This is a genomic window from Streptomyces sp. NPDC051315 (genome assembly GCF_044455165.1).
GTDB lineage: Bacteria > Actinomycetota > Actinomycetes > Streptomycetales > Streptomycetaceae > Streptomyces.
The window spans coordinates 1-55,829 of the sequence record NZ_JBITEN010000014.1 but is presented as its reverse complement, the minus strand read 5'-3'; the positions used below and the strand labels follow the sequence as shown (position 1 = coordinate 55,829).

Here is a 55,829-nt window from a genome sequence, read left to right as displayed (position 1 = left end):
CGGTGGGCGAAGGCGCTGTCCGCGGCGCCGCTCGCCGCGCTCGCCACCATGGGGTCGCCGGTCGCGGGCCTGTTCGTGGGTCTCGTGGCGGTGGCGCTGTTCCTGCAGAAGCGGCGGCCGGGCGCGTGGGCGCTGGGTATCGCCCCGAGCGCCGTCGTCGCCGTCTCCGCCTGGCTGTTCCCCTTCTCCGGCACCCAGCCGATGTCGTTCGGCTCGGCGTCGCTGCCGCTGCTGTTCTCGGTCATCGTCTACGCCGTCGTGCCGCGCGACTGGAAGACCGTGCGGATCACGGCGGCGGTGTACGGGCTCGCGGTGCTGCTGGTGTGGATCATCAGCTCGCAGATCGGGTCGAACATCACGCGGCTGTCGATGCTGTTCGCGGGTGTGGTGCTGATGGCGGCGCTGCCGTTCGCGGTGCCGCGCAGCCGCAAGTGGTACGTGATCGTGCTGTCCTCGCTCCTCTTCGTCGGCTGGATCGGCTACAAGTCGGTCGACGACGTCGTGCGCACGACGCCGGCCGCGTCCTGGGCGCGTGAGCTGGCGCCGCTGGTGAACGAGTTGCAGGAGGTCGGCGCGGAGAAGGGCCGGGTGGAGGTCGTGCCGGCGCGCTCGCACCGCGAGGCCTCCGCGCTCGCGCCCTACGTCAACCTGGCGCGCGGCTGGAACCGGCAGGCCGACATGGAGCGCAACCCGCTCTTCTACGACGACACCCTCAACTCCGCGAACTACCACGAGTGGCTCCAGCGGTGGGCCGTGCACTTCGTGGTCGTGCCCAAGGACGAGCCCGACGGGGACGGCGGGGAGCGGGAGCGGGAGCTGGTGCAGCGGGGGCTGCCGTATCTGAAGCAGATCTGGGGCGACGCCAACTGGCAGCTGTTCCGGGTCACCGACCCGGCCTCCCTCGCCGAGCCGAACGCGGTCGTGGAGCGGGCGGCGCAGGGTGAGATGACGATCGACGTGCGCAAGGCGGGGCGGGTCCTGATCCGCATCCCGTACTCGCCGTGGCTGAGCATTGTCGACGCGGACGGCAAGAGCCTGGAGCCGCCGCAGGAGACGGAGGCGTCCAAGAACCGGGCCGAGGGCGAGCCGAAGACGTACGAGAACGTCAACGGGTGCCTGTTCGAGACGGAGGAGGACGCGGAGGGCGACAGGTGGACGATGCTGGTCGCTCCGGAGGCGGGGACGTACCGGCTGGCGGCGCCCTACCAGCTGCCCCGGGGCACGCCCTGCCCCGATGAGCTCAAGTGATCACCGGAGCTGATCGACGTACCGGTCCGTGCCCGGCACCGTCGGGATGAACGGTGCCAGCAGCTCCACCCCGCCCAGCCCCGACTCCCCCACCGTCTCCTCCAGGCCGGTGAAGTGGGCGGCCCAGCACTCCCTCGGGTCGGTCTCCAGGAACCACAGCAGGGTCAGGCGGGTGTCGACGCCCTCGACCTGCTTGACGTAGGTCATGCGGTCGCCGGGGAGGGGGGTCGGGCGGAAGACGGTCACCATCGCGGCCGGGGAGGCGGCGAGGTGTGCGGGGAGGTGGCGGGTGCGGAGCCACTCCAGGAGTGCGGCGCGCCGTGACGAGGACTCGGCGTCGATGACCTGGAGGACCAGGCCGGCGTAGGGGTGGTCCAGGGCGTGCAGGTCGCGGGGGCCCGCCGCGCCGTCCCGGTAGACCGTGGCCTCGTGGTCCTGGAACGCGGTGAAGACGTGGGTGCGGTCGCGGTAGACGCGGGCGTCCCGGTTGAGGCGCTTGTTGATCGCGACCGTCCAGCGCATGTGGTCGTCGTAGCGGCCGTCGGTGATCCAGTAGGTGGAGAGGTAGCAGCCGGCGGTGACGGGCTGGGCGACCGCCGACTTCTCGGGCCGGCGCAGGAGCTGGAGGTCGCGGGTGGCGACCCAGCGGCGGCCGGCGTACATCCAGGGCATGGCCATCGCGCCGGCGTAGTAGTGGTCGTCCTCGTACCAGCGGTTGTAGGCGTACTCGTGGCCGGGGTGCGGTTCGACCAGGGTGATCAGGGCGTGGCCGGGGTGGACCCCGTAGGGGCCTACGGCGGCCAGTTCGGCGTACGTCTCGCTGCGGGTCTTTTCGGACACGGCCTTCCCCTTCCGTCCTCCTGCGGTCGCCCATACTCTGACGCCCCGTCAGGTCAAGCGCCATACCCGGGAGGCCCCGATGTCACTGCTCACCGGCAAGACCGTCGTCGTCTCGGGAGTCGGCGCCGGGCTGGGTCACCGGGTCGCCGCGGCGGTCGTACGGGACGGCGGGAACGCGGTGCTGGGGGCGCGGACCGAGGCCAACCTCGCCAGGAGCGTGGCCGAGATCGATCCGGACGGGCGGCACACGGCGTACCGGACGGCCGACATCACCGACGAGGGGCAGTGCGCGCGGCTGGCGGAGCTGGCGCGGGAGCGGTTCGGGGGGATCGACGCGGTGGTGCACGTGGCGGCCTGGGACTCCTGCTTCGGCGGGCTGGAGGACGCGGACTTCACGACCTGGCAGTCGGTGATCGACGTCAACCTGCTGGGCTCGCTGCGGATGACGCGGGCGTGCCTGGACGGCCTGCGGACGCGGGGCGGGTCGGTGGTGTTCATCGGGACGCAGTCGGCGGTGGCTGCGCCCTCGCAGGTGCGGCAGGCGGCGTACGCGGCCTCCAAGGGGGCGTTGACCAGCGCCATGTACTCGCTGGCGCGGGAGCTCGGGCCGTACCGGATCCGGGTGAACACCGTGCTGCCGGGGTGGATGTGGGGGCCGCCGGTCCAGGCGTACGTGCGGTTCACGGCGGCGGCGGAGGGGGTGGCGGAGGAGGTCGTGCTCGGGCGGCTGGCCGAGCGGATGGCGTTGCCGGAGCTGGCCACGGACGGGGATGTGGCCGACGCGGCGGTGTTCCTGGCCTCGGACCGGGCTCGGGCGATCACGGGGCAGTCGTTGCTGGTCAACGCCGGGGAGTTGATGCGGTGACCGACGGATTCCGGCCAACTTCCACCGGGGCCGGGTGTTCAGATATGTAAATCCAGGTCACCACGGAGAACTTTTTTACGTGCTCTTGACCTTCCGCTTCCTTGCCGCGGGCATGCCACCGAACTCAGAGTTCACATGCCTGACCCTGGCGGCGGACCCTGGAAGGGGGCACATGAACGGTCTCGACTGGGCCGTGCTCATCGGCTACTTCGGCGTGATGGTCGCCATCGGCGTCTGGTCCCACAAACGGGTCGACAACGTCAGCGACTTCTTCACCGCCGGCGGCAAGATGCCGTGGTGGCTGTCCGGCATCTCGCACCACATGTCCGGCTACAGCGCGGTGATGTTCACCGGCTACGCCGGCATCGCCTACACGTACGGCGTCACCTCGTTCATCACCTGGTCCTTCCCCATCGCCATCGGCATCGGCATCGGCTCCAAGCTCTTCGCGCCCCGCATCAACCGGCTTCGGTCCCGCCTCCATGTCGCTTCCCCGCTGGAGTACCTGAAGAACCGGTACGACCTGAAGACACAGCAGGCCCTGGCCTGGTCGGGAATGCTGCTGAAGATCGTGGACGTCGGCGCCAAGTGGGCCGCCATCGCGACGCTGCTGTCCGTGTTCACCGGCATCTCGCTGAACCAGGGCATCCTCATCACCGGCACCATCACCGCCGTCTACTGCACGATCGGCGGCCTGTGGGCGGACGCGCTGACCGAACTCGGCCAGTTCATCATCCAGCTCCTCGCCGGTGTCGCGATGTTCGTCGCCGTCCTGATGGAACTCGGCGACAAGGGCCTCGGACCCGTCAGCGCGTGGGACGAACCGGCGCTGCAGGGCCACGAGAAGCCACTGGTCGCCGACTACGGCGTGGTGTTCCTGCTGGCGTTCCTCTTCATCAAGCTGTTCGAGTACAACGGCGGCATGCTCAACCAGGCCCAGCGCTACATGGCCACACCCAACGCCAAGGAGGCCGAGCGGTCGGCGCGGCTGTCGGCGGTGCTGTGGCTGGTGTGGCCGCTGGTCCTGTTCTTCCCCATGTGGATGTCGCCGCTGCTGGTCGAGTCGCAGAAGCCGGACGGGTCGGACTCGTACGCGCTGATGACCGAACAGCTCCTGCCACACGGGCTGTTGGGGCTCGTCATCGTCGGGTTCTTCTCCCACACGATGGCCATGTGCTCCTCCGACGCCAACGCCATCGCGGCCGTGTTCACCCGGGACTGCGCGCCCGTGGTGTGGCCCAGGGCGCGGACGTGGAGCCAGGGCCAGGGCCTGCGCGTGGCCCGGATCGCGACCGTCGTCTTCCTCGGTCTGTCCATGGCGGCGGCCACCCAGGTCAACTCGCCCGCCTTCAAGGACATCATCACCGTCGTCATCAAGTGGGTGGCCGGGCTGATGGGGCCGATGGCGATCCCGATGATGCTCGGTCTGCTGCGCCCGTTCCGCCGGTCCGGGCCGACGGCGGCGCTGGTCAGCTGGTCGATGGGGCTGCTCGCCTTCTGGCTGGTCAACTACCCGATCAACTGGAACGTCGAGGGCGGGGTGCCGCTGCAGTACCAGGTCTCCGTGCCGCTGGCGGTGTCGCTGGTGCTGTACGTCCTGATCGGCTTCGTGAGGCCGGAGGACACCCCGGAGCGCCTCGCGATCATCGAGCGGATCAACTCGGACGACGACGGCGACTCCTCGGGCGCGGCGGCGGCCGTGCCCGCGCCCCGGGACGCGGTGGGGGGTCAGCCCACCAGCCCGTCCGGCGTGTGACGGCGGCTTGGGGGAGGGGTCCGCACCCTCAGCTCCAGCCCGGTCGGCGTGTGGCGGCGGCTCGCGGGCGCGGGCCGGCACACCAGCTCCAACCCGCCCGGCGTGTGACGGCACCGGACGGGCGGGGGTCGGCACCACCGGCCCCAGCCGGTCGTCCGGCGTCTGACGGTGGCTCGCGGGCAGGGGCCGGCGTTGCCGGCCCGTCCGGTGTGTGGGGCGGCTGTGAGGACGAGGCCCGTTCGGGGGCGACAGCGGGGCCCGGCGCGGCAGCCCCCGGACGGGGGGCCGGAGGGGGAACCTCAGCCGGTCCCACCCCGGGGGTAGCGGGCCAGCCATCCCGGAGACGCCCCGGCGGGGTTGTGCAGCGCGGGCCCCTGGGTCATCTCCATCGCGAAGTCGTCGGCCAGTTCCAGGACCGTGGGGCGGCCCTCCAGCTCGGCGAGCCAGGCCGGCGGAAGGGCCGTCTCGCCGTGCAGGGCACCGAGCAGCCCGCCGGCCACGGCGCCGGTCGTCGCCGAGGGGGCGCCGTGGTTCACCGCGAGGCGCAGGCCGTGGCGGACGTCCTCCGCGACCAGGGCGCAGTAGACGGCGGCCGACAGCACCGCCGGAGCCGTCCCCGCCCCGGCCAGTTCCTCCACGCGCGCCGGCCCGGGCATCCCCTGCCGTACCGCGCCCAGCGCGTGCTGCAGCGCCTCCGACACGGGTTCGTGCCCCGGGCGCACCGCCAGCAGGGTCAGTGCCCGCTGCACCGCGCCGTCGAGGCTGTCGCCGCGGGCCAGCGCGTGCACGGTCACCGCGTACGCGCCCGCCGCCAGGTACGCGGTGGGGTGGCCGTGGGTCTGGGCCGCGCACTCGACGGCGAGCTGGGCGACGAGTTGCGGCTCCCAGCCGACCAGCAGCCCGAAGGGCGCCGAGCGTGCGGTGACCTCCGGGCCGGTCTCGTCGGTGTTCTTGGGCTTCTCCAGGGTGCCCATCGTGTCGTCGCCGAGGCCGAGCAGCAGGGCCCGGGTCGGGTCCCGGCGGACGTACAGCCACTCCTCGCGGGCCAGCCAGCCGTCGTCCTTGCGGCGCAGGTCGGGGCCCCAGTCGTGCTGGGTGGCCGCCCACCTCAGATACGCCCGGTGCAGGTCGGTCGGCGGGTGCCAGGCACCCGTGTCGCGACGGACCTGGGCGCGGATCAGGCCGTCCACGGTGAACAGGGTCAGCTGGGTGAGGTGGGTGACGGCGCCGCGGCGGCCGTAGGCGGGGGCGAGGTCGACGAGGCCCTCGGGGCCGTGGGCCTGCCGGATCTCCTCGAGGCCGAGCCGGTCGACGGGTGCTCCGAGGGCGTCCCCGACGGCGGCGCCCAGCAGCGTGCCGCGCACCCGGCTGCGGAAGTCCTGCTGTTCGGTACGGCCCCAGACGGCGCCGGCTGTCGCACCCACCAAGTCCTCCCCGGCACCGTCCGTACGTACGACGCCCGTCACTGTAATCGAGCGAGGACGCGGCGTAGAGGTGTGATCGGGACGGCCCTCGGCGGGGCGGGCGCTATGACCGGGCTGGGGGTGGTCTGCGCCGGGGGCGGGTGGTGAGGGCGGGGTGAAGGTTCGGCGAGCGCCTGCGCCTCCCTGGTCCCCGCCGTCTCCGGGTCTGGCTCAATGCACACGGGACGCACCCGTCCCCCGGGGAAGATGACCGGCATGACGAACCCCACCTCACGTGCCCTTCACCTGACCGCGACGCTGCTCACCGCCGCCGTCGCCCTCTACACGGCCCTCGTCGCCTTCGGGAACATCACCGACTTCGGGACCAACCAGCAGTTCGTGAGACATGTCCTCGCGATGGACACCACGTTCAAGGACGACGACCTGATGTGGCGGGCCGTCACCAGCAAGGGGCTCCAGGACGCCGCGTACGTCGCGATCATCGCCTGGGAGACCGTCGCCGCGCTGGTGCTGATCGCCGGGACGTGGTTCTGGATACGGCGGGACCTCGGACGTGCCCGGAGCCTGTCCACCTACGGGCTGCTCATGCTGATGCTGCTGTTCGGCGGCGGGTTCATCGCGATCGGCGGCGAGTGGTTCGCGATGTGGCAGTCGGGCGACTGGAACGGGCTGGACGCGGCGACCCGGGTGCTCGTCTTCAGCGGGATCGTGCTGCTCGTCCAGTACCTGCCGTTCGGACAGGCGACCGACCGCACGGAGTGACCGGCGTGACCGCGTGACCGCGTGACCAAGTGCCGGGCGTCACCGCGCGGCCGGCATGACCGCGTGGCCGGCTACTCGACGACCCGTACGTTCGTCCCCGTCGCCCCGAACGCCCACAGCGCCGACCCGTCGGCCCTGGCCATGCGGATGCCGCCGGTCTGCGCCCCGGAGGCGGGCGGCGGGGAGGAGCCGTCGACCGCGTTGGAGAACGCGATGTTGACGCCCGACTTGGCCGAGAAGTAGATGATGTGCTCGATCTCGACGCCGTCCGAGCCCGTGGTGGCGTCCTTGCGCAGGGACACCGTGTAGCTGCCGGGATCGGGGTCCACGGTGCCCGGCCACACCGTGAACGTGCGCCGGGCCTCGTCGTCGGCGTCGACCAGCCAGACCCGCCGCTGCCCCAGCGAGTAGACGACACGGCGGCCCGTGCCCGACCCGTCCGGCACGGGAGCCGCCGTCGGGGTCGCGGAGGGAGAGGCTGCGGGCTTCGCCCCGGCCGCGGCCGACGGGGAGGGCTTGGCCGCCGACGCCGTCGGATGCGGGCCCTTCTCGGCCTGCACCGTCAGAGCACCGACCACGACGATCGCGCCGGCCGTCAGACCGGTGACCCAGGCCCACGAGGGAAGCCGTCGGGCAGCCACGGGCACGCATCTCCTCAGTCTCCAGCCCCCGATGCCGGGGGTCGGATCATCGTACTGTGAGGCTCCTGTCGTCCGGCTCTCAGTCCAGCACCGGCAGCAGCTCCGGCAGGTGGCCGTCCGAGGCGTGGGCCGCTCGCTGCCGTTCCTCCGGGACCTGACCGTAGAGGGTCGTGCGCGGCTTCGCCGGGCGGCCCGCCGCGTCGGCCACCGCGATCAGGTCCTTGACCGACTTGTAGGAGCCGTACGACGAGCCCGCCATGCGGGAGATGGTCTCCTCCATGAGGGTGCCGCCGAGGTCGTTCGCGCCGGAGCGGAGCATGTCGGCCGCGCCCTCCGTGCCCAGCTTCACCCAGCTGGTCTGGATGTTGGGGATGTGGGGGTGCAGGAGGAGGCGGGCCATGGCCGTGACCGCCCGGTTGTCGCGGGTGGTCGGGCCGGGGCGGGCGATGCCGGCCAGGTAGACCGGGGCGTTGGTGTGGATGAAGGGGAGGGTGACGAACTCCGTGAAGCCGCCGGTCCGTTGCTGGATCCGGGACAGGGTACGGAGGTGGCCGAGCCAGTGGCGGGGCTGGTCGACGTGGCCGTACATCATCGTGGACGAGGACCGGATGCCCAGTTCGTGAGCGGTGGTGATCACCTCGATCCAGGTGGCCGTCGGCAGTTTGCCCTTCGTCAGGACCCAGCGGACCTCGTCGTCGAGGATCTCCGCCGCCGTGCCGGGGATGGAGTCGAGGCCGGCCTCCTTCGCGGCGGTCAGCCACTCGCGGATCGACAGGCCGGTACGGGTGGCGCCGTTCACCACCTCCATCGGGGAGAAGGCGTGCACGTGCATGCCGGGGACGCGCTCCTTCACCGCCTTCGCGATGTCGAAGTAGGCCGTGCCGGGCAGGTCGGGGTGGATGCCGCCCTGCATGCAGACCTCCACGGCGCCCACTTCCCAGGCCTGCTGAGCACGGTCGGCGACCTGCTCCAGGGAGAGGGTGTAGGCGTCGGCGTCCGTGCGGCGCTGGGCGAAGGCGCAGAAACGGCAGCCCGTGTAGCAGACGTTGGTGAAGTTGATGTTGCGGGTGACGATGTAGGTCACGTCGTCGCCGACCGCCGACTTCCGTACGTCGTCGGCGACTCGGCACAGGGCGTCCAGGGCGGGGCCGTCCGCGTGGAGCAGGGCGAGCGCCTCGTCGTCGGTGAGCCGCGTCGGGTCGTCGGCCGCCGTGCGCAGGGCCTGCCGTACGTCGGTGTCGATGCGCTGCGGTGCCATGCCGGGGGCGGCGGCCTCGCGCAGGGCGCCCCAGTCGCCGTACACCTCGTCGAAGTCGTCACGGCGGTCGGACGTACGGCCGTCGGTGTCGATGGTGCGGTGCAGGTCGGTGCGGCCGGAGGCCTTGAACGCCTCCTCCGGTTCCTGCCAGGGGAGCCCTGCCGGGAGGGCGTCGGGCCGGGCCAGGCCGGTCTGCGGGTCGGCGAGGGCGCGGACGTGCGGGAGCAGGCGGGGGTCCAGCCAGGGTTCGCCGCGCGTGACGAACTCCGGGTAGACGCAGAGGCGTTCGCGCAGCTCGAAGCCGGCGGTCGCCGACCGCGCGGCGAGTTCCTCGATCTGCGGCCAGGGGCGTTCGGGGTTGACGTGGTCGATGGTGAGGGGGGAGACACCGCCCCAGTCGTCGATGCCGGCGCCGATGAGGCGTTCGTACTCGCTGTCGACCAGGTTGGGCGGGGCCTGGAGGCAGGCGGACGGGCCCATGATGTGGCGGGCGACGGCCACCGTGGCGACGAGTTCGTCCAGTTCCGCGTCGGGCATGCCGCGCATCGCGGTGTCCGGCTTGGCGCGGAAGTTCTGGATGATCAGTTCCTGGATGCCGTGGTAGGCCCGCGAGATCTTCCGGAGGGCGAACAGGGACTCCGCGCGCTCCTCGTAGGTCTCGCCGATCCCTATGAGGATCCCGGAGGTGAAGGGGACGGAGGAGCGGCCGGCGTCCTCCAGGACGCGCAGGCGTACGGCGGGTTCCTTGTCCGGGGAGCCGTGGTGCGGGCCGCCGGGCTCGGACCACAGGCGGGTGGCCGTCGTCTCCAGCATCATGCCCATGCTGGGCGCGACGGGCTTGAGGCGCTGGAAGTCGGTCCAGGTCATGACGCCCGGGTTGAGGTGGGGCAGCAGGCCCGTCTCCTCCAGGATGCGGATGGAGATGGCGCGGACGTAGGCGATGGTGTCGTCGTAGCCGTGCGCGTCGAGCCACTCGCGCGCCTCCGGCCAGCGCTCCTCGGGCTTGTCGCCGAGGGTGATGAGGGCTTCCTTGCAGCCGAGGGCGGCGCCCTTGCGGGCGATGTCGAGGACCTCGTCGGGGGACATGAACATCCCGTGCCCGGCGCGCCGCAGCTTGCCGGGCACGGTGACGAAGGTGCAGTAGTGGCACTTGTCCCGGCACAGCCGGGTCAGGGGGATGAAGACGCTCTTGGAGTACGTGATGACGCCGGGGCGCCCGGCCGCCTCCAGGCCCGCGTCGCGCACCCGCGCGGCGGACGCGGCGAGGTCGTCGAGGGCCGCGCCGCGCGCCTGGAGCAGAACGGCCGCCTCACCGACGTCGAGGGCGACGCCGTCCCGGGCACGTTTGAGGGCGCGACGCAGGGAGTTCTCGGTCGGGCCGGTGCCGCCGGGGCGGTCGGTGGGGCCGGTTCCGGGGGTCGCGGAGGTCGTCATCCTTCGAGCATACGATCACGGTTTCCGGACGTGGGGTGCCGACGGCGGCGAGGGACCGGCGGGGCCTGAGCTTGTCCTACCTTCCAGGCGGGGGTTCCAGGATCTGCGTCCAGGACGTGGCGCCCATCTCCAGCACCGCGGCGAACGAGTACGGCCAGCCCGGGATGGACTGCGATGCCGTCTTCGCCCGGCCATGGGCGTGGCAGAACAGCCGGTCCGGTGAACACGGCGCGTGCGACCGAAGCCACGGCGAGACGTCCACCGCCAGTACCGGACGGCCGTCCGGGAACCGGGGCAGCGGCAGGCCGGCCAGCAGCGACCGCAGCCGCCCGGTGTCGATCCGGCCGCGGTTCAGGGCGTCGTACATCGCGCCGTGCCCGCGCCGGTGCTCGGGCAGCAGCGTCAGCTCCACCGCCGAGTGCACCGCACCCGGCGCACACAACACCGCGTCCGACAGCTCGAACAGCTCGTCGCCCGCACGGTCAGACACGCGCACAACTCGTCCCGAAAGCGTGACGCTTCCGCCAACGCCTCACCCACAGTGGCTTCAGGCAGCAGACTCACCCTCACGGCCTTCGTCGTGGTCACGCGCACCTTGGTCGGAGCACATGATCAGACGGAGGCCGCCTCGGCGTCCGGCACATGACCATGTGGGCCAAGCCGTTCGAGACGCTGTTCGAGGCGTGAGGGCCGCTCAGTCGGGCAGCGCGACGGTGAGATCCACCTCGACCAGCTGCCCCGCGAAGCCCAGCTGCGCAACCCCCAAGAGCGTGCTGGCCGACGTGAAGGCCGGCCCGAGGGCGGAAGCGGTAAGCCGGTGCCAGGCGAGGCCCAGGTCCTCCCTGGCATCGCTCCGCACGTAGATCACCGAGCGCACCACGTGCTGCGGCTGAGCGTTCACCGCCGCAAGGGCAGCGAGTGCGTTCACGACGACCTGATCGACTTGCGCGCCGAGGGAGCCCGCGCCGACAAGAGAGCCGCCCTGGTCGAGGGGACACTGCCCCGCCAGATAAGCCGTTCGGCCGGTCTCCACCACGGTGATGTGGTGGTAGCCCGGCGTCTCATGCAACTGTTCGGGGTTGATGCGGCTGATCTTCGCTGTCATGCCGCGAGTCTGACCAGTCTGCCCCCGACACGCACCGGAATTTCGCCCCATCGCGCGACCGTCCGACGCGGCGCGAGGTTGAAGAACAAGCTGAGTGGGCGTACCCATTCCCCCTGCGCAGCCGCACCGATACGCCGCGCACCCCGGCCGTCCTACGGTCCCCCCATGCCCGAGGAGACCACCACCGCCCCCGCCCCGGCCCGCCCCACCGCCGCACAGGCCGTCGGCATCGGCTGCGCGGCGATCGTCGCCGTACCGCTGCTCCTCGTCCTCGCCCTGGTCGCCTGGATCGCCCTGGGGACGGAGGACCCGTCGGACTTCCCCCGGGCCGCCCCCGAGGAGATGGCGAGCCGCGCCCTCGACCGCTCCCAGGAGGCGTACGACGTCCTGGGGTTCACCCGGACCATCCCGCCCGGCGTCGAGGACGTGGGGGTCTCCCCGGAGAACACGCTCCACTCGGGCTTCTGTTACGCGGGCGGCATGGCCGACGAGACCGTCGACGGCGTCTACGCCCTGAGCCACAGCTGGGCGCTCGACGACGTCCCCGCCGGGCAGGCGGTCCCCGGCCTGCGCCGACTGCACGAGCACCTGAAGGACACCGGCTGGGACATCACCTCGTACCGGGAGAACGTGTCCGGGGACTACTGGGACCTGTACGCCTCGCGCTCGGACGGGGAGGAGCGGATGTCGTTCCAGTGGTTCGCGGACCGCGACTACTTCACGGGCGGGGCCTCCACGCCCTGCGCCCTGGACCCCGGGTGGCGGCAGGGCGACGACGAGCCGGCCGGCGACGTGCTGTGGCCGCCGGACTTCGGGCCGTCGGCGGCCCAGGGTCCGCTTCGCGTCTCCGGCTCAGGTCACTGAACGTACTCCGCGAACCCGTCCAGCGCCCGCAGCACCTCCGCCTCGCCCGCCGGAGGCAGTTGCACCACGACCTCCTCGATGCCGAGGTCGGCGTAGTGGGCGAGCTTGCCCGCGCTCGGGTGGACGGCGTAGGGGACGACCTGGAGGGTGCCCGGGTCGCGGCCCGCGTCGGCCCAGGCGGCGCGGAGCACGGGCAGGGACTCGGTCAGGCCCCGACCGCCGATGGGCAGCCAGCCGTCGGCGTACTCGCAGATGTGCGCGAACAGCTTGGGGCCCGCCGCTCCCCCGATGAGGGTGCGGGGGCCGACGACCGGGCCGCGCGGCTTCCGGACCGGCTTGGGGTGGGCCTCGCTGGCGCGGACCGAGCCGAAGGGTCCCTCGTGGGCGGTGGGCTCCTGCGACCACAGCGCGCGCATCAGCGCCATCCGGTCCCGGACGAGTTCGCGCCGGCTGCGCCACTCGACGCCGTGGTCGGCGGCCTCCTCGACGTTCCACCCGTAGCCGAGGCCGAGCGTGAACCGCCCGCCGGAGAGATGGTCCACGGTCGCGATCTGCTTGGCGAGGTCGATCGGGTCGTGCTGGGCGACGAGGGTGATGCCGGTACCGAGGCCCAGCGTCCGCGTCACGGCGGCCGCCTGGCCGAGGGCGACGAACGGGTCGAGGGTCCGGCCGTACTCGCGGGGCAGGTCGCCGCCGGCGGGGTAGGGCGTGGTCCGTTCCACGGGGATGTGCGTGTGTTCGGGCAGGTAGAGGCCGGCGAAGCCACGCTCCTCCAGCTCACGGGCGAGGCGGGTGGGGGTGATCGTCTCGTCGGTGAGGAAGATCGTGACGGCGATGCGCATGGCGGGGCCTTTCGTCGCGTACGGCTCTGTCGTCGCGGGTCATCTGTACCGGGAGACGGACCCTCTGTCCATACCGACCGGTCGGCACTGACACCGGTCGACCGCTGGGCAGCCGCCGCCTCCGTGCAATCCATGTCATGTCGACGTCCCCCGATTCCCTGTTCTTCCACGGCGGTTCACACCCGGCGGGGACACTGGGGGCATGGGTGACGACCTCGGCATCGCACGCAGGGCGCTGTTCGTGACCGGCGCCGCCACCGCGCTCACGTCGGGGGGCGTGAGCTTCGCGTCGACCGCCGGCCGGGACCGTAGAGAGCCCTCGGAGACGAGGACCGTCCGGGGCACCCTGCCCCCCGGGTCGCCGGACTTCGTGTACGTACCCGTGGAGGTCCCGTCCGGCGTACGGGAGTTCAGGGCCGCGTACACCTACGACCGGCCGCCCGTCCCCGCCGGCACGCCCGGCAACGCCCTCGACATCGGCGTCTTCGACGAACGCGGCACCGCACTGGGCGGAGAGGGCTTCCGGGGCTGGTCCGGGGGCGCGCGCACCGAGTTCTTCCTCCGCGCGGACGACGCGACGCCCGGGTATGTTCCGGGGCCGGTCCGGGAGGGCACCTGGCACATCGCGCTCGGCGCCTACACGGTGGCACCGCAGGGCCTGACGTACGAGATCACCGTGACGCTGGCGTACGGCGAGCCCGGCGAGACGGTCCGGCCGGTGTACCCGCCGGAGCGGGCGCGGGGGCGGGGCCGGGCCTGGTACCGGGGTGACTGCCACCTCCACTCCTGGTACTCCGACGGCCGCCGCACACCGGCGGAGATCGGGGCGCTGGCGCGCGCGGCGGGCCTGGACTTCATCAACACCTCGGAGCACAACACGCACGCCGGGCACGCCCACTGGGCGGACGTGGCCGGGGACGACCTGCTGGTCCTGCTGGGCGAGGAGGTCACGACGAGGAACGGCCACGTCGTGGCCCTGGGCACGGACCCCGGCACCTTCGTCGACTGGCGCTACCGGGCCCGCGACAACCGCTTCGGCCGTTTCGCCCGCCGGATCCGCCGGGCGGGCGGCCTGGTGGTCCCGGCCCACCCCCACGCCACCTGCATCGGCTGCAACTGGAAGTTCGGCTTCGGGGAGGCGGACGCGGTCGAGGTGTGGAACGGCCCCTACACCCCCGACGACGAGGTGGCCCTCGCGGACTGGGACGCGATGCTGGTGTCGGGGGTGCGGGAGGGCCGGCGGGACTGGATCCCGGCGATGGGGAGCAGCGACGCGCACCGCGACCCGGACGTGGTGGGCCTGCCCCAGACGGTCGTCCTGGCCGACGACCTGACCCGGCAGGCCGTCCAGGAGGGCATCCGGGCCGGGCGGTCGTACGTGGCCGAGTCGAGCAGGGTCTCGCTGGCGTTCACCGTGACGGGCGGGTGGGGCGAACGGGCGGGGATCGGGGAGCGGCTGGAGGTGGACGCCGACACGCCGGTGACAGTCCGTCTCGACGTCTCCGGCGCCCCGCGCTGCACGGTCCGCTTCGTGACGGACCAGGGCGTGCTGTTCACGGGCGGGCCGCTGCCGGTGTCGGGCGCGGGGGTCGTGGAGTGGCGTACGACGCCTTCCCACGCGGCGTACGTACGGGCGGAGGTGCGGCACGAGGTGGCGACGGGGGCGGTGCCGGGGGCGTTGGCGGCGTTCACGAATCCGGTGTTCCTGGGGCGGGAGTGAGGCGGGTGGTGGCCGGCAGTCGGGCTGTCGCCCCGTCCGGCGTCGGCCGCCGACGTCACCGGCCCGCACCTCCGCCTCCCCGCACCTGACCGAATCCGCGCCCCCGCCCAAGCCGTCCTCACCGCCACCCCGGCCGCCCTCGCCGCGCTCCTGGCCTCCGTCAGGGGGCGGTGACCTCCGCCACGGCCAGGTCCGCGACCACCGCCGCGTGGTCCGACGGCCACACCCCGCCCACGGGTCCGTCGGCCGCCCGCCGTACGTGCCGGACGTGGCCCTCGCCGGCCGGTCCCGGTGGGCCCACGTGGATGTAGTCGATGCGGACGGCGGGCTCCAGCGCGCGGGGCGTGTGCGGGTTGGCGGGGGTCCGGGTGGCGGCGGGGGCGGACGGGTCGGCGTACTCCCAGGCGTCGTAGAGGACCTGGCCGGGTACGGCCGGGGCGGTCCGGTAGCCACCGAAGAGGCGGATCTCGTCGGAGTCCGGCCAGGCGTTGAAGTCGCCGGTGACGACGGGCGGGAAGTCCGTGCCGCCCCGGTGCCGGGCGACCAGTTCGGCGAGCGCGGTGACCTGGCGGCAGCGCACCGCCGAGGCGTGCGCGGCCGAGGTGAGGTGGGCGGTGAAGAACGGGACGTCGTGGCCGGGGGCGGCGAGGCGGGCGTAGAGGGCGGTGCGGCCGTCGGCCAGGTCGGGCGGCGCGGGCAGCTCCAGCACCTCCCGCTCGGTCACCGGCCAGCGGCTCAGGACCGCGGTGCCGATCCCCACCGACGGGTCGCCGATACGGCGTTGCCAGCGCTCGGGAGCGGGGGACGGCGCCCAGGTCCAGTGCAGGTCCAGTTCGCCGGCGAGCCACTCGGCCTGGTTCTCGCCGTCGGCCGACCACACTTCCTGCAGGCCCACGACGTCGGGGTCGAGGTCCCGCAGGACCGACAGGATCGCCTTCTGCCGGTCCCGCCACGGACCGAAGCGCCACCACAGGTTCCAGGTCACGACCCGCATCCGCAGCCACCCGTTCTCGTACGCGTGCAGGCCCCCATTGAAGCAACAGTTCGAGGGTGCCGGGTGAAGGAGTCGCGGGGATCTCAGTAGCGCTGGGCCTTGGCGACCTCGGCGATCAGCTCGGGCTCGGGGGGTTTGCGGCTGATGGCGAGCGGCTGGGCCCGGCCGCCCGGCTCGAGGTCCTCGGCGCCGACGAAGCGGGTCTCGACGACGGTGCCGTCGGGCTCGCGGAAGTCGACCTGGACCGCGTAGGACGCGGTGGTGTCCGTGCGGTTGGTGATGGTCACGACGACGGCGAGCAGACCGCCCGTCTGGGACCTCGGCTTCCCGGTGAGCGAGACGTCGGCCGTGGCGTTGCCCCGGCCTTCGACGTCCTCGAGCTCCTTCTGGGCGGCCGCGTTGGCCCGCGCGACCTCCGCCGACACCGACGCCTCGAACTCCGAGGCCCGGGCGGAGGCCGAGGAGGCCGCGGCGCGGGCGGACTCCACGGCGGACGCGCCGAGTGACGCGAGAGCGGACGGCGGTGTGCCGGAGAAGGACGCGGTGCCGGCGGCCGTGGGCGTCCGGCCGGGTGTGGGGCCGTCGTCACCGGCCGTACCGCACGAGACGAGTGCCGCCGCGCCGGCGAGGGCCAGGGCCGGCCCGGTGAGCGCGGTGGCGGCACGGATCCTGCGGGGTCGTCGTCTCTTCGCCCCCGACGCGTCGGCGCTCATGGCATGGGGTCCTTTCGCTACCGGGCGGTGACCGTTTCACACCTTTCGGCCCGGTACATCGTGCCCGGCGTGCGGCGGACGGGCCACTCCGGTCCCGGGCACCTCGCCCACTCGTCCCCACCGGGTGGCAAGGTGGGGGACGCGTCCCCGGCCACCCACCACCGGAAGGCACCCCGGATCATGTCCCGTTCCGACGACCTCCGCTTCCGCGCCGCCACCGCCTTCCAACGGCGCGTCGCCAACCCGCTCATGCGCCGTCTGCCGTTCCACACGCTCCTGGAGACCACCGGCCGCGTCTCCGGCCTGCCGCGCCGGACGCCGTTGGGCGGGCGGCGCGTCGGCGACTCCTTCTGGCTGGTCTCCGAGTTCGGCGAGCGGTCGCAGTACGTCCGCAACATCAAGGCCGACCCCCGGGTGCGGGTCCGGATACGCGGCCGGTGGCACACCGGGACGGCGCACCTGCTGCCCGACGACGACCCCGTCGCCCGCCTGCGCGCCCTTCCCCGGTTCAACAGCGCGGGGGTGCGGGCGTTCGGGACGAGCCTGCTGACCGTCCGCGTGGACCTGGACTGACAGGGCCGCTCGTCCCGCTCACCCCGGCCACACGATCGCCTGCACCTCGCTGTACGCGTGCAGCGCGTACGAACCGACGTCCCGCCCCACCCCGCTCCGCTTGAACCCCCCGAACGGCGCCTCCATGTTGCGGCCGACGGTGTTGACGCCGACCCCTCCCGCGCGCAGCCGCCGCGCCACCCGGAAGGCCCGCGCGACGTCGCCCGACCAGACGTAGTCGATCAGGCCGTAGTCGGAGTCGTTGGCGAGGGCGATCCCCTCGTCCTCCTCCTCGAAGGGGACGACGACGACCACCGGGCCGAAGATCTCCTCCCGGGCCACCCGCATGTCGTTGGTGCAGTCGGCCAGCAGGGTCGGGGACACGTAGAAGCCCCGCTCCGGGGAAGGGCGTTCGCCTCCCGCCACCACCACCGCGCCCTCCTCGCGGCCGAGTCCGACGTACGACTCCACCCGGTCGCGGTGCTCGGCCGAGATCACCGGCCCCACGACCGTGTCCGGCTCCCCCGGGTCCCCCACCTTCAGGCGGCCCGCGTACGCCGCCAGGCCCTCCACGACCCGCTCGTACACCCCCCGCTGCGCCAGCACCCGCGTCGGGGCGGTGCAGATCTGGCCGCTGTAGAAGGAGAAGGTCGTGCCGATGCCCGTCACCGCCGCGCCGAGGTCCGCGTCGTCGAAGACGAGGGCCGCGCCCTTCCCGCCCAGCTCCATCAGCTGCCGTTTCATGTCCCGCCCGCACACCTCGGCGATGCGCTGCCCGACGGCCGTCGACCCCGTGAAGCTCACCATGTCCACATCCGGTGACGAGACCGCCGTCTCGCCGACCGAGACAGACCGGCCCGATACCACGTTCACCACGCCCCGCGGCACGCCCGCCGCCTCCAGCGCCTCCGCCATGCGGTAGACGGACAGCGGGTCCTGCGGGGCCGGTTTCACCACCACGGTGTTGCCCATGGCGAGGGCGGGGGCGACCTTGCCCGCCGTGTTCGCCCACGGGTTGTTGTACGAGGTGACGCAGGTGACGACCCCCACGGGCTGGCGCACCGCCAGCGCGCCCATCACCCCGGCCCGCCCCATCGGACCGGCCTCGTTGATCTGCGGCGGGATCGCCCACTCGGCCGGCTCCACGCGCGCGTACCGCCGGAAGCGGGCCGCGGCCACCCCCACCTGCATCCCGCGCGCCGTACCGGTCGTGGCGCCCGTCTCCGCCCGGGCGAGTCCGGCGTACGGCTCCAGGTGGGCGCGGATGACGTCCGCGGCCCGCGCCAGCACCGCCGCCCGCTCCTCCGGCGCCGTACGCGACCACGGGCCGAAGGCCTCGCGGGCCGCCGCGCAGGCCGCCAGCACCTGCTCCCGCGAGGCCTCCGGCGCCCAGCCGACGGTCTCCTCGGTCGCCGGGTCTGTCACCGGGTAGTGCCCGGCGGCCGGCTCGACCCACTCGCCGGCCACGAAGAGCCGCTGCCCGTCCCTCACGCCGGACGGGCCGGTCGCGCCGGTCACTTCGTCGCCACCGTCCGCGTGTCCCGCCCCGAGCGCAGCACCCGGCCGGGCACCTCGCCCGTCACCACGTCGCTGCGGAGGGCGGCGACGCCGTTGACCCACACCGCCCGTACGCCGATCGCCCGGGAGTCCAGGCGGGGGCTGTCGCCGGGCAGGTCGTGGACCAGGGTGGCCCGGCCCGCGTCGATCCGTTCCGGGTCGAAGAGGACCAGGTCCGCGTGGAAGCCCTCCGCGATCCGGCCCCGCTCGCGCAGGCCGAACAGCCGCGCCGGGTCGTCCGTCAGCATCTTCACCGCCCGCTCCAGACCGACCAGCTTCCGGCCGCGCAGACAGTCGCCGAGGAACCGGGTGGTGTACGGCGCCCCGCACATGCGGTCCAGGTGGGCGCCGGCGTCGGAGCCGCCCAGCAGCACGTCCTCGTGCTGCCAGGTCTTCGCCCTGAGCGCCCAGGACGCCGGGTCGTTGTCCGTCGGCATGGGCCACAGGACCGTCCGCAGGCCGTCGGCCGCGCAGATGCCGACGAGGCAGGCGAAGGGATCCTGGCCGCGTTCCGCCGCGATGTCCCGCACCACCCGGCCGGTCAGGCCGCGGTTCGCCGCGCTGTACGTGTCGCCGATGACGTACCGCCCGAAGTCCGTCAGCCGGCGGAAGACGCCCGCCTCCCTGGAGCCGGCCCGGCGCAGCATCTCCGCCCGCACGGCGGGGTCCTGGAGCCTGGCGATCCGCTCCGGCACCGGCAGGCCGAGGATCTCGCCCCAGCCCGGGATCAGGTTCAGGGCGCAGAAGGTGCCCAGGGACATGTTCATCGGGGTCAGGATCGGCATGGTCAGGGCCACCACCCGGCCGCCCGCCGTCCGGGCCCGCTCGCTCGCCGCGAGCTGGCGCGGGACACGCTCCGGGACGGCCGCGTCCACGGTGAGGACGTTCCAGTTCAGGGGGCGTCCTGCGGTCGCGCTCATCTCCACCAGCAGGTCGATCTCGGCGTCGCTGAACCGGTCCAGGCAGCCCGCGACGATCGCCTCGATCTGGGTGCCCTCGTGCTCGCCGACGGCCTGCGCCAGGGCCAGCAGCTCGGCCGGCCGCGCGTGCCGGGAGGCGACCGGCTGCCCGTCGCCGTCGGAGTGGGTGGAGGACTGGGTGGTGGAGAAGCCCCAGGCGCCCGCGTCCATCGCCTCGTGCAGCAGCCGCACGATCCGCGCGAGCTGCTCCTCGCTCGGCTGCCCGCCGACCGCGTCCGGGCCCATCACGTACCGCCGCAGCGCGCAGTGGCCCACCATGAAGCCCGCGTTGACGGCGATCCGGCCCTCCAGGGCGTCCAGGTACTCCCCGAAGGAGTGCCAGCTCCAGGGCGCCCCCTCCTCCAGGGCGACCAGGGACATGCCCTCCACCTTGGACATCATGCGGCGGGTGTAGTCGGCGTCCTCGGGACGGTCCGGGTTCAGCGGCGCGAGGGTGAAGCCGCAGTTGCCGGCGGCGACCGTGGTGACGCCGTGGTTGAGGGACGGGGTCGCGTACGGGTCCCAGAAGAGCTGGGCGTCGTAGTGCGTGTGCGGATCGACGAAGCCGGGCGCGAGCACGAGCCCGGAGGCGTCCTCACGGGTCCGGGCGGCCTCGGTGACCTTCCCTACGACGGCGATGCGCCCGTCCCGTAGACCGACGTCGGCGACGCGGGCGGGGGCGCCGGTGCCGTCGACGACGGTCGCGCCCTTGATGACGTGATCGAGCATGGGGCGACTCCTTGAGGTGGGTGAGGGTGCCTGCCTGGGGGCGCGGCGCCGCATCGGCGTACGGCTCCGCCGCGCGGGCGCCTGCGGCCATGACGCGGCCGCCACCCGCCGACGGCGGTCAGGCCCCCTGGCGGAACCGCGTCGTCCGGTGCACGGGATCGGTGTCGATCTTCGGAATGACGTGCTCCCCGATCAGCCGGATCGTCTGCAGCGTCTCCTCCTTCGGCACGCCCACCGGCAGCCCGAAGCTCAGCTGGTCCGCGCCCGCCTGCTCCCACCGCTCGCACTGGCGCAGCACCTCGTCGGGGTCGCCGCAGATCAGCAGCTCCTCCTCGATGAGGAGTTCGACGAACTCGGCGGTGTACGCGGGCAGCGTCTCCGGCCAGACGGGGAAGCCCTCGGGGCGCGGGAAGGTGTCGTGGTAGCGGAAGACGAGCGACGGCAGGTAGTGCAGGCCGCCGTCGACGGCGATGCGGATCGCCTCGTCGTGGGTGGGCGCGCAGATCGCGGTCGTCGTCACCATGACGTTGTCGTTGACGAAGTCCCCGACGGGCTCGGCGTTCACGACGGCCGTCTTGTACTGCTCGAGCACCCATTCCATGTCGGACACCTTCTGGACGCTGAAGCCGAGCACCCCGAGCCCCTTGCGCGCGGCCATCGCGTACGACGGCGGCGACCCGGCCGCGTACCACATGGCGGGGTGGGACTTCCCGTACGGCTTGGGCAGCACCTTCCTCGGCGGGAGCTGCCAGTGCTTGCCCCGGAAGCCCTCGTACTCGTCCTGGAGCCACATCTTGGGGAACTCCGCGATGGTCTCCTCCCAGATCTCCTTGGTGTGGTTCATGTCGGTGATGCCGGGGAGGAAGCCGAGGATCTCGTGGCTGCCAGCGCCCCGCCCGCTGCCGAACTCGAAGCGGTTGCCGCTGAGGTGGTCGAGCATGGCGACCTTCTCGGCGACCTTGACGGGGTGGTTGACCTGGGCGAGCGGGTTGAAGATCCCGGAGCCGAGGTGGATGCGCTGCGTCGCGTGGGCGAGGTAGCCGAGGAAGACGTCGTTGGCGGAGAGGTGGGAGTACTCCTCCAGGAAGTGGTGCTCGGACGCCCAGGCGTACTTGAATCCGGAGCGGTCCGCCTCGATGACGTACTCGGTCTCCTCCATCAGCGCCTTGTGCTCGGCGAGCGGGTCGGTCTCGGCGCGCCTGCCGACGTATCCCTGTACAAACAGCCCGAATTCCAAGGAGGTTCACCGTCCCCAGGTTTTCTGACGCTACGTCAGATTGGCTTGCCGCCGACTGTGACACCGGCCGCGCGGACCGTCAATAGCTGACTGACCGTCAGATGATGCTCACCCCGGCCAGCCATCCCCCGTCGATCACGAACGGCTGCCCGGTGATGTAGGAGGAGTCGTCGCAGGTGAGGAACAGCGCCAGCCGGGCCACCTCCTCCGGGCGGCCGATCCGGCCCAGCGGCACCAGCTTGCGGTACAGCCCGTCCAGTGCCTTCGCGCTCTCCTCGGCGTCCGCCGCCGGGTCCAGGACGGCCGGGTTGGACATCGCGGTGTCGATGGCGCCGGGGCACATCGCGTTGACCCGGATGCCGCGCGGCGCCAGTTCCAGGGCGGCGACCCGGGTGAGCCCGAGGATCGCGTGCTTGGTCGCCGCGTACGCGCCCACCGCCGCCATCCCGGTCAGCCCCGTGTAGGACGCCGTGTTCACGATCGTGCCCCCGTCGGCCATCACCGGCGCCACCGTCCTCATCCCCAGGAAGCAGCCGACCTGGTTGACCCGGACGACCTCCATGAACTCGTCGAGAGGCGTGTCGGTGAGGGCGTTGAAGCGCAGGATGCCGGCGTTGTTGACCAGGCCGTCGAGGCGGCCGTACGCCCGGTGTGCCGCCTGAGCGGCGTGCCGCCAGCCGTCCTCCTCGCGGACGTCGAGGTGGACGTAGAGCGCGCCGATCTCCTCGGCGAGGGCCCGCCCCCGCTCGTCGAGGACGTCGGCGACGACGACCCGCGCGCCCTCCTCGGCGAAGAGCCGCGCCTCCTGCTCGCCCTGCCCGCGCGCGGCGCCGGTGACGATGACGACCCGGCCGTCCAGCTTGCCCATGGCTCTCCTCAGTGGGTGTCCCTCAGGTGCGGGGCGACCTCGGCCCCGAACGCGGCGATCTGGTCGGTGAGTTCGGTGCGGTCGCGGCAGCGGAAGCGGACCTGGATCTGGTTGACGCCCATCGCGCGGTAGGCGCGCAGGGAGGCGGCCAGCCGCCGCGGGGGGCCGGTGAGGGTGCGGCGGCCCACGTCCCAGGCGGGGTCACCGACGTAGAGGGGCTCGGTGATGGCGCCCACGGTGAAGGGTGTGTCGCGGCCGGCCTCCTCGCGCAGGCGCCGGATCCGGTCGATCCGCGCGGGCAGGCGGTCCCTCGGGTCCCCCTGCGGCAGCCAGCCGTCCCCCTTGAGGGCGGCCCGGCGGACGGCCGCGGGGGACGACCCGCCGACCCACAGGGGGACGCGGGGCTGGGCGGGGCGGGGGCGCTGGCCGAGGTCCTCGAAGTCGTACCGCTTCCCGTGGTGGGAGGGGAACTCCTGCGGCCCGAGGGCCGCGCGGAGGGCGTCGATCGTCTCGTCGAGGACGCTGCCGCGCTGCCGGAAGTCGGCGCCCAGGGCCTCGAACTCCTCCGGTACGTGTCCGGCGCCGACGCCGAGGACGAGCCGGCCGCCGCTGAGGTGGTCGAGGGTCGCGTACTGCTTGGCGGTGAGGAGGGGGTGGCGCAGGCCGACCACGGCCACGTGGCTGAGCAGACGGACGCGTGCGGTCACGGCGGCGAGGTGGGCGAGGGTGGCGACGGGGTCGTACCAGACCGTGCCCATGGCGTCGGCCAGGCGGCGCGGAATGGCCACGTGGTCGCAGCAGGCGACGTAGGCGAAACCGGCCCGGTCGGCGGCGCGGGCCACGGCGACCAGGTCGGCGGGGCCGGCGCCGGCCTCCCAGGGTTCGGCGTAGAGGGCGGACTGGGACTGGACCGGGAGCTGGATGCCGTACGCCAGGCCGCCCTCGTGGCCGGCCGGGCCGTCGTGCGGGCCGGTCACCGGGTCCCACCGGGCCACAGGCCCTCCTCCGTGAGGCCCAGCAGGTCGATGGCGTTGCGCCGGACGATCCGCTCGACGACGTCCGCGTCCAGGTGGCCCATCTGCGCCTCGCCGACCTCCCTGGACTTCGGCCAGGTGGAGTCGGAGTGGGGGTAGTCCGTCTCGTAGAGGACGTTCCCGACGCCTATGGAGTCCAGGTTGCGCAGCCCGAAGGCGTCGTCGAAGAAGCAGCCGTAGACGTGCTCGGCGAACAGCTCCGACGGCGGGCGGTGGACCTTGTCGGCGACCCCGCCCCAGCCGCGGTTCTCCTCCCAGACGACGTCGGCGCGCTCCAGGATGTACGGGATCCAGCCGATCTGGCCCTCCGCGTACATCACCTTGAGGTTCGGGAAGCGTTCGAACTTGCCGCTCATCAGCCAGTCGACCATCGAGAAGCAGCAGTTGGCGAAGGTGATGGTGGAGCCGACGGCGGGCGGGGCGTCGGCGGAGGTGGACGGCATGCGGCTGCTGGAGCCGATGTGCATGGCGATCACGGTGCCGGTCTCGTCGCACGCGGCGAGGAAGGGGTCCCAGTCGTCGGTGTGGACGGAGGGCAGGCCCAGGTACGGGGGGATCTCGGAGAAGGCGACGGCGCGGACGCCGCGCTCCGCGTTCCGCCGGACCTCCCGTGCCGCCAGTCCGGCGTCCCAGAGGGGGACGAGGGTGAGGGGGATGAGGCGGCCGTGGGCCTCGGGCCCGCACCACTCCTCCACCATCCAGTCGTTGTAGGCGCGGACGCAGAGCAGGCCGAGCTCGTGGTCGGCGGCCTCGGTGAAGGTCTGGCCGCAGAAGCGGGGGAAGGTGGGGAAGCAGACGGCGGACTGGACGTGGTTGACGTCCATGTCGGCGAGACGGGCGGGGACGTCGTAGGAACCCTTGCGCATCTGCTCGTAGGTGATGACCTCCAGCTTGATCTCGTCCCGGTCGAAGCCGACGGCGGTGTCGAGACGGGTGAGGGGGCGGTGGAGGTCCTCGTAGACCCACCAGTCGCCGATGGGGCCGTCGTCGGCGCCCGGCGTGCCCATGACGGGCTTGAAGCGGCCGCCGAGGAAGGTCATCTCCTTCAGCGGGGCGCGCACGATGCGGGGGCCGGTGTCCAGGTACTTCCTGGGCAGGCGGTCCTGCCAGACGGTGGGGGGTTCGACGGTGTGGTCGTCGACGGAGATGATCTGCGGCAACGGCGTGGCGGGGTGGATGTCCGTGGTCTCCATGGGGGCACGGTAGCGCTGATCTGATGGTCCGTCAGCTAATCCGCCGGCTGGCCCGTCGGCAACCGTGCACGGCCGTCCGCGCGCTCGCCGTGCGGGCGCCGCGGGGCCGGCGGGCGGCGCCCGCGGGCCTTCCCGGGAGCCCTGGGCGCGCTCTTCGGTGAGCGGGTGGGGGCGAACATGTGCGCAGAGCGTGTGGCGGGTGTGTGGACTCCCGCGCGTCGGCTTGTGATCGGCGTCTCTCACGGCTGACGGTTCCCGCATGGACAGGGCAAACTGACCTGGTTGTTCGGAATGCCTAGGGGGACCCCCATGGACGACCGTGTACCGCGCGTGCCGGAGCAGAGGCGTCCCGGCTCGTCGGCGGAGCCGGCGACGGCGCGCTTCGGCGTGCTCGGCCCGGTGCGCGCCTGGCGCGGCGAGGAGTCGCTGGCCACCGGTTCTCCCCAGCAACGCGCCCTGCTCGCAGCCCTGTTGCTGCGTGAGGGCCGGACGGCCACCGCGGCCGAACTGATCGACGCGCTGTGGGGCGAGGAGCCGCCCTCGCAGGCGCTGGCCGCGGTGCGGACGTACGCGTCGCGGCTGCGGAAGGTGCTGGACCCCGGCGTCCTGGTGAGCGAGTCGGGCGGGTACGCGGTGCGCGGGCTCGGCGACGGTTCGCTGGACCTGGCGGTGGCGCAGGAACTGGCGACGGAGGCGGAGAAGGCGCGCGGCGCCGGGGACCTGTGCCACGCGCGGGAGGTGCTGAACCGGGCGCTGGCGCTGTGGAACGGGGAGACGCTGGCCGGGGTACCGGGCCCGTACGCGGAGGCGCAGCGCGTGCGGCTGGAGGAGTGGCGCCTGCAACTCCTCGAGTCCCGGCTGGACATGGACCTGGAGCAGGGCTGCCACGCGGAGGCCGTCTCCGAACTGACGGCGCTCACGGCGGCGCACCCCCTCCGCGAACGCTTCCGTGAGCTGCTGATGCTGGCGCTCTACCGCAGCGGCCGGCAGGCGGAGGCCCTCGCGGTGTACGCGGACACCCGGCGGCTGCTCGCGGAGGAGCTGGGCGTGGACCCGCAGCCCGCCCTGCGCGAGCTCCAGCGCCGGATCCTCCAGGCCGACCCGGACCTCGCGGAGCCGTCCGCCCCGGCGGCCGAGCCGCCCTCGCTGCCGGTGCGCCCGGCGCAACTGCCCGCCACGGTGCCCGACTTCACCGGCCGGGCGTGCTTCGTGACCGAACTGAGCGAGGTGCTGGCGGGCGCGTCCGGACCGGACGGGGCCGGAACCGGACGAGTGATGGCCGTGTCGGCGCTGGCGGGCATCGGGGGCGTGGGCAAGACGACGCTGGCGGTCCACGTGGCCCACCGGGCACGCTCGGCGTTCCCCGACGGGCAGTTGTACGTCGACCTGCAGGGCGCCGGCGCGCGGGCGGCCGAACCGGAGACGGTCCTCGGCTCCTTCCTGCGGGCCCTGGGCACGGCGGACTCGTCGATCCCGGACTCCCTGGAGGAACGGGCCGCGCTCTACCGCTCGGTCCTGGACGGCCGGCGCGTCCTGGTCCTGCTGGACAACGCCAAGGACGCGGCACAGGTACGTCCGCTGCTGCCCGGTACGGAAGGGTGCGCCGCGCTGGTCACCTCCCGGGTGCGGATGGTGGACCTGGCCGGGGCCCATCTGGTCGACCTGGACGTCATGTCCCCCGACGAGGCGCTGGCCCTGTTCACGAAGATCGTGGGCGAGGAGCGGGTGGCCGCCGAGCGGGAGGCCGCCCTGGACGTCGTCGCGGCCTGCGGCTTCCTGCCGCTGGCGATCCGCATCGCCGCGTCCCGCCTCGCCGCCCGCCGTACCTGGACGGTGTCGGTCCTCGCCGCGAAGCTGGCCGACGAGCGGCGCCGGCTGGACGAACTCCAGGCCGGGGACCTCGCCGTGAAGGCGACGTTCGAACTGGGCTACGGCCAGCTGGAGCCGGCCCAGGCCCGGGCGTTCCGCCTGCTGGGCCTGGCGGACGGACCCGACATCTCCCTGGCGGCGGCCGCGGCGGTGCTGGACCTTCCGGCGGAGGAGACGGAGGACCTGCTGGAGTCGCTGGTGGACACGTCCCTGCTGGAGTCGGCGGCACCCGGCCGCTACCGGTTCCACGACCTGGTCCGGCTCTACGCGCGTGCGTGCGCGGAACGGGACGAGTGGCCGCCGAGCGAGCGGGACGCGGCCCTGTCGCGGCTGCTGGACTTCTACCTGGCCACCGCGGCGGGCGTCTACGCGATCGAGCGGCCCGGGGACCGGCTGGTGGACCACCTGGAGCGGACCAGCACCCCGGGCCTGGTCTTCCCGGACCGTCACACCGCCCGGGACTGGCTGTACGCCGAGGCCGTACCGCTCCTCGCCTGCGTGCGGCAGTCGTCGGGCGGCACGACCCTGCGACGGGCGGTCGACCTGCTGTGGGCCGCGGTCGACCTGGCCGAGTCCGGGGCGAACTTCAAGGAGTACGAGGCGTCGGCCACCACCCTGCGCGATGCCGCGCGCGCCGCGTCGGACGGCCGCGCCGAAGGGCGGGCGAACCTCATCCTGGCCAACGCGCGGCACTGGTCGGGCCAGTTCGACCAGGCCGAGCAGGAGGCCCGGGAGGCGCTCAAACTCTCCGGGGCGGCCGACGACGCGCTGCCGTGCTGCTGGGCCGCGAACATCCTGGGGGCCTTCGCCTACTACCAGAACCGGTACGCCGAGGCCGAGGAGTATCTCGAGCGGGCCATCCAGGACTTCCGCGCCTGCGGCGACCTGCCCGGTGCCGCCGCCGCGCTGTGCAACCTCTCCCGTCTGCACCTGGAGACGGAACGCCCGGACAGCGCCGTCCACCTCGCCCGGCAGGGCACGGAGACGTACGAGGAACTCGGGCACTCGCTCAAGGCCGCCAACGGCCACTACGCGCTCGGGATGGCCCTCGGCAAGAACGGCCAGCTCGTCGACGCGGCCGAGCACCTCGGCAAGGCCCTCGACGTCTTCCGGGCCAGCCGTCAGCGGCTGTGGGAGGGCATGACCCTCTTCCGTCTCGCGCAGGTGGACCTCCTGGCCCAGCGGCCCGCCCAGGGCGCGACCAACGCCGAGATGGCCCTCGCCTCGCTGCGGGGCATCGGTGGCGAGTGGCGCCGGGGGAACGTCCTGACGGTCCTCGGCAGGGCGCTGGACGGGATCGGCCAGTCGGGAAGGGCCCGGGTGTGCTGGCACGAGGCCCTCGACATCTACGAGAAGCTGCGCTCCCCCGAGGCCGCCGAGGTGCGCGGCCTGCTCGCGCACGCTCCGGCCGCCTAGGCCCGGCCGGATCCGTTCATCGTTCGTTTATCGCCCCGCGGCATGCTCCTTGTTGTCGGTCCGTCGCGTCGGGGGGCAGACGGACCACGGTGAGGGTCGCCTTACTCGCGATCTAGAGTGGGCGGCTCGAGGGTCCTTCCGGTCACCCTCGGGGGAGTGACCGGAAGGGCCCTCCACAGCTTGAAGGCAACCAGCAAGGGGAGGCACCCGCATGAGCGACACCGCCAGCAAGGACGAGCCGGTCATCAAGCCGCTCAACACGCACATCACCGACGCCGAGGCCGGCACGGTGGTGAAGCCGCTCAACACGCACATCACCGACGCCGAAGCGGGCACGGTGGTGAAGCCGCTCAACACCCACATCACCGACGCCGACGGCAAGAGCGACGGCGGCCAGACCACCCCGGACAACACGCACATCACGTCCGACCCCAGCTGAGGGCTCGGCACGGGGGACCCGGCCGCGGCGGCACGGAGGGGAGGCCGCCGCGGCCGAGGCGTGCCCGGCGTCCGCCGCCGCTCACAGCCGCGCACCACCACCGGCCCCCGGCACCGTGTGGCCAGGCCGTCCCCGTCGGACGGGTGGGGTGCCGCCTTCCCGGGCCGGCGACTGGCGACGACCGCGCTGATCACACCCGCCACCGTTCGTTCACCGCGGCACGGTCCCTTCCCGGGTCCACTCGTCCCGCAGCTGCCCCTTCACCACCTTCCCGCTCGCGTTCCGCGGCAGTTCCGCCACGAACCGCACCTGGCGCGGGACCTTGTAGTTGGCCATCTCCCGCCGCGCCCAGGCGATCAGGTCGTCGCCGGTCACCGGGGCTCCCGGCCGCCGGACCACGTACGCCGTGCCGACCTCGCCCAGTCGCGCGTCCGGGACGCCGATGACCGCGACGTCCGCCACGGCGGGGTGCAGGCCCAGCAGTTGCTCTATCTCCGCCGGGTAGGCGTTGAAGCCGCCGACGATGAACATGTCCTTCACGCGGTCGGTGATGCGGAGGTTGCCGGCCGCGTCCAGGACGCCCACGTCGCCGGTCCTGAGCCAGCCGTCCTCGTCCAGGACCTCCGCCGTCGCCGCCGGGTCCTCGAAGTAGCCGCGCATGACGTGGAAGCCGCGGACCAGGACCTCCCCGGGCACACCCGGTCCCGGCACCGCGCCCTCGCCGTCGACGACCCTCACCTCCGTCCCGGGGATCGCGCGCCCCGACGTCGAGGCGATCACCGACGGCTCGTCCCCCCGGCGGCACATCGTGGCGATGCCGCTCGCCTCCGACAGGCCGTACGCGGTCAGCACGGTCGAGACGCCGAGTTCGCCCCGCAGCCGCTCCACCAGCCGCAGCGGCACCACCGCCGCGCCCGTCACCACCAGCCGCAGCGACGAGAGGTCGTAGGCGTCCCGGGCCGGGTGGTCCAGCAGGGACTGGTGGAGGGTGGGCGGTCCCGGCAGGACCGACACGCGTTCCGAGGCCACGTTCGCCAGGACCGTGTTCACGTTGAACACCGGCTGGGGGATCATCGTCGCGCCGCGCATCAGGCAGGCGAGGACGCCGGCCTTGTAGCCGAAGGTGTGGAAGAAGGGGTTCACGATCAGGTAGCGGTCGCCCCGGCGCAGCCCGGCCAGGTCGCACCAGATCCCGTACGCCCGCAGCGTCTGCGCGTGGCTGATCACCGCGCCCTTGGGGCGGCCCGTGGTGCCCGAGGTGAAGACGATGTCGCAGGGCAGGTCACCGGTCACCGCGTCCGCCCTCGCCCGTACCTCCGCGGCCCCCACGCCCTCCCCGCCGGCCAGGAAGTCCTTCCAGGTACGGAAGCCCGGCGGCGCGTCCTCGGACAGGACCACCACCGTCTCCAGCGCCGGCAGCCCGCCCAGCGGCCCCTCCCCCGGCCCCGTCCCGGCCGCCCGCCGCAGGGACGCCACGTACGACGTGCCGAGGAAGGTGCCCGTCACGAAGAGCAGCCGGGCGCCGCTGCGGGCCAGGACGTCCGCCGCCTCCGCGCCCTTGAACCGGGTGTTCAGCGGGACCAGGACCGCCCCCGCCGACACCGCTCCCAGCGCCGCCACCATCCAGTCCAGGGAGTTGGGGGCCCAGACGGCGACCCGGTCGCCCCGCTCCACACCGTGCGCCAGACAGGCCGCCGCCGACCGCTCCACCCGCGCGCCCAGTTCGCCGTAGGTGATCCGGGTGCGGCCCTGCACCACCGCCTCGGCGTCCGCGTACCGGTGCGCCGCCCACCGCACGAGTCCGGGGACCGTCCCCCACTCCACGTCACCGCGCACGGCAGCCTCCCGACTCCAGAGCTGACTGGTCGTCAGATTAGCGGTAACCTGACGGACTGTCAGCCATCTGTCCAGCGCCTGGAGGTGCCCCAGCATGGCCGGTCTGAAGGACGCCACCGCCATCGTCGGCATAGGCCAGACACCCTTCGCCAAGCACCTCCCCGAGGACGAGAGGACCCTCGCCTGCCGTGCCGTCCTCGCCGCGCTCGACGACGCCGGGATCGCGCCCGGCGAGGTCGACGCGCTCGCCTCCTACACCATGGAGGAGACGGACGAGGTGGAGCTGGCGAAGGCGGTCGGCCTCGGGGACCTCACCCACTTCAGCCGCGTCCCCTACGGCGGCGGCGGCTCCTGCGCCACCGTCGCCCACCTCGCCGCCGCCATCGCCTCCGGGCAGGCCACGGTGGGCGTCGCCTGGCGGTCACGGAAGAGGGGCAGCGGGCCCCGCCCCTGGACCGACACCACCGTCCAGCTCCCCACCCCCGCCCAGTGGACCCGGCCCTACGGTCTCCTGCGGCCCGTCGACGAGATCGCCATGCTCGCCCGCCGCTACCTGCACGAGTACGGCGCCACCCGGGACCACCTCTTCAACGTCGCCCTCGCGTGCCGCAACCGCGCCAACCAGAACCCCGCCGCCGTCATGTACGCACGGCCCCTCACCCGCGAGTCGTACATGACCTCCCGCTGGATCAGCGAACCCCTGTGCCTGTACGACAACTGCCTGGAGACGGACGGGGCGCTGGCCTGCGTGGTCGTGAGCCGCGAGCGCGCCCTCGACTGCCGCCACCGGCCCGTCTACGTCCACGCGGCCGCCCAGGGACTGCCCGCCCAGCACCACGGCATGGTCAACTACTGGAACGACGACCCGCTCACCGGCCCCGCCTGGACCGCCGCCCGGCACCTGTGGAAGCACGCCGACCTCACCCCGCAGGACGTCGACGTCGCCCAGATCTACGACGCGTTCACCCCCCTCGTCCTGCTGTCCCTGGAGGGGTACGGCTTCTGCGGCCGGGGCGAGGCGGGCGCGTTCACGGAGGGCGGCGCGCTGGAGACCGGTGGACGGCTGCCCCTCAACACCGGTGGCGGCGGGCTCAGCGAGGCGTACGTCCACGGCTTCAACCTCATCACCGAAGGCGTGAAGCAGTTGCGCGGGACGAGCACCGCCCAGGTGCCGGGCGCCGCCACCTGTCTGGTCACCGCCGGTGAGGCAGTCCCCACCTCCGCCCTGCTCCTGAGGAGTTGAGATGCTCGAACCCCTCGTCGACACCGACGGCGCCCCCTTCTGGCGGTACGCCGCCCGGGGCGAACTGCGCGTCCAGACCTGCGCCGGCTGCGGCGAACCCCGTTTCCCGCCCCGGCCCTGCTGCCCGCACTGCCGGTCCTTCGCGAGCGAGTGGACCCGTACCTCCGGGCGGGGACGGATCTGGTCGTACGTCGTTCCCCATCCGCCCCTGCTGCCGGACTACGCCGAGCACGCGCCCTACCACGTCGTCCTGGTGGAGCTGGCCGAGGCCCCCGGGATCCGGCTGGTCGGGAACCTGGTGCCGGAGGCCGGGGCACCGCTCGGCTCCCTGCCGCCCGGCCGGCTCCGCATCGGCGCCCGGGTGCAGGCCGTGTTCGACGGGGGCGGGTCCTCGCCGTGTCCCCCGCAGTGGGTCCTGGAGCGGCCGTGAGCCTGCGGATCAGCGCCGACGAGGACACCGGCGTCGCCGTCGTCGCCCTCGACCGGCCCGACCGGCTCAACGCCATCGACCTCGGCACGGCCCGCGAACTCACCGCCGTCTGGCGCCGGCTGCGCTTCGACGACTCCGTGCGGGCCGTCGTCCTCACCGGCTCGGGCACGCGCGCCTTCTCCACCGGGATCGACCGGGACGTCGTCGTACCGCAGCCCGGCTCGCCCTACATGCAGGACGACCCGCTCCTCACCATCGGGCCGAAGGCGAACGACCTGTGGAAGCCGGTCGTCGCCGCCGTCGAGGGGATGGCCTGCGGCGGCGCCTTCTACCTGCTCGGGGAGTGCGAGTTCGTCGTGGCCGGCGCCGACGCCGTCTTCTTCGACCCGCACACCGCGTACGGCATGGTCAGCGCCTACGAGTCGGTGCTCATGGCACAGCGGATGCCGTACGGGGAGGTCGCGCGGATGATGCTCATGGGGACCGCCGAGCGGCTCTCCGCCCGGCGGGCGTACGAGATCGGTCTGGTCTCCGAACTCGCGCCGTCCGGACAGGCGGTGGAGACCGCCGTCGCCCGCGCCGCCGTCGTCGCGGGCCACCCGGCCGCCGGTGTCCAGGGGACGGTACGGGCTCTGTGGGCGGCGAGGGAGGCGGCGCGCGGGGCGGGGTTCGCGCAGGCGCCGCATCTGATCGCGCTGGGGAACCTGCCGGCCGAGCGGCAGGCCGAGCTGTTCGCCGCACGGCGCGGCAGGGGGTTCCGGGTGCGGTGAGGACCCGTCAGTCGGCCGCTGCGTACGGCTCCGGTTCGCAGTGGTCCACGTCGGCCGCCAGGCCGGGGTGCGCCAGCGCCACCCGCACCCTCCGCGTCTCGTTCGCGGCGACGAACTCGTCCGCGGTCCGCAGGTCCACCTCCTGGGAGTCGGCGTCGAGGAACCTGACGGTGACGGTGAAGTAGGCGCCGTAGGAGTTCGGGTTGGTGACCTCGACGGTGGCGTACGCGTCGGCCTCCGTCGCGCAGCTCACCAGCGTGACCTCGGCGTCCTTCACGTTCTCGGCGGAGCCGCCGGTGCCGTCCGAGCCGTCGTCGGTGTCGTCGTGGTCCTGGCTGGAGCTGCTGCACCCGCCGCCCCCGCCGCTCCCGCCACCGCTGCCGCTCGACGACCCGCTGCCGCTCTTCCCGCTGCCGCTCTTGCTGCTGCTCCCCGTGGAGAACCCGGTCAGCGCGAGCACCACGAGGGCCAGCACGGCCGTGAGCCTGAGGCCGCTCCTCCGTCGATTCATGCGGCCACCCTAGACAGCGCCTGTCACGGTCATGTCACCACCTGGCGGTGGCCTCGTCCCCGGCGTAGCGTCTGGGGATGAGAGAGGCGATCGAGCCGCTCCCCGATGCGGCGGCCGCCGTCCGGATCCCCTTCCGTGCGCCCGGCACGACGGCCGTCGGCGGCGTACGCGCTCAGGCCGTGCGCGCCGTCCCCGTCCCCTTCTCCGCGTCCAGCGCGTACACGCACCGGTCCTTGCTGCACGCGTACACCACCCCGTCGCGGACCAGCGGGGAGCCGGTGATCTCGCCTCCGGTCGCGAGCTTCCAGCGCAGACGGCCGTCGTCGGCCTTCAGGGTGTACAGCAGGTGGTCGGTGGAGCCGAAGTGGATGCGGCCCTCGGCGACCGTGGGCGCGCCGACGATGTCGCCGCCGGCCTGGAAGCGCCACTTGGGCGTGCCCGTGACCGCGTCCAGGGTGTAGAGGCCCTTGCCGCTGCCGACGTGGACGTGACCCGCGGCGACCAGCACCGGGTCGACCGAGGAGCGGGCCTCGGTGGCGATGCGCCAGCGGTCGCGGCCGTCGGTGGCGTCGAGGGCGTAGACCGTGCCGAGGTAGTCGGCGAGGTAGACGCCGCCGCCCGTGACGGCCGGGCCGGGGACGAAGGCGGGCGGGGAGAGGAAGACCGCCGGGGCCTCGAAGTGCCAGCGCACCATGCCGTTCGCCACGTCCACGGCGAGCACCCGGGTGCCGGCGGAGATGTAGGCGTAGCCGTCGGGGGCGGAGGTGACGCGGACCGGTACGCCGCCGCAGGAGGACATGTCGCCGATCGGGTACGACCAGCGCTCGTCGCCCGTGCGGGCGTCCAGGGCCCGCAGCCGGGCGTCCTGCCAGACGTAGACCGTGCCCTCGTGCAGGGCGGGGCCGGCCTCCGGGGACTCGAAGTCGGTCTGACAGCCCGTGACCTCCCACAGCTTCTGGCCGGTGGAGGCCTCCCAGCCCTGCACGCCGCCGCCGCGGGTGCCGGTGACGACCGTGCCCCGCTCGGCCTTGAGGCAGTACACCCAGGCGTCCGTCGCCACCCGCCACAGGTCGGTGCCCTCGCGGGCGTCCAGGGCGAACAGGGTGGGCCCGTCGGAGGCGTGGATCCGGCCGTCCGCGACCGCCATCGACCAGGCCACGTCCCGCGTCTTGAAGCGGCGGCGGCCGGTGGCCACGTCCAGGGCGTGCACCTCGAAGGAGGTGACGTAGACGAGGTCGCCGTCGACGGCCGGGGTGCCCCAGACGTCGTTGGACATGCGGAACCGCCAGGGGCGCCAGCCGGCCGGGGTCTCCGGGGGCGCCGGCGGGGCGGGCGGCGCGGCGGCCGTGTCGGCGCCGTTGGCCCCGGGGCGGGGCCGGGTCCAGTGGGCGAACAGGGCGGGCTCGGGCGCGGACGCCCGAACGGCCGCGGTGGCCCGGACGTCGGCGACGCGCGGGCCGGGGCCGATGGGCACGGCCGCGCCGGGCAGCCGGACGGGGCCGGTGTCGGGGGCGCCGACCGATACCGGCGCGGGCTCGGACGCCGGGGGAGCCGGGATCACGGGGTCGCGCGAGGGCGGGGGCGGCACGGCGGGCCGGGCCATGCCCACGCCGCCACCGCCGCGGCCCGTGGGGGGCGCCGGCGGCACCGGCGGGCGGCCGCCGCGCCGGGACTCGATGAGGGCGACCGCCTTCTCGGGCAGCCACGCCGACGCCGTACCGCTGTCGTCGGAGCCGGAGCCGAAGAGGTGGGGGGCGAGCTGGGCCTGGAGGTCGGCGGGGCTGGGGCGACCCGCGGCCTCCATCTGCATGCAGGAATCGATGAGCGGGCGCAGCTCGTCCGGCAGGCCCTCCAGGTCCGGGCCCTCGCGCAGCAGCATGAAGACCGTCTCGACCGGGTTGGCGCCGTGGAACGGGGGGTGGCCGGTGGCGGCGAAGACGAGGGTGGAGCCGAGGGAGAAGACGTCGCTGGCGCCGGTGACGCTGCGGGAGTCCTTGGCCTGCTCGGGGGACATGTAGGCGGGGGTGCCGACGGCGACGTTCGTCATCGTCAAACGAGTGTTCGACACGCCGGACGCGATACCGAAGTCGATCACCCGCGGGCCGTCCTCGACCACCAGCACGTTCGACGGCTTCAGGTCGCGGTGGACGAGTCCGGCGCCGTGGATCGACTGCAGGGCCTCCGCGACGCCCGCCGCGAGCCAGCGCACCGCCTGGGCCGGGAGCGGCCCGCACTCGTTCACTATCTCCTCGAGGGAGGGCGCGGGCACGTACGCGGTGGCCAGCCAGGGCACGGCGGCGCGCGGGTCGGCGTCGACGACCGCGGCCGTGTAGAAGCCGGAGACCGCCCGGGCCGCCTCCACCTCGCGCGTGAACCGGACACGGAAGAGCTGGTCCTCGGCGAGCTCGGTCCGGACCGTCTTGATCGCCACGCGCCGGCCCGAGGCCGAGCGCGCCAGATAGACCAGCCCCATGCCGCCGGCACCCAGCCGTCCCAGCACCTCGAACGGCCCGATCCGCCGCGGATCGTGCTGCGTCAGCTGATCCACCACTTGCCTGCCACCTCCCCGTACGAGCCGCGTCACCCATATGTGTACGCGACCCCGTGCAGCGTCTCACCACCGCACCGCCATGGCGGCACGCACCCCGATTCTTCCTGGCCGGGCCACCGGTTGCGAACCCCGCGACAATCGGGGTGTCTCATTTCATATACCGACAAACGAGACGGCTCAGCGCTCCAGGACCGCGAACGACGCCCCTTGATTGTCCGTGACGACGGCCACCGTTCCGTACGACGCGGTGAACGGGCCCGCCTGGACGCGTCCGCCGAGCCGGCTCACCGCGCCGAGCGCCGCCTCGCAGTCCGCGACGCCGAAGTGGACGAGGAAGTGGGGCGGCATGACCTCCGGGAACACGTCGGCGACCGGAGCCCGGCCGAAGTCGGGCTCGGCGCCCGGGCCGAACAGGGCGTCGTGGAAGAGGTGACCGTAGAAGGTGTTCACGGTCTCGGTGTCCCGGGCGTAGAGCTGGGCCCAGGCGAAGGTGCCGGGCCGGTGGCGCAGACCGAAGCCCTGGTGACCGCCCGGCTGCCAGAGGCCGAAGACGGCGCCCTCCGGGTCGGTGGCGAGAGCGGCGGTGCCCAGGTCACCGACCGGCAGCGGCGCCATGAGCACCTGGCCGCCGGTTGCCTGGATACGGCGGGCGGTCGCCTCGGCGTCCGGGGTCGCGAAGTACACCGTCCAGACGGTGGGCATCCGGCCGTCGCTCTTGGGGGCGAGCGCGGCGACCGGTTCGCCGTCCAGCCGGGCCCACACGGAGACGCCGTACGCCGCGTCGAAGGTCCATCCGAAGAGCTCTCCGTAGAACCGCCTGCCCGCCTCCACGTCGGGAAGCTGCGCGTCCACCCAGCAGGGGACGCCCTCGGGGTATCCCCCTGTGTACACCGATGCCCTGTTTTCGGCCATACAGCCAACCTAACGGCGCCGCACACAAGCCGCAGACCAGGCACACCCGCCTCCGCATCCCCGCGCACCCCATTTGCAGTCGGCCGAATAGCGCTCCCATCACCCCTCGGTAAGCTGACGGCATGACAGGACAAGTGCGTACCGTCGACGGCCGCGTGGCCGGTCGACGCGGGCAGGCGACGCGGCAGAAGCTGCTCGACTGCCTCAGCGAGATGCTCAGCTCCTCTCCCTACCGGGACGTCAAGGTCATCGATGTCGCCCGGAAGGCGGGCACTTCGCCCGCGACCTTCTACCAGTACTTCCCGGACGTCGAGGGCGCCGTCCTGGAGATCGCCGAGCAAATGGCCTCCGAGGGCGCCGGGTTGACCGAGCTGCTCGCCGGACGGTCCTGGGTCGGCAAGGCGGGCTGGCAGACCGCGCAGGAACTCGTCGACGGTTTCCTGGAGTTCTGGAAGAAGAACGACGCCATCCTGCGCGTCGTCGACCTCGGCGCCGCCGAGGGCGACAAGCGCTTCTACAAACTCCGCATGAAGATCCTCAACTCGGTGAACAACTCCCTCGCGGACGCCGTCGCCGAGCTGCAGGCCAAGGGCAAGGTCGACAAGGACGTGAACCCGGCCGCGATCGCCGGTTCGCTGGTCGCGATGCTCGCGGCGGTCGCCTCGCACCAGAAGGGCTTCCAGTCGTGGGGGGTCAAACCGGCCGAACTCAGGCCGAACCTCGCGCTGTTGGTCCACCTGGGCGTCACCGGCAGGAAGCCGACGAAGTAGCCCGCGGCGGCAGCACCCCCCCTTTTTTATTTGTCCTGAGACCCCAAGTCCTGTCTGGCAGGCGGTGGTTCCCCGGTCCCCCCGGGCGAACCACCGCCTGTCGCGCTCTGTGCCCTCCTCGTGACGACGTCGACGCGCCCGCCGCGGTGCGCCGCTCGGGGACGCCCGTGAACCGGTGGTGACACATTCCGGTCCGCTCACCGCGTATCTCAAGGAGTGGAGGCACATGGTCCCTCATGTGCCCCGGACGCCTCTTTGAGGGGGACAGTTGCGCAAGAGACACAACGGCCGGGGCAGGGTCGTCGTCGCGGCGGCGCTCGCCCTGGCCGCGGGAGCGGTCACCGCGTTGCCCGCCACCGCCGCTCCACCACCCCCCGGCGCGCCCGCCACGGCGGGGACCGCCGCCGGGTCGCCCGCTGGCCACCGGCTTCGCACGCGAGGCGAAGCCGGAGGAGATGGCGAAGATCGGCACCCGGCTGGGGGCCACGGTCCCCGGAAAGCAGGGGGTGCTCGCCGCCCGACCGGTCGTCCCGGACGTCTTCGGCTCCCTTCACAGCCCGGGCGTCATACGTCCGCTGCCCGTGGCGACGACGACGTACGTGACGACGGCGGGTACCGACTGGTTCATCGGGCTGGACCAGGTCGACGACACGGGGGTCCACCCCGAGCAGTCGGTCAGCGCGGGCATACGGCGTTACGAGGCCGGCGAGTCGTACCGCCGTGATCTGGGCGTCGGCGTCTTCGGTCCCGCGCTGGAAACCGGCGAGGGCGTCTCGCGCGAGGGTGACCGGATCACGGGATGCCTGGAACTCCTCAAGGACGGCGCGGGCAACGGGAGCTACTCCACCGAGGACACCGTCTCGGCCACGCTGTACCGGGACGGGGTCGAGGTCGCCTCCTCACCGGACCTCCTGGGCTGCTGGGACGGTGTCACCGTCCCGGCGGAGCCCGGCGACTTCCGGCTCACGGCGACGGCCGCCCGCGGCGGCTCCTCCGCCGCGCCCACCGAGGTCTCGGCGGCCTGGACCTTCACCTCCGGCCACACCACCTCCGAGCAGGCGCTGCCCGTCTCCGTGGTCCGTTTCGCGCCGCGCCTCGACAGTGACACGACGGCCAGGGCCGGAGCGGTCACCCGAGTGCCGGTGACCGTGCTCGGCGCGGCCGCCGGCGAGAACCTCAGGTCGCTCACCGTCGAGGTCAGTCACGACGGCAGGACCTGGCAGAAGGTGAGGGTGAGCAACGGCGGCTTCCTGGTCCGCAATCCCGCGGCCGGCCAGGGCGTCTCGTTCCGCGCCGTCGTGGTCGACAAGCAGGGCAACACGCTGACCCAGACGATCAGCAACGCCTACCGGGGGAAGTGACCCCGGCCGGCAGGGGGCGTGTGATCCCGTCCGGCACGGGGGCGGCAAGCGACCCCGTCCGGCACGGGGGCAAGCAGTCCCCTCCGGCACGGGGCCATGCGACCCCGTCCGGCACGGCAGCGGTCCGGTCGGCACCCGTCGGCCGGGCCGCGCTGCTGCGTGACGGCCGGCCCCCGCCGCGTCCCGTCCCGCCATGGCTCGCGCGGACGCCGGACGCCCCGGGTCACGCCGGCAGCGGCCGGGCCTTCACCACGTGCTTCATCACCAGCGTGGACGTCAGCCGCTGCACCCCCGGCAGGGTCGCCAGCCGCTCGTCGTACAGGCGCTGGAAGGCCGCGAGATCGGCGGTGGCCACCCGGAGCAGATAGTCGGGCTCCCCGAACAGGCGTTCGGCCTCCAGTACGTGCGGGATGCCGGCCAGCGCGCTCTCGAACTCCGCGACCGTGTCCCGGTCCTCCTGCCGCATCGAGACGAAGACCAGCGCCTCGAAGGTCAGCCCGACGGCGGCCGGGTCGACGACCGCCCGGTAACCGCTGATGGCGCCCGACCGCTCCAGCTCCCGCAGCCGCCGGTGGCACGGCGAGACGCTCAGCCGCACCCGGGCGGCCAGCTCGGTCACGGTCAGCCGCCCGTCCTGCTGCAGCTCGGCAAGGATTTTCCGGTCCACGTCGTCCATGGGGTGGATCCTCCCCCACTCTCCGCCATATCGCGAAAAGTTCGGGAACACCTTCGGGCGTATCGCGCCTAATGTCCCCACCATGGACTCCGGAACGCTGATCTCCTTCCTCGTCGTCGACCTGCTGCTGGTGTGCGTGCCGGGCGCCGACTGGGCCTACGTGATCGCCGCCGGCCTGCGCGGCCGTTCGGTGGGCGCCGCGGTGGGCGGGCTGGTCAGCGGCTACGCCCTGCACACGGCGCTGGCGGCCGCCGGCCTCGCCGTCCTGGTCGCCGGGTCGCCCGCGCTGCTCACCGCGCTCACGGTGGCCGGCGCGGCGTACCTGGTGTGGCTGGGGTGGGGGGTGCTGCGCCGGCCGGCGGTGCCGGAGGCGGGGGAGGCGGTCGAGGAGGGCCGGGTACGGGTCTTCCTGCGCGGTGCCACGATCAGCGGCCTGAACCCCAAGGGGCTGCTGCTCTACCTCTCGGTCCTGCCCCAGTTCCTGGTGACCCGGGACGCGCGTCTGCCGGTGCCCGCGCAGACCGCCGCGCTCGGCCTGCTGCACATGGCGTGCTGCGCCGCCGTCTACCTGACGGTGGGCGTCGCGGCCCGCGCGCTGCTGGGCGCCCGCCCCGCCGCCGCCCGTGCGGTCACCCGGACGTCGGGGGCGGCGATGCTGGGGATCGGGGCGTTCCTGCTGGTCCAGCGGCTGGCCCTCGGCGGGTGAGCCGGAACAGCCGTATCTCCCGCTCCACCCGCGCCTGGTACGTCGCGTACGGCGGCCAGAAGGCCAGCGCCGCCTTCCAGACCGCCGCCCGCTCCTCCCCCTCCAGCAGCCGGGCCGTCACCGCGATGTCGGTGCCCTTCCAGCTGATCCCGGCGTCGGGGTGGGCGAGGAGGTTGGCGGTCCAGGCGGGGTGGCCGGGGCGGCCGAAGTTCGAGCCGATCAGGATCCAGCTCCGGCCCCCGTCCTCGGGCAGGCAGGCGAGGGGGGTGCGCCGGGGCTGCCCGCTGCGGGCGCCGGTGGAGGTCAGGACGACCCCCGGCAGCAGCCGCGCGCTGAGCAGCACCCTTCCCCGGGTGAGCCGGTGGACGGCCCGGTCCAGGGCCGGGACGACGTGCGGGGCGACCCTGGCGAAGGCCGGGGCCGAGGAGATCTTCTGCACGAGCCGGACGCCGGTCACACCACCACCTCCCGGCGCGAGAAGATCCTCGCCTCTTCGGCCGCGTGGGCGCGCAGCCGGTGCACGGGACCGAACAGCAGGTCGTCGCCGGCGGCCCGCTTGAAGTACAGGTGGGCCTCGTGCTCCCAGGTGAAACCCATGCCTCCGTGCAGCTGGATCGCCTCCGCGGCGGCCGTGCGCAGGGCCTGGAGCGCCTGGGCGAGGGCGAGTCCTCCGACCCGCCCGCCCCGGTCCGCCCGCTCGCCGTCCGCCCGCTCGTCCCGGCCCGCCGCCCAGGCGGCGTAGTGGGCGGCCGAGCGGGCGGCCTGCACCTGCACGTACACGTCGGCCAGCCGGTGCTGGACGGCCTGGAAGGAGCCGATCACCCGCCCGAACTGCTCGCGCCGCCCCACGTACTCGACGGTCTGCTCCAGCGCGCGCTCGGCGGCGCCGACGGCCTCGCAGGCCAGGACGGCGGCGGCACGGTCGCCGAGGCGGGCGAGGGCCGCGCGGACGTCCTGGTCCTCACCGCCGCCCAGCGCCTCGGCCCGCACCTCGCGGAGTTGCACCCGTCCCTGCGGCCGGGTCGGGTCCAGCGCGGTCTGCCGTACCCGGACGAGCCCCTCCGCGTCCCCCGGGACGAGGAAGAGCAGGACCCGGGAGCGGACGAACCCGCCGGTGTGGGCCGGGACCAGCAGCAGTCCGGCACTGTGCCCGTCGAGGACCTGCGCGGCCTCTCCGTACAGCCGCCACCCGCCGTCGACGCGCCGGGCCTGGACGCCGCCGGCGCGTCCCCCGCCCGCCCAGTCGCCCGCGTTCCCGCCGGTCAGCGCGAGGGCGGTGGACAGGGCGGGCGCGGGGACGGCGAGGGTGGCGGTGAGGGCGCCGGAGGCGAGGCGCGGGAGGAGGGCGGTCCGCTGGGCGTCGGTGCCGAGGGCGAGGACCGCCGGCGCGGCGAGGACGGTGGTCGCGAGGAGGGGCGAGGGGGTGAGGGCCCGGCCGGTCTCCTCGCAGGCGAGGGCGAGGTCGGTGACCGGGCAGCCGATCCCGCCGTACGCCTCCGGGAGGGCGAGGCCGGGCAGGCCGAGGTGGCCGGCGAGGGCGGCCCAGAGGGCGGGGTCGTGGCCGGTGGGGGTGGAGAGGGCGGCCCGCAGGTCGTGCGGCCCACAGCGTTGGTGGAGCAGGTCCCGCAGGGTGCGGCGGATCTCGTCCTGTTCGGCGGTGACAGTGGGGTCCATGGCCGGCACTCCTCCCGATCTGACGGTCCGTCATGTTAGGGCGGTGCGGCGGGGATTCCCAGAGCGGCGACCCGGCCGCCCCCTGCCGCCTCCACCCGATCTGATGTACCGTCAGATTCATGGCACCCCTCTCACCGGCGCGCCGCGAGGTCGCCGTGGTCGGCGTGGCGCTGGCCGACTGCGGCCGGGTGGACGACGCCACGCCGTACGCCCTGCACGCCCAGGCGGCCCGGCGGGCGCTGGCGGACGCGGGGCTCGGGCGGGAGCTGGTGGACGGCCTCGCCTCCGCCGGGCTGGGCACGCTCGCCCCCGTCGAGGTGGCCGACTACCTGGGCCTGCGCCCCACCTGGGTGGACTCCACCTCGGTCGGCGGCTCGACCTGGGAGGTCATGGCGGCCCACGCGGTGGACGCGATCGCGGCCGGCCACGCGAACGCGGTGCTGCTGGTCTACGGCTCGACAACCCGCGCCGACATCAGGGCCGGCCGCCGCACGGGCACGTTCGCCTTCGGGGGCCGGGGCCCGCTCCAGTTCGAGGTCCCCTACGGGCACACCCTGATCGCCAAGTACGCGATGGCCGCGCGCCGCCACATGGTGCAGTACGGCACGACGGTCGAACAGCTGGCGGAGGTCGCGGTCCAGGCCCGGGCGAACGCCGCCCTGAACCCCGAGGCGATGTTCCGCACGCCGGTGACGGTGGACGACGTCCTGTCCGGCCCGATGATCGCCGACCCCTTCACCACACTGCACTGCTGCCTGCGCTCCGACGGTGGCGCGGCGGTCCTGCTGGCGGCCGCGGAGTACGTACGGGACTGCCGTACGGACCCGGTGTGGGTCCTCGGCACCGGCGAGCACGTGTCGCACGCGAGCATGACGGAGTGGGACGACTTCACGGTGTCCCCGGCGGCGGTGAGCGGGCGGCTGGCGTTCGGACGGGCCGGGGTGGGGCCCGGGGAGATGGACTTCGCGCAGATCTACGACGCCTTCACCTACATGACGCTGGTGACCCTCGAGGACCTGGGCTTCTGCGGGAAGGGCGAGGGCGGGGCCTTCGTGGAGAAGGGACGGCTGCGGGTCGAGGGCGGGGCGCTGCCGGTGAACACGGACGGAGGCGGACTGTCGGCCCAACACCCCGGCATGCGGGGCCTGTTCCTGCTCGTGGAGGCGGTACGGCAGCTGCGGGGGGAGGCCGGGCCCCGGCAGGTGCGGGCGCGCGACGGTGAGGTGCCGCGTCTGGGGGTCGCCTCGGGGACCGGGGGCTGGTTCTGCTCCTCGGGGACGGTGGTGCTGGGGCGGGGGTAGCCTCGGTCCGCCCGGCCGGGCGGACAGGAGGGGCGAATGACCTGGAGCGAGGCGGAGTACGTCGACTGCCTGGAGGGCGAGCGGCGTCGCTACGCGTGGGTCATGCGCCGGTACGGCGGCCTGACCCCGCCGGAGTCCTGGGCGGCGGCCCTGGATCGCTACCCCTACGAGCCGGCCGCCGAGCCGTACCGGGGACTGGTCCTCCACGACGAGGCGTGGCACTGGGCGATGCTGACCCTGCACGGCGACCGCTACCCCGTGGACCGTCCGGACCTGGCCTCTCCCTCGGCGGAGTACCCGGCCCTCGGCTGAACCGCCGCCACCGGAACCGGATCGTCCGTGATACTCGGGACCATGGGACCGGATCTTCACGAGTTGCTGAGGTCGCTGCGGGTGTGGGACCCGGAGGTGACCCGACTGCCGTCCTTCGACCCGGGGGCGGTGCCCGCCGACCCCCTGGAGCTGTTCGCGGCGTGGTTCGCCGAGGCGGTGGCGGCGGGTGAGCGGGAGCCGCACACGATGACGCTGGCGACGGTGGACGAGGAGTCTCTGCCGGACGCCCGGATCGTGATGCTGCACGGCGCCGACGCGGACGGCTGGTCCTTCGCGACCCACGCGACCAGCCGCAAGGGCCGCCAGCTGGCCGCCCGCCCCTACGCGGCCCTCACCTTCTACTGGCCCGTGCTGGGCCGCCAGGTGCGGATGCGCGGCCCGGTCGCCGTCGCGCCGGCCGAGGAGGCGCGGACCGATCTGCGGGTCCGCTCGACGGGCGCGCTGGCCGCCGCGCTGACCGGGCGGCAGAGCGAGGTCCTGGGCTCGCTGGAGGAGTTGGCGAGGGCGTCGGAGGCGGCCTGGGAACGGGCGCGCCAGGACCCGACGGCCGAGTCCCCGACCTGGACGCTGTACCGGCTGCGGCCGGAGGCGGTGGAGTTCTTCCAGGGGGAGGAGAGCCGACGGCACGTGCGGCTCAGGTACCGGCGGGGTGACGGGGACTGGGCCGGCGAGTTGCTGTGGCCGTGAGACGGACCCACGGCAACCTTTCCGGACGCGGCGGCCACTGAGGGGACGAGGTGTGCTCCCGAACCGCGTAAGGACTGATCCGTGGCATCCCCTTCGCACCGCCGTTCCCGCCGTGAGCGGCGCACCGTCCCTGTCGTCACCGTCGCCGGGGCGGCGGTGGTGGCCGTCGCGGTCGTCGTGTCCCTGGTGATGGGCCTGCGCCCCGACCGCGAGGCCGGCGCCGGCGGTGCCGCGGGCACGCCCGTCGCGGGCGCCGGGGCCGTCGACGCGCCGACGGTCACGGCGCCCGCCTCGTCGTCCAGGACGCCGTCGGCGTCTCCCGCCTCCCCGAGCGCGACGACCGGTACGGCGACCCCGTCGGCCGCCCCCTCGGCCTCCGCCGCCGGCGCGTCGGCGCGTCCGACGTCCGCCGCCGGCCGCCGGACGTCGTCGCCCGGGGCACCGTCGGCGGGACGGATACAGCCGGGCGTCGACTACCGAGGCGTCGCCACCTCCTACGACGCCGGGGACGGTGACGGCGCCTGCTCGTTCGGCCCCAGCGGCGACCTCATGATCGCGGCGATGAACACGGCCGACTACGAGACGTCCAAGGCGTGCGGGGCGTACGTCCGCGTCCGCGCGGACAACGGCGCCTCCGTCACGGTCCGGATCACCAACGAGTGCCCGGCGCCCTGCGAGCCCGGGCAGCTCGACCTCAGCACCCAGGCGTTCGCCGAGCTGGCCGACGTCTCGGCCGGCCGGATCGCGATCACGTGGAGCCTGCTGAGCCCCAGCACGTCCGACACCCTCTCGATCCGGTACAAGACCGGGTCCAGCCGTCACTGGTGCGGCATCCAGGCACTCGGCCACCGCAATCCGCTGGCGCGGCTGGAGGTGCGGACGAGCGGCGGCTGGGTCGCGTTGCCCCGCACCGAGTACAACTACTTCCTGTCCGAGCAGGGCAGCGGGTGCGGGGGCGCGATCAGGGTCACCGACATCTACGGGGAACGGCTGACGATCGACGGGATCGCGCTGCGCCCGGAGGCCGTGCAGGCGACCGGGGTCCAGTTCGCCGCGCACTGATCCCGCGGCGGCCCCCTCCCGGCCCACCTCGCGGCCGACCGCCGGTGGGCGGGCGGCCGTCCCGCTGGGCCGGCGGGGGCCGGGGCGGCCGTCCCTGCCCCCGCCCCCGCCGGGCCCTGTCCTTCCGGACCCGCCACCACGGCGTCCTCTCCCGGAGGCCGCCCGCCACTTCACCGGCATGGGGTCCGCCCCCGCCCGGCTCTTCGCCGCCGGACCGGACGGCCCGCTCACCCGCTGACGCCGTCACCGGCGCTCCCGGCCGCCCGGAACACCGGCACCCCCTCCCGGAAGTCCACCTCCAGCTCCATCCCGGCGCGCAGCGGCTCCCCGCCCTCCGCCACCCCCACCACCTCCGTCGCCATCCGCGGCCCCTCCGCCAGGTCGACGACGGCGGCGACGTACGGCGTCCGCTCCCCGAACGGCGGCAGGTCGTTGCGGTGGACCACGGACCAGGTGTAGAGCGTGGCCCGGCCGCTCGCGGGCTCCCAGGCCACGTCCTCGCTCCAGCAGTACGGGCAGAACTCCCGCGGGTAGTGGTGGGCCCGCCGGCACGCCCCGCAGCGCCGGATCAGCAGCCGCCCCCCGGCGGCGGCGTCCCAGTAGGCGCGCGTGAAGGCGTCGGTCTCGGGGACGTCGTACCGCCCGCCCCCGGCGACGGTCACCGGAACCACCCCAGCGCGCCGTCGAGCGACCAGGTCTGCCAGGACACCCCGAACAGCGCGACGACCGAGATCAGCGCCATCATGCCGTTCTGCCCCTGCTCGGCCCAGTCGTGGATCATGAGGGTGAGGTAGAGCAGGTTCAGGACCAGGCCGCCCACCAGGGCGAGGGGGGTCAGGAACCCGGCGACGAGTCCGAGGCCGAGGGCCAGCTCCGCGTACAGGACGACGTACGCCATCACGCGTGGCCTCGGCGTCACCACCAGGTCGAAGCCGGACCGTACGGCGCTCCAGCGGTGCTTCGCCGCCACGTCCGCCGCCCAGGCGATGCCGGAGCCCTCGGACCAGCTCTTCTTCTCCTTGTGCCGCCAGCTCTCCAGCCACCACAGACCGAGCCCGATCCGCAGCACCGCCAGCCACTCCGCCCCGCCCAGCCAGATCGTGTCCATGGACACCCGCTCCCGCCGACGCCGACATCTGACGGTACGTCAGTTCAGTGGAGGACGCCCGCTTCCGCAAGCCCCCTCACCTGAAGAACGGCTTTCACCGGGCCCACGGGGGAGGGAGGGGAAGCTGTGCGTTCACCGTGAAGCTATGCGTCGTCCATGAATGTCCGGCACATTGTTGACGATTTTGTTGGCCGCGAAATACGTTCGCAACCGCAAGCCCCAGCAGCAGTACGCCGGACGTGAGAGGCAGCAACGTGAAGCACAGGGCAGTCAAGCGCAGGTCGGTCGTCCTCGGCATCGGCGCCACCGCCGGTGTGGCGGCGGTCGGCGGCATCGCACTGAGCGCGCAGGCGTCCAGTTCGTCCTCCTCGGCCTCCTCGGCCTCCTCCTCGGACGGTCTGGTCTTCGACCCGGACGCCTACACGGAGCTGACCACCACCATCACGGACGCGGACGGCACCGACCGCTCCGTGACCTACCGCTTCTGGAAGGCGATCACCTACGTCGCCAAGCCGGTCGACGCGACCTACCAGAGCCTGAACGTCAGCGTGCCCGTGAAGATCGACGGCACGGCCGTGGACGCGAGCGACGCGCCGATCCTCTTCGCGAACGCGGTCGGCGGTTACATGCCGTCGTCCGTCGCCGACGCGACCGGCGTCGGCGGCGCGGGCATGACCGGCGGGGCCCCGGGCGGCACCGGAGGCGCCGCCCCCAGCGCCTCCGCCTCCACCGGCGAGGTCCAGTCCGGCGGCAACGCCATGCTGAACCAGGGCAAGATGGTCAGCCTGCCCAAGCTGGCGCTCGCCGCCGGGTACGTCGTCGTCGAGCCCGGCGCCCGCGGCCGTACCCTCAAGAACTCCGCCGGCGAGTACTACGGTGTCGCCCCGGCCGCGATCGTCGACCTCAAGGCCGCCGTGCGGTACGTGCGCGCCAACAAGGGCCGCATCCCCGGCAACACCGACCGGATCGTCTCCTCCGGCACGAGTGCCGGCGGCGCCCTGTCCTCGCTGCTCGGCGCCTCCGGCGACAGCCCGCTCTACGACGCGTACCTGAAGGAGATCGGCGCCGCCGACGCCTCCGACGCGATCTTCGCGACCGGCGCCTGGTGCCCGATCACCGACCTGGAGCACGCCGACGGCGCCTACGAGTGGAACTGGGGCACCAACGCCCTGAGCACCGGCAAGCAGGTCGACCAGACGGTGTCGAAGCAGCTCCGGTCGCAGTTCGCCGAGTACCAGGCCTCCCTCAGGCTCAAGGGCCTGAACGACTTCGGCACCCTCAACGCCCGCAACTACGACGCGTACCTGCTCAAGCAGTACATGGAGCCCTCGGCCACCACCTACCTCGCCGCCCTGTCGGACTCCGAGCGCGCGACGTACCTGGCCGCCAACACCTTCATCACCTGGAAGAACGGCAGGGCCACCTTCTCCTGGGCCGACTTCCTCACCCACGTCGGCGCCCGCAAGAAGACCGTCCCGGCCTTCGACGCCTTCGACCTGTCGACGGGCGAGAACAACGAGTTCGGCACGGGCACGACCGTCTCCCGCCACTTCACGGCGTACAGCCTGAAGAACGACACCACCGGGCTCACCGGCAAGCGTCTCGACAGCGACGTCCCCGAGCTGCTGCGGCTGATGAACCCGATGTACTTCCTGGTCGAGAAGGCCAACCCCCAGCGCACCAAGCACTGGTGGATCCGCCTCGGCACCAAGGACTCGGACACCTCGCACACCGTCTCCGCCAACCTCGCCGCCGCCGCGCACGCCCTCGGCGACGACGTCAGCCACCTCTACTACTGGGACGAGGGCCACGGCGCCAACACCGACCCGGGCGACTTCATCGCGTGGATCGCCAAGGTCGCCGGCTACAAGGCCCGCAAGCGGTAACCGGCCTCCCCGCCGGGAGGCCCCCCGATCGCGGCGTCCGTTTCCCGTCATAAGAACCGACGCCGCCCCCCGCGACGCCGGGCTCCAGCGCACCTGGACCCGGCGTCGCGGCTTCCCCACAACCAGGTGGGGTACGCCACCGGTCCTACCCGGATCTCCCCCAAGCGTGATCAATCCGCAACCAATTCCGGTCTTGACCGAGACCCATCAATCGCGTGCGTGATTACGCTCGCGCTCATGGCCGACTCCACACCGACCGCGAACGCCGCCGCGATCACCCCCGCGAACCCCGCCGACCGTCCCGTCTACGTGATCGGTGGCGGCCCCGGCGGACTCGCCACCGCGTACGCGCTGCGCGCCCAGGGGATACGCGCCGTGGTGGTGGAGCGGGCCGACGGGGTCGGCGCGTCCTGGCGGCGCCACTACGACCGGCTGCGTCTGCACACCACCCGGCGGCTGTCGTCCCTGCCCGGCCTCGCGATGCCGCGCCGGTTCGGGCGGTGGGTGGCCCGTGACGACGTGGTGCGTTACCTGGAGAAGTACGCCGAGTACCACGAGCTGGAGCTCGTCACCGGTGTCGAGGTCTCCCGCGTCGAACGCACCCCCGACGGCACGGGCTGGCTGCTGCGCGCCTCCGGCGGTCGCGAGCTGACGGGCTCGGCGGTCGTCGTCGCCACCGGCTACAACCACACCCCCCACCTGCCGGACTGGCCGGGCCGTGAGGCGTACACCGGTGACCTCACGCACGCCTCCGCCTACCGCGACGGCAGGCCCTACGCCGGCCGGGACGTCCTGGTCGTCGGCGTCGGCAACACCGGCGCGGAGATCGCCGTCGACCTGGTGGAGAGCGGGGCCGAGCGGGTACGGCTGGCCGTGCGCACCGTCCCGCACATCGTGCGCCGTACGACCGCCGGCTGGCCCGCCCAGTACAGCGGCATCCTGGTCCGCCGGCTGCCCGTGGGCCTCGTCGACCGGATCTGCCGGGTGATGGCGCTGAGCCTGCCCGACCTCTCCGCGCACGGGCTGCCGCGTCCCGACACGGGGCTCTACACCCGGGCCCGGCAGGGGGCGGTCCCGGTGCAGGACGCCGGCCTGATCGACGCGGTGCGCAAGGGCCGGGTCGAGGTGGTGGCCGCCGTGGAGGCCTTCGAGGACGGCAAGGTCGTCCTCGCCGACGGCACCCGGATCTCCCCGGACGCCGTCGTCGCCGCCACCGGGTACGTGCGCGCCCTGGAGGGCCTCGTCGGCCACCTCGACGTCCTGGACGACCGGGGCCTCCCGGTCACCCACGGCCCCCGCGCCCCGGAGAACGCGCCCGGCCTGTACTTCACCGGCTTCACCACGCCCATCAGCGGCACCCTCCGTGAGCTGGCGATCGACGCGGAGCGGATCGCCAAGGCCGTCCGCCGCCAACTCGCCTGACCCTCCTGCCCGTTTCACACGTGTCCGTGGCGACCGGAGCGTTGCCCGTGCCCCCGCGCGGAGCCAGAATGTGAGCCCTGTTCACCTTTCCGGCTCCGCCCCTCTCGCTCTCGAAGCGTTCTGTGTGCACGACCATTCCTGACAGACCGTCAGTTCTGTAACCTGACAGTGCGTCAGCTACTTGCCAGTCACCGTCACACAGGAGCGGGCGGACCGATGCTTGGATCAACCCACGGCACCCTCACCACCGACTCCCGCGGGGCCCGGGTCCTCGCGTGCGGCGAGAGGCCCGGGCCCGCCGTCCACGGCCGGCCCGCCCACGCGGACGACCTGGACGTCAGCGGACGCCCGCTGTACACGGCCGTCCCCGACCTGGACCGGTTCTTCCGCCCCGAGTCCGTCGCGGTGATCGGCGCCTCGGACGCCGAGGGCCGGCCGAACACCGGGGTCACCCGGCAGCTGGCCGCCTGGGCGCAGCGGGTGGGGGCGCGGCTGCACCCGGTGCACCCCACCCGCGAGACCGTCTTCGGCACCCCCTGCTGTCCTTCCGTCGCCGCCCTGCCCGAGCAGGTCGACCTGGCCGTGCTGCTGGTCGCCGACCCACTGCCGGTGATCGAGGAACTGGCCGAGGCGAAGGCGAGGTTCGCGGTCGTCTTCGCCTCCGGGTTCGCGGAGACCGGCGCGGAGGGCGCCGCCGCGCAGGAGCGGCTCACGGCGGCCGTGCGGCGGGCCCGCTCGGGGATGCGGCTGCTGGGGCCCAACACGAACCTCAACGCCTTCGAACGCTTCCGGGACGACCTCGACGGACCGGCCATCGCGCTCGTCACCCAGTCCGGCCACCAGGGCCGCCCGGTCTTCGCCCTCCAGGACCTCGGCATCCGCCTCTCCCACTGGGCGCCGACCGGCAACGAGGCCGACCTGGAGACCGCCGACTTCCTCTCCTACTTCGCCGAGCGGCCCGAGGTCGGCGCGATCGCCTGCTACCTCGAGGGCCTGAAGGACGGCCGCGCCTTCCTGCTCGCCGCCGACCGGGCCGCCCGGCGCGGGGTCCCGGTCGTCGCGGTCAAGGTCGGCCGCACCGAGACGGGCGCCCGCACCGCCGCCACCCACACCGGCAAGCTGACCGGCGCGGACGAGGTGGTGGACGCGGCGATGCGCCAGTACGGCGTGATCCGCGTCGACGGCCTCGACGAACTCCAGGACACGGCCGCCCTGCTGGCCCGGGCGAGGCCCCCGCGGGCCGACGGGGTGGCGGTGTACGCGATCTCCGGCGGCACCGGCGCGCACGTCGCCGACCTCGCGACGGCGGCCGGACTGCGGCTGCCGCGGCTGTCGCCCGCCAAGCAGGCCGAACTGCACCAGTGGATACCGGAGTACCTGAACGTCGCGAACCCCGTCGACAACGGCGGCCACCCGGTCGGCGACCGGCGCGGCCGCAAGATCATCGACGCGCTCCTGGCCGACCCCGAGGTCAGCGTCCTGATCTGCCCCGTCACCGGCCCGTTCCCGCCGCTCAGCGACCGGCTCGTGCGGGACCTGGTGGACGCGGCGGAGACGACGGACAAGCTGGTGTGCGTGGTGTGGGGCTCACCGGTCGGCACCGAGCCCGCGTACCGGGAGGTGCTGCTCGGTTCCTCCCGGGTGGCGACCTTCCGCACGGTCGGCAACTGCCTCACGGCCGTCCGCGCCTACCTCGACCACCACCGCTTCGTCCGCGACTACCACTCGCCCTTCGACCGGGCCCCGCGCACCCCGTCACCGTCCTTCCGCAAGGCGCGGCTGCTGATGCGTCCGGGCCAGCAGCTCAGCGAGCACGCGGCGAAACAGCTCCTGCGCGCGTACGGGATACGGGTGCCGCGCGAGCAGTTGGTGACCAGCGCGGCGGCGGCCGTGCGGGCGGCGGGGCTGGTCGGCTACCCGGTGGTGATGAAGGCGTCCGGCGCCCGCATCGCCCACAAGACCGAGCTGGGCCTGGTGAAGGTCGGCCTGACCTCGGCCAGCCAGGTGCGCGACGCCTACCGCGAGCTGACCGACATCGCCCGCTACGAGGGCGTCCCGCTGGACGGGGTCCTGGTCTGCCAGATGGTCGAGCGGGGCGTGGAGATGGTCGTCGGCGTCACCCACGACGAGCTCTTCGGGCCGACGGTGACGGCCGGGCTGGGCGGGGTGCTCGTGGAGGTCCTGCGGGACGTGGCCGTCCGCGTCCCGCCCTTCGGCGAGGAGCAGGCCCGCGACATGCTCGCCGAACTGCGCGGCCGCGCCCTGCTGGACGGCGTCCGGGGCCGCCCGCCGGCCGACCTGGACGCGCTGGTGGAGGTCGTCCTGCGGGTGCAGCGGATGGCGCTGGAGCTGGGGGACGAACTGGCGGAACTGGACATCAACCCGCTGATGGTGCTGCCCCAGGGGCAGGGGGCGGTGGCGCTGGACGCGTTGGTGGTGTGCCGGTGAGGAGTGGGCCGGCGAGGGACGGACCGGCGAGGAGATGAAGGGGACACCCGCCCGCGATGGCTGGACCGCGCCAGAACGGAGCATGACCGTGCCCGACCCGGGGATCCGTGACACGACCGACCGCCACGTCACCCACCTCACCCTCGACCGCCCCGAGGCGCTCAACGCCCTCACCCCCGACCAGCGCGACCATCTGATCGCCCTGCTGGCCGGGGCCTCCGCCGACCCGGAGGTCCGGGCGGTCGTCCTCACCGGAACCGGCCGTGGCTTCTGCGCGGGCGCCGACCTGCGGGGCGGCCCCCCGGCCGGGGACCGGATCGCCGGGGACGTGGCCCGCACCCTCCGCCTGGGCGCCCAGCGCCTCATCGCCGCCGTCCTCGACTGCGAGAAGCCGGTCATCGCGGCCGTCAACGGCACGGCGGCCGGCCTCGGCGCCCACCTCGCGCTCGCCTGCGACCTCGTCCTGGCCGCCGAGTCGGCCCGCTTCATCGAGGTGTTCGTCCGCCGGGGCCTGGTCCCGGACGCCGGCGGCGCCTACCTCCTCCCCCGCCTGATCGGCCCCCACCGCGCGAAGGAGCTGATGTTCTTCGGCGACGCCCTCACCGCGACCGACGCCGCGCGCCTCGGCCTGGTCAACCGGGTCGTCCCGGACGGGGAGCTGGACCAGACGGCCCGTGAGTGGGCGGCACGCCTGGCTACCGGCCCCACCCGGGCCCTCGCCCTGACCAAGCACCTCGTCAACACCTCCCTCGACACGGACCGCGCCACCGCCTTCGCCGCCGAGGCCGCGGCCCAGGAGATCAACATGACGACGGAGGACGCGCGCGAGGGCGTGACGAGCTTCGTGGAGCGACGTGCGGCGCGGTTCCGGGGGCGGTGAGAATCAGGACGTCGGCCGCAGGATCCTCAGCTCCCCGGAGTCCGGGTCCCCGACGACCATGAACAGCTCCGGCGCCCGTTCCGTCCCGGCGATCGTCCAGGACGTCTCGTTCCCGCAGCCACTGCCGGTGCCACTGCCGGTGTCGAGGCGTACGACGACCTCGTCCCGGGCGCGGTCGTCGCCCCGCCCGTCGAAGGACCAGCTCCCGGTCCCGTCGCACACCTCGAAGTCCGCGGTCGCCTCGAAGCCGGCCTCGGCCGGCATCCGGGTCAGCTCGGCCCGGCCGCCCGGCCGCAGCCGCAGGACGGCTCCCTCCTCGCCCCGCCAGACGCCGGTGAGGTCGGCGGCGGACAGCTCCGGGGGCTCGTACTCCTCGATCAGGCCGGTGGCGGTGGCCAGCAGGCCGACCGGGAAGGCGAGGACGAACAGGGTGACGGAGGCGACCCCCGCACGCCACCAGAGGCCCCGGGCGCCCGTCGTGCTCCGCGCCCGCGCGTACGCCATCGCGAGGACGGGCAGCACCCCCAGGGCCGCGAGGACGAGGGCGGCGGCGAGGGGCCAGCCCCACAGCACCGCCCCCACGGCGGCCCACACCACGCCGGCCAGGGCCACGCCCAGCAACTGCCTCACCCACAGCGGCCGGCGCACTCCGCGCGGCACGACTGCGGCGAGCGCGGCCCCCGGCAGGATCTGGGCCCACGCGTGCAGCAGCCCCAGCACCGGCAGGTACACGGGCGCGAGGAGGATCACGCAGAGCATCCCGAAGGCCGGGCCGTAGCCGCTCCGGTACGGGTCGGTGGCCAGGGCGTGCGTCCACCACAGCGCGCACACCGCCGGAAGCTGCGCCGCCCCCGCCGCCACGGCCGCCGTCGCCTCGGCGTCCGCCCGGCTCAAGCCCGCCTTGCGCCGTACATCCGCCCACCCCATGAGCGCAGCGTACGGCCCCGTCCCGCCCGCTCCCGCACACCCCTTCTCATCTGACGACCCGTCAGCTTCAATGGCATGCATGATGGGACACGCAGGCATGGCGGCGGCCGCCGTCCGCCATCTCCGGACCCGCCCGGCGGAGCCGTACGAGGCACTGCCCCGCCCCGTGCTGCGCTGCGTCGGCGAGGACGAACGGCCGCCGGTGGACCAGGCCGGCTTCCGGCGCGTCCTGGGGACCTTCGCGACCGGCGTCACCGTCATCACGGCGCCGGCCGCCGAGGACGAGCCCTCCCCCGCCGGCTTCGCCTGCCAGTCCTTCACCTCCCTCTCCCTCGACCCGCCCCTCGTCGCCTTCATGGTCGGCCGCACGTCCACGACCTGGCCCCGCATCGCCCGCGCGGGCGCCTTCTGCGTCAACGTCCTCGCCGCCCACCAGGAGGAGGTGTGCCGCGCCTTCGCGGTGAGCGGCGCCGACAAGTTCGCGGGGGTGGCCCACGACGCCGCCCCCGCCTCCGGCTCCCCGCGCCTCGCGGGCACCCTCGCCTGGATCGACTGCACGATCCACACCGTGCACACGGGCGGCGACCACCTGATCGTGGTGGGCCGGGTGGAGGCTCTGGGCGCGACCGACCGGGACGAACCGCCGCTGCTGTTCCACCGGGGGCGGTTCCTCTAGGCCGTTTCGTTCGGATCATCTGATCGCTAGGTCGGGTGCGTAGTTAAGTGATGTGCAGTGGGCTCGCGGGGGGACCTTCAGTTACGAGAGTCCGCCCATCCCGCTCCGCGCCGTTCAGCCGCGCGGCCCAAGCGCCACACGTCTTGGCTTGCGAACACACAGGGTGAACGAGGCCCGACTGGACGGTGGCCGACACCTCGCAGCTTATGCGGAAATCACGCTTATCACCCCATCGGGTTCAATCTGCACTATTGGTTATGCCAATTGGGCAATCACTCGGCGAGGCGACTTGCGGCCCCCGCGGTCGAGCGCCCCGCGAGGAAAGGCAAACGCGTCGTCTCGAGCGGGCCAGGGCGCTGAAGGGCCACGGCTGCTGCGGCAGGGTCCCGGTACGAGCAGGTCCCGGGTGGTCGTAGCGGAACTGGAGTCCGCCCACAACCACACCGGAGGACGGCCGGTCACCCCCGGCCGCCACACACGCCAGGAGGGCGTACATGTGCAACACTCCTGTTCCCTGCTCGCCGGGCCGCAGCTCCACGACGCTACTGCTGTGCGACACCACCACCACGACCCCGGTCGCGCCCACGGTCGTGGACGACACCGTCACCACCCTCGGCCCGGGGCGGATCTTCCCGGACCTGCCGGGTTCGCACGCCGCTCTGTGGTCCGGCGGCGCCCTCACCTACCCGGCCGACCCGAACGGTTCCGCCGGCGACGGCACCCAGGTCTACCGCACTGCCGTCGGCCGCATCACCGCCACCCCGCCCAACTGCGAAGGAGCCACCGGAACACTCACCGTCTCCACACGCGTCACCCTGAACGGACCGGGCAGAGGAGAACTCGGAGACGGTGCGCTGTGGCTGTACCGCAACACCACAATGATCGCCGAGGACAGTGTGATGCGGAGCGCCCCCGTCGGCCACGTCGAGACCTTGACCGTCTCCGCCCCCATCACAGCGGCAGACCTCGCCGGCGGCAACCTCTACGTGGCCCTGAACTTGGAGACCTTCCACGCCACCAGCAAGTCGTGGACCGCCGATCAGTTCTCCATCACCGCACAACTCAACGGCTGCGCCGTACAGTTCCTGCGCACCTTCGTCATGGAGTGCACCTACTCGGACACCACCCTGGACGGACGCCCGTACACGCCCACCGGCGAAGTCGGTCAGTGCAGCGCACCCGACGACAGCTCGGTCCAGGCACTTTCGTTCGAAACGGCCTAGCTGTGCTGACGTCATCCCGGTCGTGGGGGGGGGGGGGGGGGGGGGGGGGGGGGGGGGGGGGGGGGGGGGGGGGGGGGGGGGGGGGGGGGGGGGGGGGGGGGGGGGGGGGGGGGGGGG

General features: G+C 73.4%; 49 protein-coding genes and 1 pseudogene (1 of these 50 running past the window's edge). 25 read left to right on the top strand and 25 right to left on the bottom strand.

The window, feature by feature from the left end; translation table 11 throughout:
* Nucleotides 1–1,248, top strand: partial view of an MFS transporter gene (locus ACIBBD_RS25430; RefSeq protein ID WP_399421836.1) — the 3' portion only. 777 nt of this gene lie to the left of the window's left edge; the window shows 1,248 of its 2,025 coding nt (coding positions 778–2,025); its start codon lies off the left edge, out of view; it ends in the stop codon at nucleotides 1,246–1,248.
* Here ACIBBD_RS25430 and ACIBBD_RS25425 read toward each other — a convergent pair whose 3' ends face one another.
* A complete protein-coding gene (locus ACIBBD_RS25425; RefSeq protein WP_399421835.1) occupies nucleotides 1,249–2,088 on the bottom strand; it encodes a hypothetical protein in 840 nt (279 codons plus the stop codon).
* A 79-nt stretch (nucleotides 2,089–2,167) separates the two neighbouring features.
* Between ACIBBD_RS25425 and ACIBBD_RS25420 the strand changes: the two genes are divergently transcribed.
* On the top strand, nucleotides 2,168–2,953 hold the full coding sequence (locus ACIBBD_RS25420; RefSeq protein ID WP_399421834.1) for an SDR family oxidoreductase: 786 nt from the start codon (nucleotides 2,168–2,170) through the stop codon (nucleotides 2,951–2,953).
* Nucleotides 2,954–3,125: 172 nt separating this feature from the next.
* Nucleotides 3,126–4,709, top strand: coding sequence for a sodium:solute symporter family protein (locus ACIBBD_RS25415; protein WP_399421833.1), 1,584 nt, complete (start codon nucleotides 3,126–3,128; stop codon nucleotides 4,707–4,709).
* A 299-nt stretch (nucleotides 4,710–5,008) separates the two neighbouring features.
* Here the strand turns inward: ACIBBD_RS25415 and ACIBBD_RS25410 are convergent, their stop codons facing one another.
* Nucleotides 5,009–6,133, bottom strand: a complete 1,125-nt coding sequence (locus ACIBBD_RS25410) for an ADP-ribosylglycohydrolase family protein (protein WP_399421831.1) — start codon at nucleotides 6,131–6,133, stop codon at nucleotides 5,009–5,011.
* A gap of 255 nt (nucleotides 6,134–6,388) precedes the next feature.
* Between ACIBBD_RS25410 and ACIBBD_RS25405 the strand changes: the two genes are divergently transcribed.
* Nucleotides 6,389–6,895, top strand: coding sequence for a DUF2165 domain-containing protein (locus ACIBBD_RS25405; RefSeq protein WP_399421830.1), 507 nt, complete (start codon nucleotides 6,389–6,391; stop codon nucleotides 6,893–6,895).
* A 71-nt stretch (nucleotides 6,896–6,966) separates the two neighbouring features.
* On the opposite strand, the gene ACIBBD_RS25400 is transcribed toward ACIBBD_RS25405, so the two are convergent.
* From ACIBBD_RS25400 to ACIBBD_RS25385, 4 genes and pseudogenes are all read right to left on the bottom strand, one after another.
* Nucleotides 6,967–7,542: a hypothetical protein gene (locus ACIBBD_RS25400; RefSeq protein ID WP_399421829.1), complete on the bottom strand. Its 576-nt coding sequence runs from the start codon at nucleotides 7,540–7,542 to the stop codon at nucleotides 6,967–6,969.
* Between the two features lie 73 nt (nucleotides 7,543–7,615).
* Nucleotides 7,616–10,228 carry a bifunctional FO biosynthesis protein CofGH gene (locus ACIBBD_RS25395; RefSeq protein WP_399421828.1) on the bottom strand — a complete coding sequence of 871 codons (2,613 nt, stop codon included), beginning with the start codon at nucleotides 10,226–10,228 and terminating at the stop codon, nucleotides 7,616–7,618.
* A 94-nt stretch (nucleotides 10,229–10,322) separates the two neighbouring features.
* Nucleotides 10,323–10,792 (bottom strand): annotated as a pseudogene (locus ACIBBD_RS25390) (transposase); the annotation flags it as partial.
* 130 nt (nucleotides 10,793–10,922) lie between these two features.
* Complete coding sequence (locus ACIBBD_RS25385; protein WP_399421827.1) at nucleotides 10,923–11,333, bottom strand: RidA family protein; 411 nt, start codon at nucleotides 11,331–11,333, stop codon at nucleotides 10,923–10,925.
* A gap of 165 nt (nucleotides 11,334–11,498) precedes the next feature.
* Here ACIBBD_RS25385 and ACIBBD_RS25380 point away from each other — a divergent pair, with 165 nt between their 5' ends.
* Entirely contained in the window at nucleotides 11,499–12,197 is a 699-nt protein-coding gene (locus tag ACIBBD_RS25380) for a hypothetical protein (RefSeq protein ID WP_399421826.1), read from the top strand.
* Here ACIBBD_RS25380 and ACIBBD_RS25375 read toward each other — a convergent pair.
* Complete coding sequence (locus ACIBBD_RS25375) at nucleotides 12,191–13,039, bottom strand: LLM class F420-dependent oxidoreductase (RefSeq protein WP_399421824.1); 849 nt, start codon at nucleotides 13,037–13,039, stop codon at nucleotides 12,191–12,193. The genes ACIBBD_RS25380 and ACIBBD_RS25375 overlap by 7 nt on opposite strands.
* 202 nt (nucleotides 13,040–13,241) lie before the next feature.
* Here ACIBBD_RS25375 and ACIBBD_RS25370 point away from each other — a divergent pair, with 202 nt between their 5' ends.
* The gene (locus tag ACIBBD_RS25370) at nucleotides 13,242–14,759 is read left to right on the top strand and encodes a CehA/McbA family metallohydrolase (protein ID WP_399421823.1); all 1,518 of its coding nucleotides are present in this window, start codon (nucleotides 13,242–13,244) and stop codon (nucleotides 14,757–14,759) included.
* A gap of 160 nt (nucleotides 14,760–14,919) precedes the next feature.
* On the opposite strand, the gene ACIBBD_RS25365 is transcribed toward ACIBBD_RS25370, so the two are convergent.
* Entirely contained in the window at nucleotides 14,920–15,753 is an 834-nt protein-coding gene (locus ACIBBD_RS25365) for an endonuclease/exonuclease/phosphatase family protein (RefSeq protein WP_399421822.1), read from the bottom strand.
* Between the two features lie 83 nt (nucleotides 15,754–15,836).
* Nucleotides 15,837–16,466: a hypothetical protein gene (locus ACIBBD_RS25360; RefSeq protein ID WP_399421821.1), complete on the bottom strand. Its 630-nt coding sequence runs from the start codon at nucleotides 16,464–16,466 to the stop codon at nucleotides 15,837–15,839.
* 180 nt (nucleotides 16,467–16,646) lie between these two features.
* On the opposite strand from ACIBBD_RS25360, the gene ACIBBD_RS25355 reads away from it, so the two are divergent.
* The gene (locus ACIBBD_RS25355; protein ID WP_399421820.1) at nucleotides 16,647–17,039 is read left to right on the top strand and encodes a nitroreductase family deazaflavin-dependent oxidoreductase; all 393 of its coding nucleotides are present in this window, start codon (nucleotides 16,647–16,649) and stop codon (nucleotides 17,037–17,039) included.
* Between the two features lie 18 nt (nucleotides 17,040–17,057).
* On the opposite strand, the gene ACIBBD_RS25350 is transcribed toward ACIBBD_RS25355, so the two are convergent.
* The 6 genes from ACIBBD_RS25350 to ACIBBD_RS25325 form a co-directional block, all read right to left on the bottom strand.
* On the bottom strand, nucleotides 17,058–18,536 hold the full coding sequence (locus ACIBBD_RS25350) for an aldehyde dehydrogenase family protein (protein ID WP_399421819.1): 1,479 nt from the start codon (nucleotides 18,534–18,536) through the stop codon (nucleotides 17,058–17,060).
* Nucleotides 18,533–20,263: an amidohydrolase family protein gene (locus ACIBBD_RS25345; RefSeq protein WP_399421818.1), complete on the bottom strand. Its 1,731-nt coding sequence runs from the start codon at nucleotides 20,261–20,263 to the stop codon at nucleotides 18,533–18,535. The genes ACIBBD_RS25350 and ACIBBD_RS25345 overlap by 4 nt, the downstream gene beginning before the upstream one ends.
* Before the next feature lie 118 nt (nucleotides 20,264–20,381).
* The gene (locus tag ACIBBD_RS25340) at nucleotides 20,382–21,500 is read right to left on the bottom strand and encodes an LLM class flavin-dependent oxidoreductase (RefSeq protein ID WP_399421817.1); all 1,119 of its coding nucleotides are present in this window, start codon (nucleotides 21,498–21,500) and stop codon (nucleotides 20,382–20,384) included.
* A 97-nt stretch (nucleotides 21,501–21,597) separates the two neighbouring features.
* The gene (locus ACIBBD_RS25335) at nucleotides 21,598–22,368 is read right to left on the bottom strand and encodes an SDR family NAD(P)-dependent oxidoreductase (protein WP_399421816.1); all 771 of its coding nucleotides are present in this window, start codon (nucleotides 22,366–22,368) and stop codon (nucleotides 21,598–21,600) included.
* An 8-nt stretch (nucleotides 22,369–22,376) separates the two neighbouring features.
* Nucleotides 22,377–23,363, bottom strand: a complete 987-nt coding sequence (locus ACIBBD_RS25330; RefSeq protein WP_399421815.1) for an LLM class F420-dependent oxidoreductase — start codon at nucleotides 23,361–23,363, stop codon at nucleotides 22,377–22,379.
* The gene (locus tag ACIBBD_RS25325; RefSeq protein ID WP_399421814.1) at nucleotides 23,342–24,595 is read right to left on the bottom strand and encodes an amidohydrolase family protein; all 1,254 of its coding nucleotides are present in this window, start codon (nucleotides 24,593–24,595) and stop codon (nucleotides 23,342–23,344) included. The genes ACIBBD_RS25330 and ACIBBD_RS25325 overlap by 22 nt, the downstream gene beginning before the upstream one ends.
* Nucleotides 24,596–24,904: 309 nt before the next feature.
* Here ACIBBD_RS25325 and ACIBBD_RS25320 point away from each other — a divergent pair, with 309 nt between their 5' ends.
* Nucleotides 24,905–27,880, top strand: a complete 2,976-nt coding sequence (locus ACIBBD_RS25320) for a BTAD domain-containing putative transcriptional regulator (protein ID WP_399421813.1) — start codon at nucleotides 24,905–24,907, stop codon at nucleotides 27,878–27,880.
* Between the two features lie 211 nt (nucleotides 27,881–28,091).
* Nucleotides 28,092–28,319 (top strand): hypothetical protein, encoded by a 228-nt coding sequence (locus tag ACIBBD_RS25315; RefSeq protein ID WP_399421812.1) that lies wholly within the window; start codon nucleotides 28,092–28,094, stop codon nucleotides 28,317–28,319.
* A 210-nt stretch (nucleotides 28,320–28,529) separates the two neighbouring features.
* Here the strand turns inward: ACIBBD_RS25315 and ACIBBD_RS25310 are convergent, their stop codons facing one another.
* A complete protein-coding gene (locus ACIBBD_RS25310; RefSeq protein ID WP_399421811.1) occupies nucleotides 28,530–30,155 on the bottom strand; it encodes a FadD3 family acyl-CoA ligase in 1,626 nt (541 codons plus the stop codon).
* Nucleotides 30,156–30,249: 94 nt separating this feature from the next.
* Between ACIBBD_RS25310 and ACIBBD_RS25305 the strand changes: the two genes are divergently transcribed.
* From ACIBBD_RS25305 to ACIBBD_RS25295, 3 genes are read left to right on the top strand one after another with little or no spacing between them, the layout of a single operon-like run.
* Nucleotides 30,250–31,398 carry a lipid-transfer protein gene (locus tag ACIBBD_RS25305; protein WP_399421810.1) on the top strand — a complete coding sequence of 383 codons (1,149 nt, stop codon included), beginning with the start codon at nucleotides 30,250–30,252 and terminating at the stop codon, nucleotides 31,396–31,398.
* A gap of 1 nt (nucleotide 31,399) precedes the next feature.
* Nucleotides 31,400–31,828 carry a Zn-ribbon domain-containing OB-fold protein gene (locus ACIBBD_RS25300; protein ID WP_399421809.1) on the top strand — a complete coding sequence of 143 codons (429 nt, stop codon included), beginning with the start codon at nucleotides 31,400–31,402 and terminating at the stop codon, nucleotides 31,826–31,828.
* Entirely contained in the window at nucleotides 31,825–32,598 is a 774-nt protein-coding gene (locus tag ACIBBD_RS25295) for an enoyl-CoA hydratase/isomerase family protein (RefSeq protein ID WP_399421808.1), read from the top strand. The genes ACIBBD_RS25300 and ACIBBD_RS25295 overlap by 4 nt, the downstream gene beginning before the upstream one ends.
* A gap of 7 nt (nucleotides 32,599–32,605) precedes the next feature.
* On the opposite strand, the gene ACIBBD_RS25290 is transcribed toward ACIBBD_RS25295, so the two are convergent.
* The 3 genes from ACIBBD_RS25290 to ACIBBD_RS25280 form a co-directional block, all read right to left on the bottom strand.
* The gene (locus ACIBBD_RS25290; RefSeq protein WP_399421807.1) at nucleotides 32,606–33,109 is read right to left on the bottom strand and encodes a hypothetical protein; all 504 of its coding nucleotides are present in this window, start codon (nucleotides 33,107–33,109) and stop codon (nucleotides 32,606–32,608) included.
* A 172-nt stretch (nucleotides 33,110–33,281) separates the two neighbouring features.
* Entirely contained in the window at nucleotides 33,282–35,660 is a 2,379-nt protein-coding gene (locus tag ACIBBD_RS25285) for a PQQ-binding-like beta-propeller repeat protein (protein WP_399421806.1), read from the bottom strand.
* Between the two features lie 177 nt (nucleotides 35,661–35,837).
* Nucleotides 35,838–36,572, bottom strand: coding sequence for a VOC family protein (locus tag ACIBBD_RS25280; protein ID WP_399421805.1), 735 nt, complete (start codon nucleotides 36,570–36,572; stop codon nucleotides 35,838–35,840).
* A 122-nt stretch (nucleotides 36,573–36,694) separates the two neighbouring features.
* Here ACIBBD_RS25280 and ACIBBD_RS25275 point away from each other — a divergent pair, with 122 nt between their 5' ends.
* Together ACIBBD_RS25275 and ACIBBD_RS25270 are read left to right on the top strand one after the other, a co-directional pair.
* Nucleotides 36,695–37,342, top strand: a complete 648-nt coding sequence (locus ACIBBD_RS25275) for a TetR family transcriptional regulator (RefSeq protein WP_399421804.1) — start codon at nucleotides 36,695–36,697, stop codon at nucleotides 37,340–37,342.
* A gap of 455 nt (nucleotides 37,343–37,797) precedes the next feature.
* Nucleotides 37,798–38,703: a hypothetical protein gene (locus ACIBBD_RS25270; protein ID WP_399421803.1), complete on the top strand. Its 906-nt coding sequence runs from the start codon at nucleotides 37,798–37,800 to the stop codon at nucleotides 38,701–38,703.
* Between the two features lie 223 nt (nucleotides 38,704–38,926).
* On the opposite strand, the gene ACIBBD_RS25265 is transcribed toward ACIBBD_RS25270, so the two are convergent.
* Nucleotides 38,927–39,379, bottom strand: coding sequence for an Lrp/AsnC family transcriptional regulator (locus ACIBBD_RS25265; protein WP_399421801.1), 453 nt, complete (start codon nucleotides 39,377–39,379; stop codon nucleotides 38,927–38,929).
* Between the two features lie 82 nt (nucleotides 39,380–39,461).
* Between ACIBBD_RS25265 and ACIBBD_RS25260 the strand changes: the two genes are divergently transcribed.
* Nucleotides 39,462–40,085 carry a LysE family translocator gene (locus ACIBBD_RS25260; RefSeq protein WP_399421800.1) on the top strand — a complete coding sequence of 208 codons (624 nt, stop codon included), beginning with the start codon at nucleotides 39,462–39,464 and terminating at the stop codon, nucleotides 40,083–40,085.
* On the opposite strand, the gene ACIBBD_RS25255 is transcribed toward ACIBBD_RS25260, so the two are convergent.
* Together ACIBBD_RS25255 and ACIBBD_RS25250 are read right to left on the bottom strand one after the other, a co-directional pair.
* Nucleotides 40,009–40,542, bottom strand: a complete 534-nt coding sequence (locus tag ACIBBD_RS25255) for a nitroreductase family deazaflavin-dependent oxidoreductase (protein WP_399421799.1) — start codon at nucleotides 40,540–40,542, stop codon at nucleotides 40,009–40,011. The genes ACIBBD_RS25260 and ACIBBD_RS25255 overlap by 77 nt on opposite strands.
* On the bottom strand, nucleotides 40,539–41,759 hold the full coding sequence (locus tag ACIBBD_RS25250; protein WP_399421798.1) for an acyl-CoA dehydrogenase family protein: 1,221 nt from the start codon (nucleotides 41,757–41,759) through the stop codon (nucleotides 40,539–40,541). Before ACIBBD_RS25250 ends, ACIBBD_RS25255 begins: the two co-directional genes overlap by 4 nt.
* Nucleotides 41,760–41,878: 119 nt before the next feature.
* On the opposite strand from ACIBBD_RS25250, the gene ACIBBD_RS25245 reads away from it, so the two are divergent.
* From ACIBBD_RS25245 to ACIBBD_RS25230, 4 genes are all read left to right on the top strand, one after another.
* Nucleotides 41,879–43,060, top strand: coding sequence for a thiolase C-terminal domain-containing protein (locus ACIBBD_RS25245; protein WP_399421796.1), 1,182 nt, complete (start codon nucleotides 41,879–41,881; stop codon nucleotides 43,058–43,060).
* 36 nt (nucleotides 43,061–43,096) lie between these two features.
* A complete protein-coding gene (locus tag ACIBBD_RS25240) occupies nucleotides 43,097–43,372 on the top strand; it encodes a hypothetical protein (protein WP_399421794.1) in 276 nt (91 codons plus the stop codon).
* Between the two features lie 42 nt (nucleotides 43,373–43,414).
* Nucleotides 43,415–44,080, top strand: coding sequence for a pyridoxal 5'-phosphate synthase (locus tag ACIBBD_RS25235; protein WP_399421793.1), 666 nt, complete (start codon nucleotides 43,415–43,417; stop codon nucleotides 44,078–44,080).
* An 81-nt stretch (nucleotides 44,081–44,161) separates the two neighbouring features.
* Complete coding sequence (locus tag ACIBBD_RS25230) at nucleotides 44,162–45,142, top strand: expansin EXLX1 family cellulose-binding protein (RefSeq protein WP_399421792.1); 981 nt, start codon at nucleotides 44,162–44,164, stop codon at nucleotides 45,140–45,142.
* Nucleotides 45,143–45,369: 227 nt separating this feature from the next.
* Here ACIBBD_RS25230 and ACIBBD_RS25225 read toward each other — a convergent pair whose 3' ends face one another.
* Both ACIBBD_RS25225 and ACIBBD_RS25220 read right to left on the bottom strand, forming a co-directional pair.
* A complete protein-coding gene (locus ACIBBD_RS25225) occupies nucleotides 45,370–45,804 on the bottom strand; it encodes a Zn-ribbon domain-containing OB-fold protein (RefSeq protein ID WP_399421791.1) in 435 nt (144 codons plus the stop codon).
* Nucleotides 45,801–46,250: a DoxX family protein gene (locus ACIBBD_RS25220; protein WP_399421790.1), complete on the bottom strand. Its 450-nt coding sequence runs from the start codon at nucleotides 46,248–46,250 to the stop codon at nucleotides 45,801–45,803. The genes ACIBBD_RS25225 and ACIBBD_RS25220 overlap by 4 nt, the downstream gene beginning before the upstream one ends.
* A gap of 254 nt (nucleotides 46,251–46,504) precedes the next feature.
* Here ACIBBD_RS25220 and ACIBBD_RS25215 point away from each other — a divergent pair, with 254 nt between their 5' ends.
* From ACIBBD_RS25215 to ACIBBD_RS25200, 4 genes are all read left to right on the top strand, one after another.
* A complete protein-coding gene (locus tag ACIBBD_RS25215; RefSeq protein ID WP_399421789.1) occupies nucleotides 46,505–48,136 on the top strand; it encodes a subtype B tannase in 1,632 nt (543 codons plus the stop codon).
* A gap of 237 nt (nucleotides 48,137–48,373) precedes the next feature.
* Nucleotides 48,374–49,558, top strand: a complete 1,185-nt coding sequence (locus tag ACIBBD_RS25210) for a flavin-containing monooxygenase (protein WP_399421788.1) — start codon at nucleotides 48,374–48,376, stop codon at nucleotides 49,556–49,558.
* A 216-nt stretch (nucleotides 49,559–49,774) separates the two neighbouring features.
* Nucleotides 49,775–52,006, top strand: a complete 2,232-nt coding sequence (locus ACIBBD_RS25205; protein WP_399421787.1) for an acetate--CoA ligase family protein — start codon at nucleotides 49,775–49,777, stop codon at nucleotides 52,004–52,006.
* A gap of 82 nt (nucleotides 52,007–52,088) precedes the next feature.
* Nucleotides 52,089–52,886: an enoyl-CoA hydratase/isomerase family protein gene (locus ACIBBD_RS25200; protein WP_399421786.1), complete on the top strand. Its 798-nt coding sequence runs from the start codon at nucleotides 52,089–52,091 to the stop codon at nucleotides 52,884–52,886.
* Between the two features lie 3 nt (nucleotides 52,887–52,889).
* Here ACIBBD_RS25200 and ACIBBD_RS25195 read toward each other — a convergent pair whose 3' ends face one another.
* A complete protein-coding gene (locus ACIBBD_RS25195; protein ID WP_399421785.1) occupies nucleotides 52,890–53,813 on the bottom strand; it encodes a hypothetical protein in 924 nt (307 codons plus the stop codon).
* Between the two features lie 82 nt (nucleotides 53,814–53,895).
* On the opposite strand from ACIBBD_RS25195, the gene ACIBBD_RS25190 reads away from it, so the two are divergent.
* Complete coding sequence (locus ACIBBD_RS25190) at nucleotides 53,896–54,489, top strand: flavin reductase family protein (protein WP_399422016.1); 594 nt, start codon at nucleotides 53,896–53,898, stop codon at nucleotides 54,487–54,489.
* Nucleotides 54,490–54,983: 494 nt separating this feature from the next.
* On the top strand, nucleotides 54,984–55,712 hold the full coding sequence (locus tag ACIBBD_RS25185) for a hypothetical protein (protein ID WP_399421784.1): 729 nt from the start codon (nucleotides 54,984–54,986) through the stop codon (nucleotides 55,710–55,712).
* The last annotated feature ends 117 nt before the right edge of the window (nucleotides 55,713–55,829 follow it).

What these genes read in the sequence shown, in the direction of transcription:
- ACIBBD_RS25420 (WP_399421834.1), top strand. Translation starts at nt 2,168, where the DNA reads ATGTCACTGCTCACCGGCAAGACCGTCGTCGTCTCGGGAGTCGGCGCC.
- ACIBBD_RS25415 (WP_399421833.1), top strand. Translation starts at nt 3,126, where the DNA reads ATGAACGGTCTCGACTGGGCCGTGCTCATCGGCTACTTCGGCGTGATG.
- ACIBBD_RS25190 (WP_399422016.1), top strand. Translation starts at nt 53,896, where the DNA reads ATGGGACACGCAGGCATGGCGGCGGCCGCCGTCCGCCATCTCCGGACC.
- ACIBBD_RS25260 (WP_399421800.1), top strand. Translation starts at nt 39,462, where the DNA reads ATGGACTCCGGAACGCTGATCTCCTTCCTCGTCGTCGACCTGCTGCTG.
- ACIBBD_RS25305 (WP_399421810.1), top strand. Translation starts at nt 30,250, where the DNA reads ATGGCCGGTCTGAAGGACGCCACCGCCATCGTCGGCATAGGCCAGACA.
- ACIBBD_RS25205 (WP_399421787.1), top strand. Translation starts at nt 49,775, where the DNA reads ATGCTTGGATCAACCCACGGCACCCTCACCACCGACTCCCGCGGGGCC.
- ACIBBD_RS25345 (WP_399421818.1), bottom strand. Translation starts at nt 20,263, where the DNA reads ATGCTCGATCACGTCATCAAGGGCGCGACCGTCGTCGACGGCACCGGC.
- ACIBBD_RS25395 (WP_399421828.1), bottom strand. Translation starts at nt 10,228, where the DNA reads ATGACGACCTCCGCGACCCCCGGAACCGGCCCCACCGACCGCCCCGGC.
- ACIBBD_RS25360 (WP_399421821.1), bottom strand. Translation starts at nt 16,466, where the DNA reads ATGAGCGCCGACGCGTCGGGGGCGAAGAGACGACGACCCCGCAGGATC.
- ACIBBD_RS25380 (WP_399421826.1), top strand. Translation starts at nt 11,499, where the DNA reads ATGCCCGAGGAGACCACCACCGCCCCCGCCCCGGCCCGCCCCACCGCC.
- ACIBBD_RS25335 (WP_399421816.1), bottom strand. Translation starts at nt 22,368, where the DNA reads ATGGGCAAGCTGGACGGCCGGGTCGTCATCGTCACCGGCGCCGCGCGC.
- ACIBBD_RS25290 (WP_399421807.1), bottom strand. Translation starts at nt 33,109, where the DNA reads ATGAATCGACGGAGGAGCGGCCTCAGGCTCACGGCCGTGCTGGCCCTC.
- ACIBBD_RS25240 (WP_399421794.1), top strand. Translation starts at nt 43,097, where the DNA reads ATGACCTGGAGCGAGGCGGAGTACGTCGACTGCCTGGAGGGCGAGCGG.
- ACIBBD_RS25405 (WP_399421830.1), top strand. Translation starts at nt 6,389, where the DNA reads ATGACGAACCCCACCTCACGTGCCCTTCACCTGACCGCGACGCTGCTC.
- ACIBBD_RS25275 (WP_399421804.1), top strand. Translation starts at nt 36,695, where the DNA reads ATGACAGGACAAGTGCGTACCGTCGACGGCCGCGTGGCCGGTCGACGC.
- ACIBBD_RS25265 (WP_399421801.1), bottom strand. Translation starts at nt 39,379, where the DNA reads ATGGACGACGTGGACCGGAAAATCCTTGCCGAGCTGCAGCAGGACGGG.
- ACIBBD_RS25375 (WP_399421824.1), bottom strand. Translation starts at nt 13,039, where the DNA reads ATGCGCATCGCCGTCACGATCTTCCTCACCGACGAGACGATCACCCCC.
- ACIBBD_RS25280 (WP_399421805.1), bottom strand. Translation starts at nt 36,572, where the DNA reads ATGGCCGAAAACAGGGCATCGGTGTACACAGGGGGATACCCCGAGGGC.
- ACIBBD_RS25235 (WP_399421793.1), top strand. Translation starts at nt 43,415, where the DNA reads ATGGGACCGGATCTTCACGAGTTGCTGAGGTCGCTGCGGGTGTGGGAC.
- ACIBBD_RS25185 (WP_399421784.1), top strand. Translation starts at nt 54,984, where the DNA reads ATGTGCAACACTCCTGTTCCCTGCTCGCCGGGCCGCAGCTCCACGACG.
- ACIBBD_RS25320 (WP_399421813.1), top strand. Translation starts at nt 24,905, where the DNA reads ATGGACGACCGTGTACCGCGCGTGCCGGAGCAGAGGCGTCCCGGCTCG.
- ACIBBD_RS25195 (WP_399421785.1), bottom strand. Translation starts at nt 53,813, where the DNA reads ATGGGGTGGGCGGATGTACGGCGCAAGGCGGGCTTGAGCCGGGCGGAC.
- ACIBBD_RS25325 (WP_399421814.1), bottom strand. Translation starts at nt 24,595, where the DNA reads ATGGAGACCACGGACATCCACCCCGCCACGCCGTTGCCGCAGATCATC.
- ACIBBD_RS25385 (WP_399421827.1), bottom strand. Translation starts at nt 11,333, where the DNA reads ATGACAGCGAAGATCAGCCGCATCAACCCCGAACAGTTGCATGAGACG.
- ACIBBD_RS25250 (WP_399421798.1), bottom strand. Translation starts at nt 41,759, where the DNA reads ATGGACCCCACTGTCACCGCCGAACAGGACGAGATCCGCCGCACCCTG.
- ACIBBD_RS25220 (WP_399421790.1), bottom strand. Translation starts at nt 46,250, where the DNA reads ATGGACACGATCTGGCTGGGCGGGGCGGAGTGGCTGGCGGTGCTGCGG.
- ACIBBD_RS25210 (WP_399421788.1), top strand. Translation starts at nt 48,374, where the DNA reads ATGGCCGACTCCACACCGACCGCGAACGCCGCCGCGATCACCCCCGCG.
- ACIBBD_RS25355 (WP_399421820.1), top strand. Translation starts at nt 16,647, where the DNA reads ATGTCCCGTTCCGACGACCTCCGCTTCCGCGCCGCCACCGCCTTCCAA.
- ACIBBD_RS25200 (WP_399421786.1), top strand. Translation starts at nt 52,089, where the DNA reads ATGACCGTGCCCGACCCGGGGATCCGTGACACGACCGACCGCCACGTC.
- ACIBBD_RS25270 (WP_399421803.1), top strand. Translation starts at nt 37,798, where the DNA reads ATGGCGAAGATCGGCACCCGGCTGGGGGCCACGGTCCCCGGAAAGCAG.
- ACIBBD_RS25365 (WP_399421822.1), bottom strand. Translation starts at nt 15,753, where the DNA reads ATGCGGGTCGTGACCTGGAACCTGTGGTGGCGCTTCGGTCCGTGGCGG.
- ACIBBD_RS25370 (WP_399421823.1), top strand. Translation starts at nt 13,242, where the DNA reads ATGGGTGACGACCTCGGCATCGCACGCAGGGCGCTGTTCGTGACCGGC.
- ACIBBD_RS25245 (WP_399421796.1), top strand. Translation starts at nt 41,879, where the DNA reads ATGGCACCCCTCTCACCGGCGCGCCGCGAGGTCGCCGTGGTCGGCGTG.
- ACIBBD_RS25300 (WP_399421809.1), top strand. Translation starts at nt 31,400, where the DNA reads ATGCTCGAACCCCTCGTCGACACCGACGGCGCCCCCTTCTGGCGGTAC.
- ACIBBD_RS25315 (WP_399421812.1), top strand. Translation starts at nt 28,092, where the DNA reads ATGAGCGACACCGCCAGCAAGGACGAGCCGGTCATCAAGCCGCTCAAC.